The 57,671-nt window shown below is 73.5% G+C and carries 46 protein-coding genes and 1 tRNA gene (1 of these 47 running past the window's edge); 27 read left to right on the top strand and 20 right to left on the bottom strand.

Going from position 1 to position 57,671, the window contains the following annotated elements; all coding sequences use genetic code 11:
- On the top strand, positions 1-2,081 hold the 3' portion of the coding sequence (locus tag CUT83_RS20965) for a beta-N-acetylglucosaminidase domain-containing protein (protein WP_241524817.1). Its footprint begins 1,144 nt before the window's first position; 2,081 of the gene's 3,225 nt are visible here — the last part of the coding sequence; its start codon lies off the left edge, out of view; the stop codon is at positions 2,079-2,081.
- Between the two features lie 71 nt (positions 2,082-2,152).
- Here the strand turns inward: CUT83_RS20965 and CUT83_RS20960 are convergent, their stop codons facing one another.
- The gene (locus CUT83_RS20960; protein ID WP_093849161.1) at positions 2,153-2,698 is read right to left on the bottom strand and encodes an HNH endonuclease; all 546 of its coding nucleotides are present in this window, start codon (positions 2,696-2,698) and stop codon (positions 2,153-2,155) included.
- Between the two features lie 214 nt (positions 2,699-2,912).
- Between CUT83_RS20960 and CUT83_RS20955 the strand changes: the two genes are divergently transcribed.
- The 11 genes from CUT83_RS20955 (at position 2,913) to CUT83_RS20910 (ending at position 15,835) form a co-directional block, all read left to right on the top strand.
- A complete protein-coding gene (locus CUT83_RS20955; RefSeq protein ID WP_101257380.1) occupies positions 2,913-4,025 on the top strand; it encodes a mechanosensitive ion channel family protein in 1,113 nt (370 codons plus the stop codon).
- Positions 4,026-4,204: 179 nt separating this feature from the next.
- On the top strand, positions 4,205-5,491 hold the full coding sequence (locus CUT83_RS20950; RefSeq protein ID WP_101257379.1) for an ROK family transcriptional regulator: 1,287 nt from the start codon (positions 4,205-4,207) through the stop codon (positions 5,489-5,491).
- A 73-nt stretch (positions 5,492-5,564) separates the two neighbouring features.
- Positions 5,565-6,875, top strand: a complete 1,311-nt coding sequence (locus tag CUT83_RS20945; RefSeq protein WP_101257378.1) for a family 4 glycosyl hydrolase — start codon at positions 5,565-5,567, stop codon at positions 6,873-6,875.
- The gene (locus CUT83_RS20940) at positions 6,866-7,930 is read left to right on the top strand and encodes an N-acetylglucosamine kinase (protein ID WP_101257377.1); all 1,065 of its coding nucleotides are present in this window, start codon (positions 6,866-6,868) and stop codon (positions 7,928-7,930) included. Before CUT83_RS20945 ends, CUT83_RS20940 begins: the two co-directional genes overlap by 10 nt.
- Positions 7,931-8,359: 429 nt before the next feature.
- Positions 8,360-9,751, top strand: a complete 1,392-nt coding sequence (locus tag CUT83_RS20935) for a hypothetical protein (protein ID WP_101257376.1) — start codon at positions 8,360-8,362, stop codon at positions 9,749-9,751.
- A gap of 162 nt (positions 9,752-9,913) precedes the next feature.
- Positions 9,914-10,069, top strand: a complete 156-nt coding sequence (locus CUT83_RS30385; RefSeq protein WP_165869627.1) for an Arc family DNA-binding protein — start codon at positions 9,914-9,916, stop codon at positions 10,067-10,069.
- 114 nt (positions 10,070-10,183) lie between these two features.
- The gene (locus CUT83_RS20930; protein ID WP_165869628.1) at positions 10,184-11,515 is read left to right on the top strand and encodes a PP2C family protein-serine/threonine phosphatase; all 1,332 of its coding nucleotides are present in this window, start codon (positions 10,184-10,186) and stop codon (positions 11,513-11,515) included.
- Between the two features lie 589 nt (positions 11,516-12,104).
- Positions 12,105-13,343: an FHA domain-containing protein gene (locus tag CUT83_RS20925; RefSeq protein WP_101257375.1), complete on the top strand. Its 1,239-nt coding sequence runs from the start codon at positions 12,105-12,107 to the stop codon at positions 13,341-13,343.
- Positions 13,344-13,467: 124 nt separating this feature from the next.
- Positions 13,468-14,196 carry an ABC transporter ATP-binding protein gene (locus tag CUT83_RS20920; protein ID WP_101257374.1) on the top strand — a complete coding sequence of 243 codons (729 nt, stop codon included), beginning with the start codon at positions 13,468-13,470 and terminating at the stop codon, positions 14,194-14,196.
- A complete protein-coding gene (locus CUT83_RS20915) occupies positions 14,193-15,263 on the top strand; it encodes an ABC transporter permease (RefSeq protein WP_240958372.1) in 1,071 nt (356 codons plus the stop codon). Before CUT83_RS20920 ends, CUT83_RS20915 begins: the two co-directional genes overlap by 4 nt.
- A gap of 167 nt (positions 15,264-15,430) precedes the next feature.
- The gene (locus tag CUT83_RS20910; RefSeq protein WP_101257428.1) at positions 15,431-15,835 is read left to right on the top strand and encodes a globin; all 405 of its coding nucleotides are present in this window, start codon (positions 15,431-15,433) and stop codon (positions 15,833-15,835) included.
- 182 nt (positions 15,836-16,017) lie between these two features.
- Here CUT83_RS20910 and CUT83_RS20905 read toward each other — a convergent pair whose 3' ends face one another.
- The 7 genes from CUT83_RS20905 to CUT83_RS20875 form a co-directional block, all read right to left on the bottom strand.
- Entirely contained in the window at positions 16,018-16,755 is a 738-nt protein-coding gene (locus tag CUT83_RS20905; RefSeq protein WP_101257373.1) for a DUF8010 domain-containing protein, read from the bottom strand.
- Positions 16,752-17,192 carry an acyl-CoA thioesterase gene (locus CUT83_RS20900; RefSeq protein WP_338154115.1) on the bottom strand — a complete coding sequence of 147 codons (441 nt, stop codon included), beginning with the start codon at positions 17,190-17,192 and terminating at the stop codon, positions 16,752-16,754. Before CUT83_RS20900 ends, CUT83_RS20905 begins: the two co-directional genes overlap by 4 nt.
- 8 nt (positions 17,193-17,200) lie before the next feature.
- On the bottom strand, positions 17,201-18,865 hold the full coding sequence (ettA, locus tag CUT83_RS20895) for an energy-dependent translational throttle protein EttA (protein ID WP_101257372.1): 1,665 nt from the start codon (positions 18,863-18,865) through the stop codon (positions 17,201-17,203).
- A 234-nt stretch (positions 18,866-19,099) separates the two neighbouring features.
- Positions 19,100-20,479 (bottom strand): Cys-Gln thioester bond-forming surface protein, encoded by a 1,380-nt coding sequence (locus CUT83_RS20890; RefSeq protein WP_420882389.1) that lies wholly within the window; start codon positions 20,477-20,479, stop codon positions 19,100-19,102.
- Positions 20,480-20,719: 240 nt separating this feature from the next.
- Complete coding sequence (locus CUT83_RS20885; protein ID WP_101257370.1) at positions 20,720-21,115, bottom strand: single-stranded DNA-binding protein; 396 nt, start codon at positions 21,113-21,115, stop codon at positions 20,720-20,722.
- A 187-nt stretch (positions 21,116-21,302) separates the two neighbouring features.
- Positions 21,303-23,318, bottom strand: coding sequence for a GTPase (locus CUT83_RS20880; protein WP_158239042.1), 2,016 nt, complete (start codon positions 23,316-23,318; stop codon positions 21,303-21,305).
- A gap of 5 nt (positions 23,319-23,323) precedes the next feature.
- Entirely contained in the window at positions 23,324-24,952 is a 1,629-nt protein-coding gene (locus CUT83_RS20875; protein ID WP_101257368.1) for a dynamin family protein, read from the bottom strand.
- Between the two features lie 311 nt (positions 24,953-25,263).
- On the opposite strand from CUT83_RS20875, the gene CUT83_RS20870 reads away from it, so the two are divergent.
- A tRNA-Arg gene (locus CUT83_RS20870) sits at positions 25,264-25,336 on the top strand.
- Between the two features lie 59 nt (positions 25,337-25,395).
- Here the strand turns inward: CUT83_RS20870 and CUT83_RS20865 are convergent.
- Positions 25,396-26,535, bottom strand: coding sequence for an MFS transporter (locus CUT83_RS20865; protein ID WP_158239041.1), 1,140 nt, complete (start codon positions 26,533-26,535; stop codon positions 25,396-25,398).
- A gap of 152 nt (positions 26,536-26,687) precedes the next feature.
- Here CUT83_RS20865 and CUT83_RS20860 point away from each other — a divergent pair, with 152 nt between their 5' ends.
- The gene (locus CUT83_RS20860; protein WP_240957665.1) at positions 26,688-27,317 is read left to right on the top strand and encodes a TetR/AcrR family transcriptional regulator; all 630 of its coding nucleotides are present in this window, start codon (positions 26,688-26,690) and stop codon (positions 27,315-27,317) included.
- Positions 27,318-27,467: 150 nt separating this feature from the next.
- Complete coding sequence (locus tag CUT83_RS20855; RefSeq protein WP_101257366.1) at positions 27,468-29,726, top strand: MMPL family transporter; 2,259 nt, start codon at positions 27,468-27,470, stop codon at positions 29,724-29,726.
- Between the two features lie 77 nt (positions 29,727-29,803).
- Here the strand turns inward: CUT83_RS20855 and CUT83_RS20850 are convergent, their stop codons facing one another.
- Complete coding sequence (locus CUT83_RS20850) at positions 29,804-30,343, bottom strand: ATP-binding protein (RefSeq protein ID WP_101257365.1); 540 nt, start codon at positions 30,341-30,343, stop codon at positions 29,804-29,806.
- Positions 30,344-30,525: 182 nt separating this feature from the next.
- Between CUT83_RS20850 and CUT83_RS20845 the strand changes: the two genes are divergently transcribed.
- Both CUT83_RS20845 and CUT83_RS20840 read left to right on the top strand, forming a co-directional pair.
- Positions 30,526-31,428, top strand: a complete 903-nt coding sequence (locus CUT83_RS20845) for a helix-turn-helix domain-containing protein (protein ID WP_101257364.1) — start codon at positions 30,526-30,528, stop codon at positions 31,426-31,428.
- The gene (locus tag CUT83_RS20840) at positions 31,425-31,616 is read left to right on the top strand and encodes a DUF397 domain-containing protein (protein WP_101257363.1); all 192 of its coding nucleotides are present in this window, start codon (positions 31,425-31,427) and stop codon (positions 31,614-31,616) included. The genes CUT83_RS20845 and CUT83_RS20840 overlap by 4 nt, the downstream gene beginning before the upstream one ends.
- A gap of 87 nt (positions 31,617-31,703) precedes the next feature.
- On the opposite strand, the gene CUT83_RS20835 is transcribed toward CUT83_RS20840, so the two are convergent.
- Positions 31,704-32,045 (bottom strand): hypothetical protein, encoded by a 342-nt coding sequence (locus CUT83_RS20835; protein WP_101257362.1) that lies wholly within the window; start codon positions 32,043-32,045, stop codon positions 31,704-31,706.
- Between the two features lie 99 nt (positions 32,046-32,144).
- On the opposite strand from CUT83_RS20835, the gene CUT83_RS20830 reads away from it, so the two are divergent.
- The 6 genes from CUT83_RS20830 (at position 32,145) to CUT83_RS20805 (ending at position 39,101) form a co-directional block, all read left to right on the top strand.
- Positions 32,145-32,603, top strand: coding sequence for a hypothetical protein (locus tag CUT83_RS20830; RefSeq protein WP_101257361.1), 459 nt, complete (start codon positions 32,145-32,147; stop codon positions 32,601-32,603).
- On the top strand, positions 32,603-34,780 hold the full coding sequence (locus CUT83_RS20825) for a DUF6571 family protein (RefSeq protein ID WP_101257360.1): 2,178 nt from the start codon (positions 32,603-32,605) through the stop codon (positions 34,778-34,780). The genes CUT83_RS20830 and CUT83_RS20825 overlap by 1 nt, the downstream gene beginning before the upstream one ends.
- Before the next feature lie 20 nt (positions 34,781-34,800).
- Positions 34,801-35,424, top strand: a complete 624-nt coding sequence (locus tag CUT83_RS20820) for a hypothetical protein (protein ID WP_101257359.1) — start codon at positions 34,801-34,803, stop codon at positions 35,422-35,424.
- Complete coding sequence (locus tag CUT83_RS20815; RefSeq protein WP_101257358.1) at positions 35,421-35,714, top strand: hypothetical protein; 294 nt, start codon at positions 35,421-35,423, stop codon at positions 35,712-35,714. Before CUT83_RS20820 ends, CUT83_RS20815 begins: the two co-directional genes overlap by 4 nt.
- A 262-nt stretch (positions 35,715-35,976) precedes the next feature.
- The gene (locus tag CUT83_RS20810; protein WP_101257357.1) at positions 35,977-37,788 is read left to right on the top strand and encodes an SPFH domain-containing protein; all 1,812 of its coding nucleotides are present in this window, start codon (positions 35,977-35,979) and stop codon (positions 37,786-37,788) included.
- Entirely contained in the window at positions 37,785-39,101 is a 1,317-nt protein-coding gene (locus CUT83_RS20805; RefSeq protein ID WP_101257356.1) for an SPFH domain-containing protein, read from the top strand. The genes CUT83_RS20810 and CUT83_RS20805 overlap by 4 nt, the downstream gene beginning before the upstream one ends.
- A 159-nt stretch (positions 39,102-39,260) precedes the next feature.
- Here CUT83_RS20805 and CUT83_RS20800 read toward each other — a convergent pair whose 3' ends face one another.
- On the bottom strand, positions 39,261-39,710 hold the full coding sequence (locus CUT83_RS20800) for a hypothetical protein (protein ID WP_206282580.1): 450 nt from the start codon (positions 39,708-39,710) through the stop codon (positions 39,261-39,263).
- A 108-nt stretch (positions 39,711-39,818) separates the two neighbouring features.
- Positions 39,819-40,307, bottom strand: coding sequence for a helix-turn-helix domain-containing protein (locus CUT83_RS20795; protein WP_194074722.1), 489 nt, complete (start codon positions 40,305-40,307; stop codon positions 39,819-39,821).
- Positions 40,308-40,521: 214 nt separating this feature from the next.
- On the opposite strand from CUT83_RS20795, the gene CUT83_RS20790 reads away from it, so the two are divergent.
- Positions 40,522-41,697 carry a GGDEF domain-containing protein gene (locus CUT83_RS20790; protein WP_101257355.1) on the top strand — a complete coding sequence of 392 codons (1,176 nt, stop codon included), beginning with the start codon at positions 40,522-40,524 and terminating at the stop codon, positions 41,695-41,697.
- Positions 41,698-41,897: 200 nt separating this feature from the next.
- Here CUT83_RS20790 and CUT83_RS20785 read toward each other — a convergent pair whose 3' ends face one another.
- The 5 genes from CUT83_RS20785 to CUT83_RS20765 all read right to left on the bottom strand — a co-directional run bounded on the left by CUT83_RS20785 (position 41,898) and on the right by CUT83_RS20765 (position 51,655).
- Positions 41,898-42,314 (bottom strand): helix-turn-helix domain-containing protein, encoded by a 417-nt coding sequence (locus CUT83_RS20785; protein WP_101257354.1) that lies wholly within the window; start codon positions 42,312-42,314, stop codon positions 41,898-41,900.
- On the bottom strand, positions 42,311-47,317 hold the full coding sequence (locus CUT83_RS20780) for a DNA repair ATPase (RefSeq protein ID WP_101257425.1): 5,007 nt from the start codon (positions 47,315-47,317) through the stop codon (positions 42,311-42,313). Before CUT83_RS20780 ends, CUT83_RS20785 begins: the two co-directional genes overlap by 4 nt.
- 144 nt (positions 47,318-47,461) lie before the next feature.
- Positions 47,462-49,537 carry a flotillin family protein gene (locus CUT83_RS20775; RefSeq protein WP_101257353.1) on the bottom strand — a complete coding sequence of 692 codons (2,076 nt, stop codon included), beginning with the start codon at positions 49,535-49,537 and terminating at the stop codon, positions 47,462-47,464.
- Between the two features lie 68 nt (positions 49,538-49,605).
- Positions 49,606-50,286, bottom strand: a complete 681-nt coding sequence (locus tag CUT83_RS20770) for an OB-fold-containig protein (RefSeq protein WP_101257352.1) — start codon at positions 50,284-50,286, stop codon at positions 49,606-49,608.
- Positions 50,287-50,548: 262 nt separating this feature from the next.
- A complete protein-coding gene (locus tag CUT83_RS20765) occupies positions 50,549-51,655 on the bottom strand; it encodes a PucR family transcriptional regulator (RefSeq protein WP_101257351.1) in 1,107 nt (368 codons plus the stop codon).
- 397 nt (positions 51,656-52,052) lie between these two features.
- Here CUT83_RS20765 and nhaA point away from each other — a divergent pair, with 397 nt between their 5' ends.
- Entirely contained in the window at positions 52,053-53,420 is a 1,368-nt protein-coding gene (gene nhaA / locus CUT83_RS20760) for a Na+/H+ antiporter NhaA (protein WP_101257350.1), read from the top strand.
- Here the strand turns inward: nhaA and CUT83_RS20755 are convergent.
- Together CUT83_RS20755 and CUT83_RS20750 are read right to left on the bottom strand one after the other, a co-directional pair.
- Positions 53,404-54,717, bottom strand: coding sequence for a cation:proton antiporter (locus CUT83_RS20755; RefSeq protein WP_101257349.1), 1,314 nt, complete (start codon positions 54,715-54,717; stop codon positions 53,404-53,406). The genes nhaA and CUT83_RS20755 overlap by 17 nt on opposite strands.
- Positions 54,718-54,841: 124 nt before the next feature.
- Positions 54,842-55,582, bottom strand: coding sequence for a DUF4328 domain-containing protein (locus CUT83_RS20750; protein WP_158239040.1), 741 nt, complete (start codon positions 55,580-55,582; stop codon positions 54,842-54,844).
- A 350-nt stretch (positions 55,583-55,932) separates the two neighbouring features.
- Here CUT83_RS20750 and CUT83_RS20745 point away from each other — a divergent pair, with 350 nt between their 5' ends.
- Positions 55,933-56,226, top strand: coding sequence for a heavy-metal-associated domain-containing protein (locus CUT83_RS20745; RefSeq protein ID WP_412718320.1), 294 nt, complete (start codon positions 55,933-55,935; stop codon positions 56,224-56,226).
- An 85-nt stretch (positions 56,227-56,311) separates the two neighbouring features.
- The coding region (locus tag CUT83_RS20740; RefSeq protein ID WP_143688603.1) for a heavy metal translocating P-type ATPase at positions 56,312-57,671 on the top strand (1,360 nt) is incomplete at its 3' end.

Raw genomic sequence — 57,671 nt, 5'->3', positions numbered from 1 at the left:
TGCTGCCGACGGAGTTCTACCAGGACGGCCCGACCGAGTACCGCAGCGCGCTGGCGCAGAAGCTGGACGCGGACGTGGAGGTGGCCTGGACAGGAGTGGGGGTCGTGCCCTCCGCCATCACCGGCGGCGAGCTGGCCCAGGCCCGCACCGTCTTCCGCCACCCGCTGGTCACCATGGACAACTACCCGGTCAACGACTACGCCGGCGACCGCGTCTTCCTGGGCCCCTACACCGGCCGGGAACCGGCCGTCGCCAACCGCTCGGCGGCGCTGCTGGCCAACGCGATGGAGCAGGCGACGGCCTCCCGTCTGCCGCTGTTCACCGTCGCCGACTACGCCTGGAACCCGCGCGGCTACCGGCCGCAGGAGTCCTGGAAGGCGGCCGTCGAGGACCTGGCCGCCACGGGCGGCGGGGAGAAGAAGGCCGCCCGCTCCGGGGAGCGGGCCCGCGAGGCGCTGCACGCCCTGGCCGCCAACAACTCCTCCTCGGTGCTCGACGAGGAGGAGTCGGCCTACCTCGCCCCCCTGCTCGACGCCTTCTGGAAGGCCCGCGCGGGTGAGGACGACGAGGAGTTCACCGCCGCGTCCGACCGGCTGCGCGACGCCTTCGCCGTTCTGCGCGAGTCCCCGGAGAACCTGGCCGGCGTCGCCGGCGGCGCCCTGAGCGAGGAGATGCGCCCCTGGGTGCGGCAGCTGGCGCGCTACGGACGGGCCGGCCGGTACGCGCTGGACATGCTGGCCGCCCAGCGGCGCGGGGACGGCGCCGGGGCGTGGAAGGCTCGGCTGGAGCTCCAGCGGCTGCGCGCGGAGGCCCGCGAGAGCGGGGTGACGGTCGGCGAGGACGTACTGCCCGCCTTCGTGGACCGGGCGCTGAAGGCCGCCGACGACTGGTCCGGCGCGAGCGGCGGGGCGGAGAAGAAGGCCGGGCGCTCCGGGGAGCGGGTGCGCGGCGGCCCCGCGCCGCTGCCCGGCTCCCCACCGGAGCACGCCGCCGACGGCGACCCCGCGACCGCCTTCCGCGCCGCCGAGGAGCCCGCCCCCGGCGCAGCCGGTGACGAGGGTGACGACGGCAGCGGCGACGAGCTGGTGCTGCGGCTGCCCCGGGCACGCTCCCTGGCGGCCGTCACCGTCCAGTCCGAGCCGGGCGCGGGCACCCGCGCCGCAGTCGAGGCGCATGTGCCGGGCGAGGGCTGGAGGCGGCTGGGCGCGCTCTCCGAGAAGGGCTGGACGGAGGTGGACACCGGCGGTCTGCGGGCGGACGCCGTACGGCTGGCCTGGCAGGACGGCTCGAAGGCGCCGGTGATCCACGAGCTGACGCCCTGGTACTCGGACTCCCCCGGCGCCGGGCTGGAGCTCCTCCGCGAGGAGGTCAACGCCGTCATCGGCGGCGAGCCCACCGCCGTCGGGGCCCGGCTGACCGGCCACCGGCCCACCGATGTGCGCGGCAGGCTGACCGTGCGGGCGCCGGAGGGCTTCACGGTGCGGGCGCCGCGCCGGGTCACGCTCCGGCGCGGCGTGCCGGCGGCCCCGAAGATCGAGATCAGCGCCGGGAAGGACGTGCGGCCGGGCACGTACCGGGTCCCGGTCACCCTCACCGCCGAGGGCGAGAGCCTGCGGAGGACGCTGACGGTGCGCGCCTACCCGCCCACCGGCGGGCCGGACCTGGCCCGGGGCGCGAGGGTCGGCTCCTCGGCCGACGAGACCGGGGACTTCCCCGCCTCGGCGGCCACCGACGGCGATCCGGAGACTCGCTGGTCCTCTCCCGCCAAGGACGGCCAGTGGCTGCGGGTGGAGCTGGACCGCCCGGCCCGGATCGGCGAGGTGCGACTGCACTGGCAGGACGCGTACGCCTCCCGCTACCGCGTCCAGGTCTCCGCCGACGGCAGGGCCTGGAGCACGGCCGCGACCGTCCGCGACGGGCGGGGCGGCCGGGAGACGGTGCGGCTGGACGCGCCCGCCGGCACCCGCTACGTACGGATCGTGGCCGACGAGCGGGCGACCCGCTTCGGCGTCTCGCTGTGGTCCGTGGAGGCGTACGCCGTGCGGGAGCCGGAGCGGGAGCAGGGGCGGGAGCAGGAGTAGGGGCGCGCCGGATACGGGGCGCACGCCGGATACGGGGCCGTCACCGGCCCCGTACGGAAAAGACCCGGGTCTCAGGCGGGTGTCGTCGTTCTGCCTTCGATCCGGGCGAGGGCGTCGTCCGCGCCGTAGGGCCGCAGATACGGCAGCCAGCGCGGGTCCCGGTGCCCCGTTCCGATGATCCGCCAGGCCAGGCCGCTGGGCGGGGCGGGCTGGTGGCGCAGTCGCCAGCCCAGCTCCGCCACGTGGCGGTCGGCCTTGACGTGGTTGCAGCGGCGGCAGGCCGCCACGACGTTCTCCCAGGAGTGCTGCCCGCCGCGGCTGCGCGGTACGACGTGGTCGACGCTGGTCGCGACGCCACCGCAGTACGCGCACCTGCCGCCGTCACGGGCGAACAGGGCGCGGCGGGTGAGCGGCACCGTGCCCCGGAAGGGCACGCGCACGAAGCGTTTGAGACGGACGACGCTGGGGGCGGGTATGGCCTGGGTCGCGCTGTGCATGAGGGCGCCGGAGTCCTCCAGGCTGATCGCCTTGCCGTTGAGGACGAGTATGAGCGCGCGGCGGAGCGGTACGACGCCGAGCGGCTCGTACGACGCGTTGAGGACCAGGACGTGCGGCACGGTGCCTCCTTGTACGTCGGCGGCGCGTGGCTCGCGCCGGGACGATCTCCCCCAGTGTGTCCCGCGCCCCGGTGGCGGCGCCACCACGATCGCGTAACGCGCTGAGCGTGTTTTCGACCACACGCTGTTCCTCCCCGCCCGGTGCCGCCGCTACCCCGGGTGACGCGGCCTGTTCGGCGGGGTGTCCCCCGTTAGTGTGTTGTGGGTGGACTCCATGGACGAGGCGCACAGGACCGCCACCGACACCGCGGGCTGGATAGAGGAGAACTGGGGGACCTGGCTCGCCATCGGGCTGCGCATCGCGCTGATCCTGGTGATCGCCGTCGTGCTGCGCTCGGTGGTCAGACGGGCCATCACACGGCTGATCGCCCGGATGAACCGCAACGCCGAGGCCGAGGCCAGCGGCAACGCGCTGCGCGGTCTGCTGGTCAACGCCGAGCGGCGGCGCCAGCGCACGGAGGCCATCGGCTCGGTGCTGCGCAGCGTCACCACCTTCGTGATCATGGGGACGGCGCTGCTGATCGTGCTGTCCACCCTCGGCATCGACCTGGCCCCGCTGCTGGCCAGCGCCGGTGTGGCGGGCGTGGCGATCGGCTTCGGCGCGCGCAATCTGGTCACGGACGTGCTGACCGGGATGTTCGTGCTGCTGGAGGACCAGTACGGCGTCGGCGACCGCATCGACGCGGGCGAGGCCACCGGCACCGTCCTGGAGATCGGGCTGCGGGTGACCAAGCTGCGCGGCGACGACGGTGAGATCTGGTATGTGCGCAACGGCGAGATCAAGCGGGTCGGCAACCTCAGCCAGGGCTGGGCGACGGCCGCCCTGGACGTGGAGGTCCGCTCCGGCGAGGACCTGGAGGAGGTCCGCTCGGCGATCGCCGCGGCCGGTGAGGGGATGTCGACGTCCGCGCCGTGGGACGAGGTCCTGTGGGCGCCGGTGGAGGTGCTGGGCCTGAACTCGGTGACGCTGGACACCATGGTCATCCGCGTCTCGGCCAAGACGATGCCGGGCAAGGCGCTGCCGGTGGAGCGCGAGCTGCGCTGGCGCGTCAAGCGGGCGCTGGACGCGCGGGGCATCCGGATGGTGGACGAGGAGTCGATGGCGGCCCTGCGGAAGCTGGACGAGGAGCTGGGGGCGCCGGCCCGCGGGCGGGGCTCCGACCGGGTCCTGCTGGAGAAAGGGCCGGAGAAGGGGCCGGACGCCGCGAAGGAGGCGGTGGACCCGGTGAAGAACGCCCTGACCAGGGGTCCGGCCGGGAACCCGGCCGGACCCCTGGTGAAGGGGCCGGGAGATCTCGGGCGGGGCTCCGGCAAGCCGCGGCGGTAGGGCGCGCGGGGAGCGGCGCGGAGAACAGCGGAGAACAGCGGAGAACGGCGGAGGACACACGGGGAGCGGCGCGAAGGCCCGCCTTCGGCACGTCCGTTGACGCCGGCCGGAGGCGGGCCCTAGTGTCCCGGCCAGAAGACAGGAAACCTTCCTTACAGTTCTGGGCGGGAGACAGGCCCATGGCCGGGACCACTCCGGGAACGCCCCGGGTTCTGCGTGCGATGAACGACCGCGCCGCCCTGGAGCTGCTGCTCGCGCACGGCTCGCTCTCGCGCGGCCGCATCGGCAGGCTGACCGGGCTGTCCAAGCCGACCGCCTCCCAGCTCCTGGCCCGTCTGGAGGCCGCCGGCCTGGTCCGGGTCACCGGCACCAGCGAGGGCCGCCCGGGGCCGAACGCCCGGCTCTACTCGCTCGACCCGGCCGCGGCGCACGTGGCCGGGCTGGATGTCACCGCCACCCGGATCCGCGCCGCGGTCGCCGACATCACCGGCCGTACCGTCGGCTCCTTCGAGGTGCCCGCGCCGGGGCGCTCTGCGGCTTCCGAACCGTCCGGGGCCCCGGGGCGGCGGTCCGCCGATCCGGTCGTACGGCAGGTCGTGGCCGCCGTGGACGGGGCCGCCGGGGCCGCCGGACTCACCCGGTCCGCGCTGCACCGCGTCGTCATCGGTACCCCCGGCGCCTTCGACCCGCGCACCGGACGGCTGCGCTACGCCTCCCACCTGCCCGGCTGGCACTCCTTTGGTCTGCTGGAGGAACTGGCCGCCGCGCTGCCGGTGCCGGTGGAGTACGACAACGACGTCAATCTCGCCGCCGTCGCCGAGCACCGCCTGGGCGCCGCCCGGGGCCACGAGGACTTCGTCCTGCTCTGGAACGAGCAGGGCCTGGGCGCCGCGCTGGTGCTGGGCGGGCGGCTGCACCGCGGCTGGACCGGCGGCGCGGGCGAGGTCGGATTCCTGCCCGTCCCCGGCGCCCCGCTCCTGCGGCGGGTGGCCCGCGCCAACAGGGGCGGGTTCCAGGAACTGGCGGGCGCGCGGGCACTACTGCGGACGGCGCGCGAGCTGGGCATCGAGCCCCCTTCCGGCCGGGACGGCGAGGCGGCGGCGAAGCTGCTCGCCCGCGCGGTGGAACGGGCCGGGCAGGAGGCCTGGCAGAACGGTGGGCAGGACGGCGGGCAGGACGGCGGCGGCCCGTACGGCGAGCTGCTGCGCCGCGCCGCCACCGGGCTGGCGACCGGGCTGGCCGCGCTGGTCGCCGTCCTGGACCCGGAACTGATCGTGCTGTCGGGCGGCGTACTCGCCGCGGGCGGGGAGGTGCTGCGCACGCTGGTGCGGCGGGAGCTGGACGAACTGGCTGCGCCCCGGCCGCGGCTGGTCCTCGGGACCGTCACCGATCACCCCGTGCTCAGCGGCGCGCTGGAGAGCGCCCTGGCCACCACCCGCGACGAGGTGTTCGACACCTCCCGCTGACACCCCCGTACTCCCACACCCCGCAATCCGCACATCTCCAAGTCCCGCTCCCCGGAACCGAGGAGGAAGTCCCGTGAAACTCGCAGTGGTGGGCGGCGGGTCCACCTACACCCCCGAACTCGTCGACGGGTTCGCCCGGTTGCGGGAGATCCTCCCGGTCACCGAGCTGGCCCTGGCCGACCCGGCCGGGGACCGGCTGGAGCTGGTGGGCGGGCTCGCCCGCCGCATGCTCGCCCGCGCCGGCCATCCGGCCGCCGTCACCACCACCGGCGACCTGGACGCGGCCGTCGCGGACGCCGACGCCGTGCTGCTCCAGCTCCGCGTGGGCGGCCAGGCGGCCCGCGAGCGGGACGAGACCTGGCCGCTGGAGTGCGGCTGCGTCGGGCAGGAGACCACGGGCGCGGGCGGACTGGCCAAGGCGCTGCGCACCGTCCCCGTCGTCCTGGACATCGCCGAGCGGGTGCGCCGCGCCAACCCCGGTGCGTGGATCATCGACTTCACCAACCCGGTCGGCATCGTCACCCGCGCGCTGCTGAACGAGGGCCACCGGGCGGTGGGCCTGTGCAACGTGGCGATCGGTCTCCAGCGGAAGTTCGCCGCCCTGCTGGAGGTGGAGCCCGGCCGGCTGCACCTGGACCACGTCGGGCTCAACCACCTCACCTGGGAGCTCGGGGTGCGCCTGGGCGGGCCGGAAGGGCGGGACGTGCTGCCCGGACTGCTGGCCCGGCACGGCGCGGCGATCGCCGCCGGCCTGCGGCTGCCCGAGCCCCTCCTGCACCGGCTGGGCGCCGTGCCCTCGTACTACCTGCGCTACTTCTACGCCCATGACGAGGTCGTGGCCGAGATGCGCGACAGCCCCCCGCGGGCGGCGGAGGTCGCCGCGATGGAACGCGAGCTGCTGGAGATGTACGCCGACCCGGCGCTGGACACCAAACCGGAGCTGCTGGCCGGGCGCGGCGGCGCCTACTACTCCGAGGCCGCCGTCGCCCTGGCCGCGGCCCTGCTGGGCGGCGGCCGGGGCGGGGCGGACGGGACGGGCGGGGCCGGCGGGGGCGGCACCGGCGAGGGCACGCAGGTGGTGAACGTCCGCAACGACGGCACCCTGCCCTTCCTTCCCGACGACGCGGTGGTCGAGGTCCCGGCCGCCGTCTCCCCGGCGGGCGTGAAGCCGCTGCCCGTACCGCCGCTGAACCCGCTCCACACGGGCCTGATCTCGGCCGTGACGGCGTACGAGCACCTGGCGCTGGACGCCGCACTGCGCGGCGGCCGGGACCGGGTGTTCACCGCGCTGCTGGCCCACCCCCTGATCGGTCAGTACGCCCTCGCCGAGAAGCTGACGGACCGTCTGCTCGCGCACAACCGGGAGCACCTGGCATGGGCCTGACTCCCGCCGCCGGACCGCCCGCCGCCGGACCGCCCGCCGCCGCGCTGGCCGTCGACGCGCTGGCCGTCGACGCGGGCAACAGCAAGACCGACGTGGCGCTGGTCTCGGCGGACGGGACGGTGCTGGGCTCGGCGCGCGGCGGCGGCTTCCGCCCGCCGGCGGTCGGGACGGGGAGGGCCGTCGCGTCACTGGCCCGGACGGTGGCCCGGGCGGCGCGGGCGGCGGGCCTGGAGGCGCGGCCGGGCGCTCCCCTGGCCGGGCACGTGTCGGCCTGTCTGGCAGGCGCCGACCTGCCGCGCGAGGAGCGGGAGCTGACGGAGCGGATCGGCGCCCTCGGCTGGGGCCGCACCCTCCGCGTGGCCAACGACACCTTCGCGATCCTGCGCGCTGGCCTGCCCGACGACGGATCCCCCCGGCACGGGGTCGCCGTCGTGTGCGGTGCGGGGATCAACTGCGTCGGTGCCGCCGCCGACGGCCGTGTCCACCGCTTCCCCGCCGTCGGCCGCCTGTCCGGGGACTGGGGCGGCGGTGGAGGGCTGGCGGAGGAGGCCCTGTGGTGCGCCGCCCGCGCCGAGGACGGCCGGGGCGGGGACACCGAGCTGGCGAGGGCGCTGCCCGCGCACTTCGACCTGCCCAGCATGTACGCGCTGATCGAGGCCTTCCATCTGGGTGATCTGCCGGGCGGGCGCAGGCACGAGCTGGTGCCCGTCCTCTTCGCGGTGGCCGCCGGGGGCGACGCCGTGGCCCGCTCTCTGGTGCACCGCCAGGCCGAGGAGATCGCGGTGATGGCCTCGGTGGCGCTGGAGCGGCTGGACCTGCTGGGGGCCCCGGTGCCGGTGGTGCTGGGCGGCGGCGTCGCGGCCGCCCGCCATCCGCTGCTGCACGACCGCCTGCTCGCCCTGCTGGCCGAACGCGCACCGCTGGCCACCGTCCGCGTGGTCACCGCTCCCCCGGTCCTCGGCGCCGGTCTGCTGGCCCTGGACCGGCTGGAGGCCGGGCCCGCCTCCTGCACCCGGCTGCGCGCCCACTACGCCGGCCGCACCGCACTCGCCTGAGGCGCGCCCGGGCGCGCGCACCCTGCCGTCGCGCCCCGGGCATCGCGGTCCGGACATCGCGGTCCGGACATCACGGTCCGGACAGGATCCCGCCAAAACGGCGCCGTCACGGCTCCCCGCCGCCATACCGCCGACCGGGCTCCTCCGCCTTCCACCGCACGGGGCGCGGGCCCGGTCCGCCGGTGCCCGAAGGCCCCGGGGACCGGAACGGGAACGGGGACGGGGCCGCCCGCGTCAACAACGCGCCGGAGGAGTATCGCCGAAGTGGGCTGGGCAGTCCGCGGATGGCCGTACACGAGCGGTGTCCGGCGGACAAGATGGGAGCAGCGCATCCGGCGCTCCCCGCCCGGCCCACCGGGGCGGGCGGGTGCCGGGTGCGAGCACGGACGCGACCAGGACGTGAAGACGACACGAGCGGCGAGGTGACCGATGGGGGACGACGGGGCTGCCGAACCGGGCGGACCGGTGATGGACCGGGAGGAGGTGGACCGTGCCCTGGCGCGGTTCGGCGCGGAGCACGAGGCGGTGGAGACCTCTCTGTACGCGCTCCAGGACCATGCGGGGCGCAGGCTGCTGGAGGGGGCCGAGCTGACCGGTGTGACCAAGGAGCGGTGGGCGCGGACCGAGGAGGCCGTCTCGCTGCTGTGGACGTACTTCGACGCCTTCACCGCGGCGCTGGACTCCGCGCGCGGACTGCGCGGCGAAAGCCGCTGGCCGGCGCCGGAGGACCTCGCCGGGCTGACCGCGCGGCTGCGCGGCCCGGCGGTCGCCGTCCCCGCCGCCGACAGCCCCGCCGACAACCCCGGATCCGGGGCCGAGGCCGGATCCGGGGCCGAGGCCGGATCCGGGGCCGGGGCCGGGGCCGGGGCCGTCGAGCGGATCACCCTGGCCGAGCTGGTGGCCCGGATGAACGGCTGGTACGCCCGGGCCCTGGACACCGTCGCCGCCGCCGACTCCGTGTGGTCCGCGCTGCCCGCACGGATAGACATGCTCTCCGCCGAGCTCCAGCGCATCCGCTCCCTGGCGCACTCCGTGGGCGTGCGCCCCGGGGAGCACCCGGCGGGCGACGAGCTGGAGCAGGTCACCGCCGAGCTGACCGCGCTGCGGGCCGAGGTCGTCGCCGACCCGCTGGCCTTCTGGGTTTCGGCGGGCGGGAGTTCGGCCCCCGGCGGCGGGCGGCCCGACACCGTCCGGTACGACCGCGCGGCCCGTGCGCTGGAGGACGTCCGGCGCGAGATCGACGCCGTGCTCCAGGTGCGGCAGGACGCCGAGCAGCGGCTGATGCGGCTGCGCGACGTGCTGTCGCGTGCCGACCGCACCCTGGCCGAGGCCCGGACCGCGCGCGGCGAGGTGCTGGCGAAGATCGCGGCGGTCGAGGTGCCCGCGGTGAGCGGGCCGCCGACCGCCCTGTACGAACAGCTCGCGCTGGCCGCCGAGCACCGGCGGCACGCCCGCTGGCACCGGCTGTCGCCGTTGCTGGAGAGCCTGGAGGAGCGCGCGGACGAGGAGTTGGAGCGGGCCCGCGCCTCGCTGACCGCCGTGACCGCGCCGCTGGCGGTGCGGGCGGAGCTGCGCGGCCGGCTGGACGCGTACCGCGCGCGGCTGGCACGGCGCGGGGCGGCCGGCGACCCCCTGCTGACGGAGCGGTACGACGCCGCGCGGCGGCTGCTGTGGAGCGCGCCGTGCGATCTGCGGGCGGCCGAGCAGGCGGTGCTGCGCTACCGGGAGGCGGCGCTGGAGGTGCTGGCACCGCCCGGCGGGCCGGCGGACGGGAGGCCGGCGGGTGGCGAACCGGCGGGCAGACAGGAGGAGTTCCGGTGAGCCGGGGGCGGGTTTGGACGCGCTGCTCCGGGAACGCTTGATCACCAGGGCGTCCGGTGGGGACGGCGGAGGGGGCCTGCCCGGCGCCCTCCGGCCCCCATGGTGTCACTGCGACGTCTCCAATCCACCACCAAAACACCACATAGACCCTATTGTGAAGTCATGGACGAGACGACACGCATTACACTCCGCCTTCCCGTCGACCTCCACACATGGCTGGTCGACCAGGCCAGGTCCGCCCGCAGGTCCCTCAATTCCGAGATCGTCCACCGCCTGGAGGTCGAGCGCGCCGCCGAGGCCGACGGCGAATCACGCTGAGGGCGACTCACCCCTCCCCGTCCTGCACCGCAGGAGTCCGACTCCCTCCCGCGAACGGGAGGCATCCCCACCCCGGCCGGGAGGCCGGGACATCATCGAAGGAACCCGGTGACCATGCCGCAGCCCGACCGCCCTTCCGTCTGCCCCCGGTGCCATGAGCCGCTGGAGGCCGGTGATCTCCACCGCGGCGCGTGCGGCGCCGGTCCGGGGGCCGGGGCAGGCGGCTCGCGGCCCCTGATCCCGCCGCCCCCGGCGGCCCCGCCCGCGGTCCCGCCCGTCGTACCGGACACCGCGGGGGGCGGGCCGGACTACGTCCTGCCGCCCCCCGCCCCCGTGCCCCCCGTCCCGCAGGTGCCGCCGCCTCCGGCCGTGCCGCCCGCGGTCCCCGCCGCGCAGGCCGGAGACGCGGGGCAGGCCGGAGACGCGGGGCAGGCCGGAGACACGGGGCGGGCCGGAGACACGGGGCGGGCCGGTCCGCCGGCGCCAGGTGAGAACCCGCTCCCGGACGGCGCCCACGGCGGCGCTCCGGCCGGCGGCGGACAGGAGCGGTGCGTCGCCTGCGGCACCGGCGCCGTCGACGCCGAGAGCCGCTGCGAGCACTGCGGCCACGCCCAGCCGCGCGAACGCGACCACATGGAGGAGGAGTCGGAAGGCGTCGCGGCGGTCAGCGACCGCGGACTGCGCCACCACCGCAACGAGGACTCCTTCGCCGTCTCGGCCGTCTCCCTGCCGGACGGCTCCCCGGCCGTGATCGCCGTCGTCTGCGACGGGGTGTCGTCGGCAACCCGCCCGGACGAGGCCTCGGCCGCCGCCGCCGAGTCCGCGTGCACGTCGATGCGGGGGTCCCTGCCGGGCGGCACCGACCCCCGGCAGGCGATGCACGACGCCCTGGTGGCCGCCTCCGAGGCCGTCAACGCCCTGGCACCGGAGCCGCGCGACCCGGTGGAGAACGCCCCGGCCTGCACCATCGTCGGCGCGGTGGTCGCGGGGGACCTCCTCACCGTCGGCTGGATCGGCGACAGCCGCGCCTACTGGGTCCCCGAGGACCGCTCCACCGCGCCCGCCCGGCTCACCGAGGACGACTCCTGGGCCGCCCAGATGGTGGCGGCGGGCCTGATGGAGGAGGCCGAGGCGTACGCGGACGCCCGGGCGCACGCCATCACCGGGTGGCTGGGGGCGGACGCCTACGAACTCGACCCGCACACCGCCTCGTTCACCCCGGACCGGCCCGGCGTGGTGGTGGTGTGCACGGACGGCCTGTGGAACTACGCCGAGTCCGCCGAGGAGATGGCCGAGGCCGTCCCGGCCGACGCCCGTACCCACCCGATGCGGTCCGCCCGGCATCTGGTGGGGCACGCGCTGGACGGCGGCGGCCACGACAACGTGACGGTGGCGGTGCTCCCGTTCCCCGCGCCGCCCGGCTCCGGCCCGGCCGTGACCGGCTGACGCGCCGCCCGCCGTGGACCGGGCGGGCGCCCGCGCCGGAGCGCCTTCGCCGGATCGGGCGTACCGCGCCTCGCGGCGGGCGGCAACCTGAACGAGTGCCGGGCGGGCGGGCCGGCCGGAGGTGGCGCAGATCACGGCCCGGCCCTTCCGTCCCGGCCGGCGCACCGTTCCACGGCGCCCGGCGCCCGGCGGCAGCGGCGCGGGAAGCGTTCCGCCGGCCGCGCCCGCCCGGTTCCGCTCCCTCCGTCCGATGGCCCACCCGCAGGTCACGGGACTCCCGGCCGGGTGGAAACGGGCCCGGGAACGCCGAGGGGGACGCGGACGGAGCTCCCCGTCGCCGCCTTCCCGGCACCCGCCTCCCCGGGCGGTGACGGGCGGCGAAGGGGCGCACCGGCGGGCGGTCGCGCCCCGGAGGCGGTGGAGAAGGCAGTGGGCGTGACCGGCCCCGCGCCCGGTACTGTTCCGCTGACGGCGGTGGTCCTCCGAGACCGGCGGGACCACCGAACGCGCGGCCCGGAGGCCGGGGCGCGCGAAGAAGCGAACGACCGAGCGACGCGACACGGAGCCGCGCGGAGGGGGAAGGACCGACATGCCGACTTGCCCGAACGGCCATCAGTCGGCGGCCGACGACTGGTGCGAGGTGTGCGGCCACCGCATGGCCTCCGCTCCGGGTGTGCCCGCCGGTGCCGTCCCGCCGCCCCCGATGCCCGGCCGGGGCGGCTACGGCTACCCCGGCCCCGGGGGCGACTCCGCGGCGCAGGGCGAGCTGTGCCCGCAGTGCCGCACCCCCCGCGAGGGGCAGTCCCCGGTCTGCGAGGAGTGCCGGTACAGCTTTCTCACACACTCCCCCGCCGCCTACAGTCCGCCGCCTCCGCCCGCACCGCCGCAGCAGATGCCCGGCGGCAGCATGAGCGGGCTGAACCTGCCGCCCGGATTCCAGGCGCAGGGCCCGCCCTCCCCGCCGCCTCCGCCCGCACCGCCGCAGCCCCAGCACCAGCACCAGCACCAGCACCAGCAGGCTCAGCAGCCCGTGGCTCCTCCCCAGCACCACGGGCAGCCTCCGCACGGACAGCCCGACTACGGCGGGCAGCCCGGCTACGGCTACCCCCAGCAGCCTCCGGCCCCCCAGCCCCTGCAGCAGCCCCAGCACCAGCAGCCCCAGCACCACCAGCCGCCGGGAGGCGGCGGTGACGACTGGCCGCTTCCGCCGCCCTCGCACAGCGGGCAGCAGACCGGTCAGCACGGGCAGCCTCCGCACGCCCAGCCCCAGCACGCCCAGCCCGACTACGGCCGCTCCGACTACGGCGGGCAGCCCGGCTACGGCTACCCCCAGCAGCCTCCGGCCCCCCAGCCCCCGCAGCAGCACCAGCACCAGCACCAGCAGCCCCAGCACCACCAGGGGCCGCCGTCCCAGCAGCAGCCCGCGAGCTGGGCGGTGACGGTCGGGCCCGACCAGGAGTACTTCACCGCGATGATGCGGCGCAGCGGCCCCGAGGCGGCCGGGCTCAACATGCCCGCCTACACCGCCGAGCAGCGCGTCCAGCTCAGCGGCCCCCAGGTCACCATCGGCCGCCGCCGCCACTCCACCGGCGAGTCGCCCGACATCGACCTGGGCCGCTCGCCGGAGGACCCGGGGGTGTCGCACCAGCACGCGGTGCTGGTGCAGCAGCCCGACGGCGGCTGGTCCGTGGTCGACCAGGACTCCACCAACGGCACCACCGTCAACGGCGCCGAGGACCCGATCCAGCCGTTCGTCCCCGTCCCGCTCCAGGAGGGCGACCGGGTGCACGTGGGCGCGTGGACCACGATCACCCTGCACCGGGGCTGACGCCCGGTCCGGGCCCGGAGCAGATCCCGGACAGATCCCGGAACAGGCCCCGGCCCGCCGGGCGAGACCGCCCCGGATCCCGGCTACTGCCGGAAGGTGATATTCCGGCAGTAGCCTCCGTCCCATGACAGACGCCGCGATCACAGTCGAGGGACTGCGCAAGCGGTACGGGGACGTACAGGCCGTCGACGGGGTGTCCCTCACCGTCGAACGCGGCGAGTTCTACGGCATCCTCGGACCGAACGGCGCGGGCAAGACGACCACCCTGGAGATGACCGAGGGCCTGCGCAAGCCGGACGAGGGGACGGTCCGGCTGCTCGGCGAGTCCCCCTTCCCCCGCAACCCGGCGCTGCTGCGCCGCATGGGCGTCCAGCTCCAGGCGTCGGCGTTCTTCGAGAAACTGACCGCCCGCGAGCAGATCCACACCTTCGCCTCCCTCTACGGCGTCCCCGCCGAGCGCGCCGACGCGATGCTGGAGACCGTCGGCCTGACCGAGAAGGCCGGCACCCGCGAGAACAGGCTCTCCGGGGGCCAGGCCCAGCGGCTGTCCATAGCCTGCGCGCTGGTCCACGACCCGGAGCTGGTGTTCCTGGACGAGCCGACCACCGGCCTCGACCCGCAGGCCCGCCGCAACCTGTGGGACCTGCTGCGCGCCATCAACCAGGAGGGCCGCACCGTGGTGCTCACCACGCACTACATGGACGAGGCCGAGACGCTGTGCGACCGGGTGGCGGTGATGGACCACGGCCGCGTGCTGCGCGTGGGCGCCCCGGCCGAACTGGTGGCGGAGCTGGGCGTGGACTCCCTGGAGGACGTCTTCCTCCAGCTGACCGGACGGGAGTACCGCCAGTGAGCCCCAAGACGTTCGCCAGCCTCTCCAGGGCGATGGCCCTGGGCCTGCTGCGGGACCGTACCGCCGCCTTCTTCATGCTGGTCTTCCCGCTGATGTTCCTGGTGCTGTTCGGCGCGCTGTTCAAGAACGACTCGACGGCCCGGGCGGAGATCGTCCAGGTCGGCCGGGTCGAGATCTTCGACTCCCTGCCGCGCGAGGAGCGCGAGGGGCTGGAGGAGGTCCTGGAGATCAGGCGGTCCGACGACCGGGAGGAAGCCCTGGAGGAGGTCCGCGCGGGCGACGTGGACGCCGCCGTCTGGCAGGAGGGCGACGAGGTACGGCTGCGCTACTCGGCAGCCGATCAGGTCCGGGCGGGCAACGCGCGGGCGCTGGTCGGCTCGGTCGTCCAGCAGGCCAACATCGCCGCGACCGGGCAGCCCCCCGCCTACGGGCTGACCGCCCGTCAGGTGGAGGACGAGTCGCTGAAGGCGATCCAGTTCCTCACCCCGGGTCTGCTCGGCTGGGCGGTGGCGATGGGCGCGGTCTTCGGTTCGGCGTTCACCCTGGTCAACTGGCGCAAGAAGCGCATCCTGCGGCGGCTGTGGCTGGCCCCGGTGAGCGCGGGCACGGTCATCGCGGCCCGTGTCGGGGTGAGCGTGGCGCTGGCCCTCGTCCAGACCGCGGTCTTCCTCGGCGTGGCCTCCATTCCCTACTACGGCCTGGAGCTGAGCGGCCACTGGTGGCTGGCCCTGCCGCTGGTGGTGTGCGGCACGCTGGCCTTCATGTCCATCGGGCTGGTCATCGGTGCCTGGGCGAAGACCGAGGAGGCGGCGAACGGAGTGGCCCAGGTGGTCATCCTGCCGATGGCCTTCCTCTCCGGCGCCTTCTTCCCGCTGGATACGGCGCCGTCCTGGGTACGGGCGATCTCCGACCTCTTCCCGCTGACGTATCTGAACGAGGCGATGCAGGACGTCCTCTCCCGCGGCCAGTCCTGGGGCGCGGTGTTGCCCGTCATGGGCGGGCTGCTGCTGTTCGCCGCGGTCCTGACGGCCGTGGCCGCCCGGCTCTTCCGCTGGGACGACGCCTGAGGCCCCCGGCCGCCCGCCGGGCAGGACGCCGGGCCCCGGAGCCGGGACCGGGCCCGGGGGCGGGGCCGGGGGCGGGGCCGGGGGCCTCAAGGCCGTGGGCCCCGAGCCCTGAGCACTGAGCCCTGAGCCCTGAGGGCATGGGCCGGGCATCTGCGACCATGGGGGGCGTGATGGAGATTCCGCGTGGCGACGTGCAGACGCAGACCTTCTTCGAGCAGGTCGGGGGCGAGGAGACCTTCCGGCGGCTGGTGCGCCGGTTCTACGAGGGTGTGGCCGGGGACCCGCTGCTGCGGCCGATGTACCCGGAGGAGGACCTCGGTCCGGCCGAGGAGCGGCTGGCGCTGTTCCTGATGCAGTACTGGGGCGGGCCCCGGACGTACAGCGAGCAGCGCGGGCATCCCCGGCTGCGCATGCGGCACGTGCCCTTCAGGGTCGACCGCGCCGCCCACGACGCCTGGCTGCGGCACATGCGCGACGCCGTGGACGAGCTCGGCCTGTCCCCCGAGCACGAGCGGCAGCTGTGGGACTACCTGGTCTACGCGGCCGCCTCGATGGTCAACACCCCGGACTGACCCCGCACCGCGCACGAACACCGCGCACGAACACGGCGCACCCGGCGAAGCCCCGGCCCTTCCCACTCCTGCGGGCCGGGGCTCTCCCGACGCCGTTCACGACGCCGTTCGCGGAGAGGTCGGCGGAGAGGTCGGCGGAGACGTCGGCGGAGACGTCGGCGGAGACGTCGGCAAGGGCGCTCTCACAGCGGGGTGACGCTCAGCCCCGGCACACCCCGCCCGGCGCCGCGCACGGCGACCGAGCCGTACGGGGTGCGCAGCCGCAGCCAGGTGCCGGCGGCCAGCACCGCCACCGCGGCGTCCCGCCCGCCGGTGGCGGGCGGCGGCCCCTGCGGGCCGGCCGCCGGGGCCGGGCCGCGCGAGCGCAGCATGCCCAGCGCCTGCGCGGCGTGCACGGCGCGCAGCGGCAGCCCCGTACCGCCGCCCAGGGGACGGGACCAGATCTCCTCCGCCAGCGCGTCCAGCGCCTCGCGGGTGCGCTCGCCGGGTGCCAGCGCCTCGCTGCGCCGCCGGAACTCGGCGACCACCGAGGCGGCGGCCGCGCGCACCGACTCGTACGGCAGCTCGCCCACCGGACGCCAGCCGCCGCGCGGCGGCAGCAGGCCGGCCCAGGGCGGGCCGGTCACGGCGGCGGGCACGGAGACCGACTCGGACGCCTCGTCGAGGCCCTCCAGCAGTTCCCCGGCGGAGACCGTCGCGTCCAGCTGTGCCGGCTCGGTCAGCCGGACGGTGCGCACGGCCAGCACCTCGAAACGGGCCGGCCGCGCGAAGACGCCCAGGACGCCGTCGCCGGTCGCCCGCAGCCGTGCCGCCGCGGCCTTCTCCCAGCGCAGCAGCCGCCCCAGGAGGGCGGCCAGCTCGGCCGCCTCCCCGGGGTCGGCGAACACCAGGCGTGGGGGCTGTCCGCTCGTGCGGCTCATGCGGTGGCGGCCCCCGTCGCGCTGTCGTCCAGGTACTCCTTGAGGAACGCCTTCTCCTCGTCACTGAGCCGGCGCGGACGCTCGCGCTCCAGGTCGTAGGGGACCACGACCGTCGAGGCGCGGACGTAGACGGTGTCCCCTTCACCGGGGCCGTCCTTGACCTCGTAGGCGACCGTCAGCGAGGCCGCCCCGATCCTGGTCACCCACATCTCGACCACGACCGGCTCGTGCCGGTGCACCAGCGGGCGCAGATAGGAGATCTCGTGCCCGGCCACCACCGAGCCGCCGGTGAAGGCCCCCGACGCCGCCTGGCGGGCGAGCCGGAACATGAAGTCGATCCGCGCCTCCTCCAGGTACCTCAGGAACACGACGTTGTTGACGTGCCCGAAGGAGTCCATGTCGGACCAGCGCAGAGGGCAGGGGAATGTGTGGCGCACGCCTCTCCTCAGCCCCGCGTCAGCTTCTTGTAGGTGGTGCGGTGCGGACGGGCGGCGTCCGGGCCGAGCCGCTCGATCTTGTTCTTCTCGTACGACTCGAAGTTGCCCTCGAACCAGAACCACTTGCTCTCGCCCTCGTAGGCGAGGATGTGGGTGGCCACGCGGTCCAGGAACCAGCGGTCGTGGGAGACCACCACGGCGCAGCCGGGGAACTCCAGCAGCGCGTTCTCCAGCGAGGACAGGGTCTCGACGTCGAGGTCGTTGGTCGGCTCGTCGAGCAGGAGCAGGTTGCCGCCCTGCTTGAGGGTGAGCGCCAGGTTCAGGCGGTTGCGCTCACCGCCGGAGAGGACCCCGGCCGGCTTCTGCTGGTCCGGGCCCTTGAAGCCGAACGCGGAGACGTAGGCGCGCGAGGGCATCTCGACCTGGCCGACGTTGATGTAGTCCAGCTCGTCGGAGACGACGGCCCACAGCGTCTTCTTGGGGTCGATGTTGGCGCGGGCCTGGTCGACGTAGGAGATCTTGACCGTGTCGCCGACCTTGATGCTGCCGGAGTCCGGCTCCTCCAGGCCCTGGATCATCTTGAACAGCGTGGTCTTGCCCGCGCCGTTGGGGCCGATGACGCCGACGATGCCGTTGCGCGGCAGGGTGAAGGACAGGTCGTCGATGAGGACCTTGTCACCGAACGCCTTGTGCAGACCCTCGACCTCGACCACGACGTTGCCCAGACGCGGGCCCGGCGGGATCTGGATCTCCTCGAAGTCCAGCTTGCGGGTCTTCTCGGCCTCGGCGGCCATCTCCTCGTAGCGGGTCAGACGCGCCTTGGACTTCGCCTGGCGGCCCTTGGCGTTGGAGCGGACCCACTCCAGCTCCTCCTTGAGCCGCTTCTGCCGCTTGGCGTCCTTCTGCCCCTCGACCTTGAGGCGGGCGGCCTTCTTCTCCAGGTAGGTGGAGTAGTTGCCCTCGTAGGGGTGGGCGCGGCCGCGGTCGAGCTCGAGGATCCACTCGGCGACGTTGTCCAGGAAGTACCGGTCGTGGGTGATGGCCACGACGGTGCCCTCGTACTTGGCCAGGTGCTGCTCCAGCCACAGCACGGACTCGGCGTCCAGGTGGTTGGTGGGCTCGTCCAGCAGCAGCAGGTCGGGGGCCTCCAGCAGCAGCTTGCACAGCGCGACGCGGCGCTTCTCGCCGCCGGAGAGGTTGGTGACGGGCCAGTCGCCGGGCGGGCAGCCCAGGGCGTCCATGGCCTGCTCCAGCTGGGCGTCCAGGTCCCAGGCGTTCGCGTGGTCGAGCTGCTCCTGGAGCTTGCCCATCTCCTCCATCAGCTCGTCGGTGTACTCGGTCGCCATCTGCTCGGCGATCTCGTTGAACCGGTCGAGCTTGCCCTTGATCTCCGCGACGCCGTCCTGGACGTTCTCCAGCACCGTCTTGGACTCGTCCAGCGGGGGCTCCTGCAGGAGGATGCCGACGCTGTAGCCGGGGGCGAGGAAGGCGTCGCCGTTGGACGGCTGCTCCAGCCCGGCCATGATCTTCAGCACCGTGGACTTTCCGGCGCCGTTGGGGCCCACGACACCGATCTTCGCTCCGGGCAGGAAGCTCAGCGTGACGTCGTCGAGAATCACCTTGTCGCCGTGCGCCTTACGCGCCTTGCGCATGGTGTAGATGTACTCAGCCAAGAGAAACCGTCCGGCAATCAGGGAGTGGGCAGATACACCCCATCTTGCCGCACCCCCGCGCTGGGACGAAAACGAGCACCGGGGCGACCTGTGTCACGCCCCCGGGCCGTGAAAAGACCGCGTGCCGCCGCAAGTGGTGCGGCGGCACGCGGCCGGGTGGTTCGGGTGGTCCGGGCGGATCGGGCGATCACGCCCGGACCGGTGGAGCGATGTGGAGCCAGGTGCGGCGACGGCTCAGTCGTCGGAGCCGGCGGTGGCGGGCTTCTTCTTCCGGAGGAAGAAGACGGCGGCGCCACCGAGGACCACCAGGGCGAGGGCGACGCCCGCGATGATCGGGGTGTTGCTGCTGCTGCCGGTCTCGGCGAGGTTGCCGTCGGTGTCACCGGTGTCGCCGCCGACGGTGGCCGGGCTGGGCTCGGTGGAGGGCTCGGGGCTCTCCTCCTCGCCGCCGCCGGTGGTGGCCTCGGTCTCGCAGTCGAGGGTGCCGGTGAAGGTCTCCTCGAAACCGTTCGGACCGGTGATCGTGATGTCGTACGCCTGGTCCTCCTGGACCGGGACGGTCACGGTCTCGGAGCCGCCGGCCGGGATCTCGTACTCCTTGCCCGCGAGGGAGAAGGAGAACGGCTCGTCACCCTTGTTGGTGGCGGTGACGTCGACGCCGCCCTTGACGCAGTTCTTCTCCGCGGTCACGGCCGGGATCGGGCCCTCGTTGGCCCAGTTCGCGGTCGCGGTGGCGGTGACGCTGGAGCTGCTGGAACCGGCCAGGATCTGGGTCTGGCTCGGGTTCTCCGGGTTGACGCTGGTGAAGGCGCGGCCCACGGCGACCTCGGTGTTGGCCTGCGCGGTCAGCGAGGCGGTGCCGGGCTCGGTGCCCTTGGGCACGTCGAAGAAGAGCTGGTCGCCCTGCTTGGCGGTGGTGACCGCGTTGCCGTCCTTGTCGACGACCGTCACACCCGCGTTCGCGGCCTCCGCTCCCGGCGCGACGTTCACGGTCTGCGCGTTGGTGTTCACGGTGACCGGGCCGAGCTTCTCGCCGGCCTTGCCGGAGACGGCGGGCGGCTCGAGCGTGAGCGAGGCCTTCGGCTCGGCGAGGTTCTCGGCCGACTCGATCAGGTACTCGGCGAGCTTGTCGGCGTTGTCGTCGTCCGCGTCGACCTTCGCGTCGTCGGAGAAGTGCCAGATCGCGATCTGGGTGCCGGCGGCGGCGGTCTTCTCGGTGAGCCGGGTCTTCTCACCGGTCTTCTCCTCGACCGACTTGGCGAGTGCGTTGAGGTCGTTCACCTGCGGGTAGGAGTTCTTCAGGATCCAGAGGATCTTGCCCGCGTTCTCGTTTTTGTGCAGCGTGGACTCGTCCCAGGAGGCCTCGCGGTACTCAGCGCCCGCGCGCGTCCCGCGGCCGATGTCGATGCAGTAGGTCTTCAGGGTGCCGCCACCCTTGACCTGCAGCTCGAACAGACCGGCAGCGGTGTTACCCGGATTGGGACCGTTGAGGATCTTGACACCGGAACCGATCGTCACACCGGCCTTGGGCAGGGTGGCGAGCACGCCGCCCTGCTGGTTGTTCTCGTCTGCGACGGCGGTCCCCGCGCCGGCGATCGCTCCTGCCGCCAGCATGCCAGTGGCTATCGCTGCGGCGGCGAAACGGGCGGGACCCCGTCCGCGTACAGAAATCATGGTCTGGTCGTCCCCTCGTCAACCCCCGTGTCTCAGGGGGTGATCGTAGGGAGCAATCGGAACGCGATCCCCAGGAATATCAGACGTTACACACTCCGAGTCCCAATCGTTACAGGGGAATGCCGCAGAGCCGTACTCACCATGACATAGAGGCCGTTACCGGCTGGTTGTGTGTAAGTCTCATGGACCTGCGGCCGGTTCCCCGACGGGAACGGCCCGCACCACGCGGCGGAACGAGGAGGTGCCCCGGGCCAGGTCGTGCCCCACCGCCGTCGCCTCGATCTCCGCCGACGTCCAGCGCTTTCCGTCGCGTTCGCCCTGCTGCACTCGCAACCGCCCCTGGACGACCAGGGGTTCGCCGACGGTCACGGAGGCCGCCAGGTTCTCCGCGAGCCCCCGGAACGCCCACACCGTGTAGAAGCTGGTGTAGGCGTCCGTCCAGCCGCCCCGCTGCTCGTCGTAGCGCCGCACCGTGGTGGCCAGCCGCAGCCGGGCCACCGGATGGCCGGACGCCGTCGTCCTGGCCTCCACCGCCGACGCCGCGTTGCCGACCACCGTCACCGTCGTCTCGTTCATCCGGGCCGCCCCGTTCCCTTCCCGTTCGCTCCCGTACGGGTCGTACGAGCCGTACGGATCCGATGCTGCCCGCACGGGGCGAAGTCCGCCGCGGCCTGTGGAGTACCGCCGGGTTGTGGACAACCCGGCCACCCGGACGGGTGGCCGGGCGGACGGGCGGACGGGCGGACGGTCTCCTGATCCGGCCTCAGGCCCGGTCCGTGCCGCCCGCCGCGATGACGTACTGCTCGCGCACCTCCCGGTACCGCAGCAGTTCGGCGGCCACCGGTTCCAGCACCCAGGCCTGGCCCCAGCCGGTCGCCAGCCGCCGCAGTCCGCGCTCCTCCTCCAGCCCGTACGCCCGCGCCGGCCCCCGTGCCGCGATCCGGCAGCACCCGGCCAGCAGCGGACCGCCCAGCGCGCCGCCCGTCAGCAGCGCCACCGGCAGCCAGACGCCGCCCCATCCGGGTCCTCCGGCGATCAGGTCCACCAGCAGGTGGAGGCCGATCAGCTGGACGGCCAGCATCAGCCACTGCGCGCAGGACACCACCGTCCACCAGCGCGGCCTCGGCGGCCGGGCCTCTTCGCCGTCGTCCTCGGCCGAGGCGATCGCGTCCTCCAGTGCCTCCGGCAGCCCCAGCGCGCCGCGCCAGGCCGCGTCCCGCACCGAGCGTGCCCACGGCTGCGGCAGCCCGGCCGACGCCTCCTCGGCCAGTGCCCGGACCGCCTGCGCCAGTACGGGCCGGGCCACCGCGACCGTCTCCGGAGCCACGGCCCCGTCCCTGCCACTCTCCCCCGCCCCGTTCCCGTCCCCGGCTCCGTCCCCGGCACCGTCCCCGGCACCGTCCCCGGAGGCCGGTCCGGCACCGGGTACGGCCGGGGCGGCGGCCGTCTCCCCGCGCCCGCGCCGCGTCTCGTACCAGCGCAGCAGCCGTGCCCAGGGAGTCCCGCAGGCCTGCTCGGCGTGGCGCAGCCAGAGGCGCTCGGCCGTCTGCCCCGCCGCCCACGCGCCCACCGCGCAGGCCAGCCGGTCCTCGAACTCCTCGCGCGCCCGCTCGGTCAGCCCGGCCGGGCCCTGCGGGGTGTCGGCCATGTAGACCGGGCGGAGCCGGGCGACCGCGCCGTCCACGTCGGCCGACAGCCGCAGCGCGGCCGCCCGCCGCCCCGAGGCCAACTCGCGCAGCGAGTCCCTCAGTTCGCCGACGCCCTGGCCCGTGAGCGCGGACAGGGCCAGTACGGTCGCACCGGGCTCGCCGTGCTCGCCGAGGGCCATGCCGTCCTCGTCCAGCAGCCGCCGAAGGTCGTCCATGACGGTGTCGACGGCGTCACCCGGCAGCCGGTCGACCTGGTTGAGCACCACGAACGTCACCTCGGCGTGGCCGGCCAGGGGTCGCAGATAGCGCTCGTGCAGCACCGCGTCCGCGTACTTCTCCGGGTCGGTCACCCAGACCACCGCGTCCACCAGCCGCAGCATCCGGTCGACCTGCTCACGGTGGCCGGGGGCGGCGGAGTCGTGGTCGGGCAGGTCGATGAGGACCAGACCGCGCAGTGCCGGGTCGCGCGGCTGCACCCGGCGCCGGGCCCGGGGCGGCACCCCCATCCGCTCCAGCAGGCCGTCGGCGCCGCTGTCCCACTCGGTCTCCCAGACGCAGGCGACGGGCAGCGAGGTGGTGGGGCGGCGCAGTCCGGTCTCGGAGAGCTGGACCCCGGCGAGCGTGTTGAACAGCATCGACTTGCCGCTGCCGGTGGCCCCTGCGACGGCGACGGTGGTGTACGCCCGCGACAGCCTGCCGCGCGCGGTGACCTCGTCCAGGATCCGGCCCGCCTCGGCGAGCGCCTCGCCGTCCAGCCGGGTGCGGGAGAGGCCGACCAGTTCCCGCAGCGCGCGCAGCCGTTCGCGCAGCGCCTCCTCCTCGGTCGCGGCGCCCGGCGCGGCACCCGGCGCGGCACCCGGCGCGGTGTACGCCCGTGTGCCGCCGGTGCGGCCGCCGCGGGCGCCGTCGAACAGCCCGGCGTCGAAGGGAGCGCCCTCGAACGGCCCGGTGTCGAAGGGGCCGGTGTCGAAGGGACCGGCGGGGAAGGGACCGGCGGGGAAGGGACCGGCGGGGAACGTCGCTCCCTCGGCCTCCTCCCGCACGCCCCCGCCCCCGTCCGTACGGGCCCTGCGGGCGATCAGCCCGTCGTCCCAGGCCCGGCCGCCGTCGGTGCGGACATCGGTGCCCACCGCGATCACCTCTCCCTCTGCAGTACGGACAGTGCGGCGATCAGGGCCACCTGCTGGTCGGGGGTGGCGTCGAGGTCCCGCAGGGGCGCGAGCCGGTAGCCGCGCTCCCCCCGCAGCACGCGGTCCAGGCAGTCCTCCAGCAGCCGCTCGCCGCGCTCGCGCAGCCGCGCCGCGCCGGCCGCGCCCAGGGCGCAGGCGAGCGCCTCGTCCGCGCCCCGCGCGCGCCACCCGCCCAGCAGGACGGTGGCGAGCAGGGCCGCGGTCTCCTCGGCCGACAGCGGGCAGCCGCTCTCGGCCGCGCGCAGTTCCTCGTCGGCCACCTCCTCCAGGCAGCGCCGCCAGCGCCGCGCCAGGAGGTCGATCCGCTCGGCGACCAGTTCGTCGGCGCGGCCGCACTCGGGGGCGCCGGGTTCCAGGCGCCAGGCGTCGGCGGCCTGCTCGTCGGCGTCGCCGACGGCGCCGCGCAGCAGGGCGGACAGTCCGTCGGCGAAGGCGTCCAGGAGTTCGTCGCCGCCGCTGTCCCGGGGGAAGCCGCGCCAGCGGGCGAGGGCCTCGCCCGCCAGCAGTTCGCCGTCGGCGATCTGCCGCCGCACCCGCGCCCCGGCCCGCTCGTACGCGCCGTCGATGTGGCGCATCAGCCGCAGTACGGCCGCGTGCTGGGCCGCCGCCGCGCCCGCCAGCCCGGAGACGCGCGAGCGCAGCGAGGCCAGGGCGCCGGTGGCCGTCCGGTCGGCGGCGACCACGCGGGCGGCGGGGTCCCCGGCGTGGTGGAGCAGCCACTCGCGCAGCCCGGCCACGGCCGTGGCGGGCAGCAGCCCGGAGCCGCCGTGCGCGGACTCGGGCAGCTCGGGAACGGTGAAGCAGGGCACGTCGCCGAGGCCGGCCCGCGTCAGCAGGGCGGTGTACCGGCGGGAGAGCTCGTCGGCGACCTGGTGGGGCACCCGGTCCAGCACGGTGGCCAGCGTCACGTCGTACTCGCGGGCGCTGCGCAGCAGATGCCAGGGGATCGCGTCGGCGTAGCGGGAGGCGGTGGTGACCAGGATCCACACGTCGGCGGCGCAGAACAGCTCGGCGGCCAGTTCGCGGTTGGCGGTCACCAGGGAGTCGATGTCTGGCGAGTCCAGCAGGGCGAGCCCGACGGGCACGGCCTCGGCGGTCTCGACGGCGAGCGCGGGCGGGGCGTCCGCGTCGCCGCCGTCCGCCGGGTGGTCGTCGTCGGGGAGGGCGGGCGGGGTGTCCTGCGTGGCCCGGCAGTCGTCCCGGCGCGGTGTCCAGACCCGTCTCAGCCGGGGCAGTACGCGGGGTCCGGCGAACCAGTGCTGGTCGGCGGGGTGGCAGACCAGCACGGGTGTGCGCGTGGTGGGCCGCAGCACCCCCGCGTCGCTGACCCGGCGCCCGACGAGCGAGTTGACCAGGGTGGACTTCCCGGCCCCGGTGGAGCCGCCGACCACGGCGAGCAGCGGCGCCTCGGGGGCACGCAGCCTGGGCACCAGGTAGTCGTCGAGCTGGGCGAGCAGCTCGCTGCGGGAGCGGCGGGCGCGCTCGGCCCCGGGCAGCGGCAGCGGAAAGCGGGCTGCGGCGACGCGGTCACGCAGCGTGGTGAGCGCGTCGAGCAGTTCGGTCCTAGCTTCCAAGATCGCCACATGGGCAGAATGCCCAATTTCGAATGGTTTTTGAAGTGCATTAGGGCTAGAACAGGGTGTTTTGACCCCTGTGGCCCGCGCCGCGCCGGGGAGCGGAGGGCATAACGACTGCACAACACCCGCCCCGCCGGGCGTTCAAACCGATGCATGATTCGTACTCGCCTGCGATTATCGGGACCGCTTCACTGAACCTCCACAGGGTGTCGCGGACGTGAAGCAACCGGGAGGAAGCGCCCGGGCCCCTATCCTTGTCGCGGCAAGGTCACCCGGGGGCGCTCCGTCGTCCGTCCGCGACCGCTTGAGCCCCCGTAGCTCAGTGGATAGAGCAGGCGCCTTCTAAGCGCTTGGCCGCAGGTTCGAGTCCTGCCGGGGGCGCTCACAACCTTCCACCGTCGCCGTCCGGCCCGCCGGGCGGCGCGCGTGTTCCCGCCCCCTCAAGAACGCCCCGCTCCGCGCATCCGCACCCCGCACAGGACGGAGACGAGGAAGGCGGCGCCGATCATGGCCCAGCCCGCGCCGTAGCCGCCCGTACCGTCCACCAGCGCCCCGAAGGCGAGCGGGCCGAAGGCGAAGCCGCCGAAGAAGCCCGCCGAGACCAAGGCCGAGGCGTGCCCGGTGGGACCGAAGCGCGGACTGCGCACCACGGCCACCATCGAGACGGCGTTGGCCGCCACCGCCGACCCTCCCAGGCCGACGGCCCCGGCCCACACCAGCGGCGTCAGCACGCCGGCCGCCGGCATCAGGGCAACGAAGCACGCGGCGGCTCCCGCCAGGACCGACAGCGGGACGGAGATGTCGGCGAACCGCCCGCCGAGACGCGCCCACAGCACGCGTGCCGCGATGCCCGCCACGCCGAGCACCGCGATGAGCGCGCCCGACGCCCGCTCTCCCATGCCGAGTTCCTGGTGCGCGTAGAGCGGGAGGTAGGTGTTGAGGGAGGCCAGGCCGGTACCGACGCCGAACGAGTAGACGATGAGGCGGCGGGCGGCGGCGTTGGGCTTCCCCGGCAGGAAGCCGCCCGTCCGCCGTTCGGCCGGGGGGCGGTCGGCCGGGAGCCGCAGGGCCAGGAGCGCGGCGGACAGCGCCACCGGGACCACCAGGGCCAGTGCCGCGCGCCAGGAGAGCGCCGCCGCCAGCGTGGGAAGCAGCAGCCCCGCGGCGAACGCCCCGATCTGGACGCCCGACTGCTTGACGCCCACGGCCGCGGCCTGCCGCTCGGGCGGCAGATGGTCGGCGATCAGCCGGTTCGTCGCCGGGTTGACGAACGCCTGCGCGATCCCCGCGAGCAGCAGTGCCAGGAGCAGCCGGACGAGGTCGCCCCCGAGCGCGAGGAGAGCGAAGGCCGCCGCCACGGTCGCCAGGAGTCCCACCAGGGTCCGCCGGCCTCCCATGAGGTCGGTGATGTGCCCCGTGCAGAGCGACAGCACGGAGGCGGCACCGAAGGCCAGCGCCGTCAGGGCGCCCAACAGGGAACGCGGGATGCCGAGTTCCCCGAGAAGCGACGGCCCCAGCGCGCCGAGTGCGAAGAGCACGAACATCGCCAGCCCCATGCCCGTGGCGAGCAGAGGCACCATCCCCCCGGACCCGCCCGGCGTCCGGTCGCCCGCTCGCCGTTCCGACCGCGTACCCATACGCGCCCTCTCTGTGGCCGTACCGAGAAATTCGCTGTAGTCTCACTCTAGAGAAGCACTACAGTCAATGAAACGGGAGAACGGACGGTGCCAAGGTGAAGGCCAAGCCCGGTATCAGGCGGCAGCGGGCCCAGGAGACCAGGAGGCGCATGCTGGACGCGGCGTTCCGGCTCTTCACCGCCCACGGCTACGACGGCACGACGATCGACTCCATCGCCCGGGAGGCCAAGGTCGCGGTCCAGACCGTCTACTTCAACTTCGGGAACAAGCAGACGATCCTCAAGGAACTCCTCGACGTCCGCGTCGCCGGGGACGACGAGCCGGTCCCGACGCTGGAACGCCCGTGGGTGCTGGAAGCCGTGGCCGCCGAGGATCCCGACGACCAGTTGCGCCACCAGGTGGCGGGCGCCCGTGAGATCTACGAGCGGGTCGGCGGGCTGCTGGAGGTGCTGCGCAGCGCGGCGGTCTCCAACGAGGACGTCGCACCGCTTTGGGAACGCAACAAGCGGCAGCGCATGGAGGTCCAGGAGCACCTGGTGAAGGCCCTGGCCGAGAAGCACCCGCTGCCCGGGCCCCTCACCCTCGACCGCGCAGTGGACATCGGCTACGGCCTGCTGGGCCCCGAGATGTACCACCTGCTGGTCACCGAGCGGGGCTGGACGCCGCGGCAGTGGGCCGACTGGGTCCACTCCTCCCTGCGCCACCACCTCCTCGGGCAGGGCTGAGGACCACGGGCGGACACGGGCGGACACCGACCGGGGTCGGGCCCCCGTACGAACATCCACGGCGCCCGGTGACCCGACACCGGCGCGTCCGACCACGGCGGAAGCGGCGACCCGCCCGCGCCCGCCCCGAAGACATCAGGGGGGATCTCCATGACTCCGTACGCACAGCGGCAGCCCGGCCACGGCACCACCGGGCCGTCACCGTCACCACCGCGCAGCCGGCTCGCGGCCCTCGCCCGGTCGCTGGCCAGGCGCAGGGTGCCGGTCTTCGTACTGGTCGCGGCCTTCTCCATGGCCGCCGCTCTCTTCGGGGGCGGGGTCGCGGAGCACCTGTCCGGCGGCGGCTACACGCCCGGCGACTCCGAGTCCGCCCGGGCCGGGAGGATGCTCGCCGAACGATTCGGGGCCGGATCCCCCGACATGGTCCTGCTCCTGGAGGCCGGCGCCCCCGTCGACCGGCCGGAACTGGCCAGGGCCGGGCGGGAGTTCACCGACCGCGTGGGCGACTCGCCCTCCGTGGTCTCCGCGCGGTCGTTCTGGAGCACCCACGACCCCTCGATGCGCTCGGAGGACGGGAAGTCCGCCCTGGTGCTGGTCAAGCTCGCCGGTGACGAGGGCGAGGCCACCGGGGCGGCACGGGAACTGGTGCCGCGGGTCACCGGCGAGCAGGGGCCGTTCACCGTGACCGCCACCGGCCGGGCCCCGGTCAACGACCTGCTGGAGAAGCAGAGCCAGGAGGACCTGACCCGCGCCGAACTGCTCGCGGCGCCGCTGACCCTGCTCATCCTGCTGGCCGCCTTCGGTTCCCTCGTCGCCGCTTCGCTGCCGATGCTGGTGGGTGTCGTGTCGGTCGTGGGCACCCTCGCCGTGCTGCGTCTGATGACCGAGTTCACCGATGTGTCTCTCTTCGCGATGAACATCACCACCGCCCTCGGCTTCGGACTCGCCGTCGACTACAGCCTGTTCATCGTCACGCGGTACCGCGAGGAACTCGGCCGGGGCCTGGACGTGCACGGGGCGATCGCCGAGAGCATGCGCACCGCCGGACGCACGGTGCTGTTCTCCGCGCTCACCGTGGCGCTCTCGCTCGCCGCGATGCTGGTCTTCCCCGTGTACTTCCTGCGGTCCCTGGCGTACGCCGGGATCGCGGTGGTGATCCTCGCGGCGGCGGCGTCCCTGGTGATCCTGCCCGCGGTGCTCTCGCTGATCGGCCGCCGCATCGACCGCCTGGACGTCTTCGCGGGTCTGCGCCGCCGGCTGCCGGGCGCCCGGCAGGGCGAAACCGGCTTCTGGCACCGGCTGGTGAGTGCGGTGATGCGCCGTCCGGTGCTGGCCGGCGGAGCCGTGACCGTGCTGCTGGTCCTCCTCGCACTGCCCTTCGGCCACGCCCGTTTCGGCCTCACCGACGACCGGATCCTTCCGGAGGGAAGCAGCGCCCAGGTTGCCTCCGACCGCATCCGCGAGGACTTCGACGGCGCCTCCACCTCCCCGGTGACGGTCGTCCTGCCGGACCTGAACCCCGGGGACCGGCGCGGGGACCTGGAGCGGTACGCCCGCGACCTCTCCCGCGTCGAGGGCACCGCCCGGGTGGACGGCGCGGCCGGAAGCTGGGCCGGGGGCCGGCGCGTCGCGCCTCCCGGACCGGCCTCCGCCGCCTACGCGGACGGCGGCGGGACCTGGCTGTCGGTGGTCTCCACCGCCGGCCCCAACTCGGCGGAGGGCGAGGAGCACGTCCGGGCCGTACGCGCGGTCGGCGCCCCGTCGCAGGCACTGGTCGGCGGGGAGGCCGCGTCCCTGGTGGACACCAAGTCCTCGCTCGGCGACCGCATCCCCTGGGCCGGCGCGGTGATCGCGCTGAGCATGTTCGCCCTGCTCTTCCTGTTCTCGGGGAGCCTGGTGGTCCCCCTGAAGGCCCTGCTGCTCAACGTGCTCAGCCTCACCGCCTCCTTCGGCGCGATGGTGTACGTCTTCCAGGACGGCCATCTCAAGTGGCTCGTGGGCGACTTCGTGCACACCGGGCAGCTGGAGGTGACCGTGCCGCTGCTGATGTTCTGCGTGGCGTTCGGCCTGTCCATGGACTACAGCGTGTTCCTGCTCTCCCGCATCCGCGAGGAGTACCTGGCCACCGGGGACAACACCCGTGCGGTGGTCTTCGGAATCGACCGCACCGGCCGGCTGATCACCGCCGCCGCCCTGGTGGTCGCCACGGTCCTGGCCGCGCTCGCGACCTCCCAGCTGAGCCTGCTCAAACTCCTGGGCGCGGGGCTGGCCCTGGCGGTGATCGTGGACGCCACCCTGGTGCGCGGCATCCTCGTACCCGCCGCCATGAAACTGCTCGGCCGCGCCAACTGGTGGGCTCCGCGGCCGCTGCGGCGGCTGCACAGGAAGGTCGGCCTGCGCGACGCCTGACCGCGCCCTTCCCGGCGCCCGGCCGCCGGGAAGGGCCGGGCGGCGCCCGACTGGGACGTCATCCGGTTCCGACCATGTCAGGTGCCGTCCACCGGAGCTGAGGTGTCAGCGGAACCGGCGGGCTCGACGGGGTCGAACGGGCCGGGGAAGCCGCCGGGCACCGCCTTGAGTGCGAACTCCGCCCACACCGTCTTGCCCGGTCCGCAGCGCTCGCGCACCCCCCAGCGGTCCGCGACCGCCTCGACCAGCAGCAGCCCCCTGCCCCGCTCCTCCTCCCCGCACTCCGGCTCCGCCCCTGCGACGGCGGCCGGCGAGGGCACGGGGGGCGCCGGGTGGGTGTCGGCCACCTCGACGCGCAGCACGCCTCCCCCGCCGTCGTACACGAGCACCAGCTCGAAGTCCCGCCCGGGGACGCGGCCGTGCAGCACGGCGTTGGCCGCCAGCTCGGCGACGGCCAGCGTGGCGGAGTCGAAGACGGCCGTGCCGCGCGGGACGCCCCAGACGGTGAACTGGTGCGCGGCGAGCAGCCGGGCCAGCCGCGCACCGCGCCGGGTCGCGGAGAAACGCTGGGCGAACGTACGTACGGTGATGGGCGGTTGGGGGTGCTGGACTGTCATGGCGGCCAGCGTTCCGCCGCGAACCGCCTGGTCGGCAGGGCCGGAACCCGTACAGATTTCGCTGTACCAGCGGAACCGGTGGACTGGGTCGGTCACGGGGTGTAACGATGACTGATCTGTGACGTTGGGCAACGGGACGGGCACATCGTGTTGCCGACGCGGGTACGGGGAGGCGGTTTTCCATGACGGCGGACAACGACGGCGGGAACGCGAACGGCGGCGGAAGCGGCGGGAGCGGTGGCGGGAACGGAGGGAACGGCGGCGGGAACGGCGAACCGGAACTGTCCGACAGCCTCAAGACCTTCGGGGCCGTCCTGAAGGTCCTGCGGGAGGAGGCCCGGCTGACGCAGGAGGAGTTCGCCCCGCGCGTCCGCTACTCCCCGCACTACGTCGCCAAGATCGAGCAGGGCAAGCGGTTCCCGCCCAGGAACCTCGTGGACCGCTCCGAGGAAGTCCTCGGCCCCGTCGCCGCCCGCGTCCTCGCGGCGGCGGCCCGCAGCCTGACCCGGCGGGCGGGCCTGGCTTCGTGGTTCCACCAGTGGGCCGGCATCGAGGAGGAGGCGCTGTCGCTGTACACGTACGAGTCGAGCGTCATTCCGGGGCTGTTGCAGCCGGAGCCCTACATCCGAACAATCTTCGAGCGCCGCCTTCCGCTCCTGACGGAGGATGTCTTCGAACGTCAGGTGGCGGCTCGTCTGGCCAGGCAGCAGCTCATCGTGGAGCGCCCGGACACGATGTTCTCCTTCGTGATCGAGCAGGCGCTCCTGGAACGCCACTTCGGAGGTCCCGACACCACACGGGCCCTTCTCGACCACCTCCTGGAACAGGGACGCCGCCGCAACGTGGAGATCCAGGTCATGCCGCTGCGGCAGGAGGACCACTCGGGATTCGAGGGGCCGATGCGCCTGGCCGAGACATCGGACAACCGATGGGTCGGGTACGTCGAAGCGCACGACAGCAGTGCGCTGATCACCGACCCGAAAGCCGTCAGTGCCATGCTCCAGCGCTATGGCAAGATGCGCTCACAGGCTCTGAGCCACCGGGCTACCGCGAGCCTGCTGGAGCAGATGCGAGGAGCGCTATGAGCACCACTGAACTGCACTGGTTCAAGAGCAGCTACAGCGGCGGCGGGGGCGGCGACTGCGTCGAGGTGGCGGTGCGACCCGCCACCGTCCTCGTCCGGGACTCCAAGGACACTCAGCGGCAGCCGTTGTCCGTGTCCCCTGCCGCCTGGTCGGCCTTCACCACCCACGCGGCGGGCTCACGTCCCTGAACCCGTGAACGGTTGGTGGGGCGGCGCCTACGCACCGCTCCACCGCACCGCCCCGGTGGCGGGCAGGCAGGCAGGCAGGCAGCACGGCTACTTCTCGCAGCCCGTCTCCTCCATGCCCACCGGCAGATACGCCTCCGCGAAGCGTTCGAGCTCCGCCCGCCAGCCGTCGGGTTCGGACACGTCGAAGCGATAGATCCGGATATCCAGGATGTAGTCGCCCATCCTCCCCTGGTACGTGCAGGGGTTGACCGAGAGCACCGCACCGTCCGACACGGCGGTCTCCGCACCGAACGTGGCCTTCCTGGTGGTCCTGAAGAGTTCGGGATGCTCCGTCGCGAACTCCATGACGTCGACCTCCCCACCGTCCCGGTACTCGCGGATGCCCAGTTCCGTCCGCCCGTCGACCGACCAGGAACATCCTGCCCGCACGGCGACTCACCGACGACCCCGTTGGCACCCGCTGTCACCGCGTGCGTACCTTGGGTTTCCGGCTTGACCGCAGGCAGCCGTAGGGGGAGGACAACACGGATGTCGTTCGACGACGAGTGGAACCGGCTGGTGACGGCCGCGGAGGAGCGCAAGGCCGCGCAGATGCGGCTGAACCGGCTCGACGGCGGGGGCGGCTGGGGCAAGAGCGCCGACTCCTCGCACGGTGAACTGACCGTGAAGCAGAAAGACCTGGCGGCCATCGGAGACGCGGCGTTCAGACTGCGCGAGCGGCTGATCAAGGACGGTGACCGCGCCCGGGTCAGCGGCTACGCGGCGGCCGCCGCCCTGAGCCGGGACTTCGAGATCGGCAGTGCTCTGGACTACGTCACGACCCGGTGGCGAGACCAGCTTCGGACCCTCACCGACGCCTGCGGCCACATCTCCAACCACCTGGAATACAGCGGCAAGGCCCATGCCGACAACGAGCAGCACATCAGCGGCCTCTTCAACAGCCTCACCCACCTGAACGAAGGGTTTGACGAGAGGACCCAGCGCTGATGGACTTCGACGCCCTGCTCTACGCCGACTTCTCCAAGCTGAACACGGCCGTCGGTGACTGGTCGGACATGGTCGGCCGCCTCAAGGACCTGGAGGAGGAGGCCAAGTCCGATCTCAAGGCGAAGGCGCTGAAGGCCGACTGGAGCGGCAGCAACGCCGATGTGACCCGCGAGTTCATCGAGAAGACCACCGGTGAGTTCGCTGACGCCCACACCCAGGCCACCTCCATCCGCAACATCCTCAGGGACACCCGTGACGAGCTGGTGGAGTACCGCAGGCAGCTCAAGGAAGCCATCGAGCGCGGCACGGCGAAGAACCTGACGGTGCGAGGCACCGGTGACGGCGGCTTCACCGTCACCGTGAACGTCCACCCCGACCGTGCGGCCGAGGACACCGGAGTCCCCGAGCGCAGCTCTCAGGACGCTACCGATCTGCGCGACGAGATCCGGGGCATCCTCAAGAAAGCCCGCAACAGCGACACCACCGCGGCCAAGGTCCTGCGGGCCCTCGTGGATCAGTCGGACTACGGATTCTCCGACGGATACTACAAAGACCGCGACTCCGCCGCCGAGGCCATCAGAACAGCCGAGAAGATGGCGAAGATCGTCCGGAAGGGTGATCCCTCACTGGAGGAACTGGCGAGCCTCGACCACAGCCTTGAGAAGTACGCCGACGACCCCCTCTTCGCCGACAGGTTCGCATCCCGGTCCGGTGGCAAGGAGACACTCCAATTCTGGAGCAACGTCACGTCCACCCATGCCGGCGCCCGGGGCGATGACCTCGAGATGCTCAAAAGTCTTCAGGAGAACATGAGCATCACGCTGGCCACCGCCACACAATCCGACAGCCTCGGGATGCAGCGCTGGGAGAAAGAGGTGATGAGGGAGGGCAACACGGCGTTCCGCGGTGATCCGATGAAGGGTCTGACCGGTCCTCTGGGGCTCCAGGTCATGAGCAGCCTCATGGGCCACGGAAGCTTCGACAGCAAATTCCTCGACGAGTACGGGAAACTGGTCTGGGAGAAGGACCGGAGTACCGCACTGGGGCCGGGACACACCAAAGAGGTCTGGGAGAACCACGGCTACTTCGACCTTGTCTTCGGAAAGGGTGACGGACAGGACCCGGTCAACGGGTTCATGAACGCCTTGTCCCACAACCCTGACGCCGCGGAATCCTTCTTCAAGGACAAAGAGCGTACCGAGCACATGCTCGAGAGCACGAAGAACACCGACCGCGGGACACCTGTGTCACGGGCTCTGGAGGCGGCCGTGACAGGAGTTCCGCACGGCGGTGAGGTCCCTGCCGAACCCATCCCTCACAGCAGGGATCAGGTGGAGATCGTCAAGGACGTGATGCACGTGATCGCGAAGCCGGGCGGAGAGAAACTGGTCGACGAGGCCACGGGGGAGAGCCTGGGGCACATCGCTGCCGCATACATGCCGGAGATCAACCGTGCGATTGCGGGAGGTGGTGCGGAGACAGTCTTCATGACGAACAGTGAGGCCCCCAATGAGCTAAGTCAGTCCGACGCGTACAGGTTCCTCTACAACTTGGCGAAAGATGACGACGCGTACGCCTCCGTGATCTACGGGCAGAATATCTACACCAGCAGCTCGATCGAGGCGCATATCGCCAATCCGGACTTCTATGACGGCACCACCAAGGACGCCATAGGAACTATCGCTAAAAATTCCGGGATCATTGAAGGGGTGATGGCCAACTCTCGCCAGGACATAGAGATAGGGAACTCCGTCGAGCGCGACGAGAAGACGAACAAGGCGTTCGAGCAGCAGGGGGAATTTTTCAAGACCGTGGTGTCCACCGCCACAGCCGTTGGCGCGGCAGCACTCGTTCCGCAAACCCTCGCAGGCCAGGTCGCGGCCGCAGCGGCAAGTTCGTTCTTCGCGGGAACTGCCGCAATTAGGATCGATCACATCTACGAAGGCCGTCAGATGGACGGAACCGACGAGGCGATCTATCGGAGCAGCCAAGGATTTTTCAACGCGGAGGAATCCGGCACGAAATCCATACAGGACGCCGCCGGCCATGCCCTGGAAAAACATGATTCAGACCTCCCTCCGAACGACATGAAGAACTTCATCCGGAAAGAATTCAAGGATGGCTGGGTCAACAGCGACAGCCTCCTGGAAAGTTCAACCAAGCGTCCCAGCCCGTGAAACTTGCAGAGGAATTGCAAATGAAGAAGGAAAGCAAGGACGCACTTCTGACCACTGCCTTGATCGCGGGGATTTCCGTTTCCGGCTTCCTGGGATATCGAGAGATATTTTTGGACGGCGTGGAAGATCTGCCGGACAGTGTATGCGAAGCCGCAGTCGACACTTCGATCGCCGACAGCGTGCTGCCGGACACAAGGGAAGTGACCGTGCACACCAGTCGAGGAAGGCCAGGGGATGACATCATATTCAGCTGCTCCCTGATAACGGAAGAGGAAAGCATCCTGTCCGCCAGGGCGGAGATGATGAAAACCAGCCAGGAATCCTGGCGCAACTACCATGCGGAAAACAAAGATGGAAAGCCCATCGACCTGACTGGTGGGATAGAGGCCACTTCCTGGCCCAGAGACGCGAGCATCTACATCCCCTGCACGCCTTCGGACCCCGAGGAGGGTGTGGGTCCGCGGCCGTATGCGCTGATCGTGACGGCGGGGATGTTCAGCGAGAGCCGGGCCTCGGGAGACGAACTCCGGCAGGCGATCGTGGACATCGGCTTCCAGGTTGCCGAACGCGCCTATGAGGTGGCCGAGTGCAAGGAGAAGACCGACTTCCCTCCCAGTCCCCCACGGGTGGTCGCATCGCGGTGAGAACGCACGGCCCGGCTCGCACGCGGGGCGCCGTCCTCCTGGTCCTGGCGCACGCGGTGGCGGGCTACCTCATCTTCCTGGCGTACATGTCCGGGACCGCCAATCCGTGGGAGCCGGACGCCGCCGCCCACTCCGGTTTCACAGCGGGGCCGGCGCTGCTGGCCACCGGTGTCTGCGCGCTGCTGACCTGGAGGTTCGTGAGAGCCGGGCGCCTGCGCCGGTGGTGGTACGCGCTCCCCGTGCTCCCGAACCTGGCCGCACTGCTGCGGCTGACCGTCCTCGCACCTTGAGGCCAGTGCCGAAGGTGCCTTACGGGCCACCGTGCCGCAAGGTGATCGCCTGACGGCGCTGATCCGTCCTCTGCTCTGCCGCCGCCCTGTTCCCGACGGTGGGTCGGTGCCGCCACAGACGGCCCGGAAGGTCCCGTACGGGTCACGATCCACGCCCGGCTTGGCCCCGGGCGGGCCGCGTGATGTGAGATGGAGTGGAACACCCGTACGGGACGAATACGACCGGAGACGGCGAAGGGCAGACGTGGCACGAACCCAGGACATGCGCAGAATCGCACAGTCGGTGGCCCAGGGGGCCGATCCGCGGGCCGTGGCCGAGGAGGAGCTGCGCCGGCGACGGCGCGGCGGTGACGGAGGCGGCGGAGGCGGCCAGGGCGGCGGGAACGCCGAGGGCGGCGCCTCCCGCCGGGAACCCTCCCAGCAGGACGGCATCGATCCGGCCGACTTCCCCGCCGCGCGGGAGCAGGGCGGCTCCATCGCCACCGTCATGACGCAGCAGACCGTTCCGCTGGCGGAGGCCGGGGAGGCCCTCAACCGCAGCGAGCAGCGGCGCGAGGGGGGCGGGCCGGTGCACGCCATCTGCCCGATGGTGCTCCCGCGCGGACGCTCCCTGCTGAGCATGCTCCCGGTGCTCATGCTGCTTCTGGTGGGCTTCGTGGGCTCCTTGACGGTGTCCGCCGCCGGCGGCAGCGCGCTGACCAACCCCCTGTTCGGCCTGCACTACTGGGTGCTTTCGGTGCTGGCCGTGGCCTTCGTGTGGTGGCGGCAGGGCATGGTGATGGTGCCGGACGGCTGCCAGGCGCTGATCACCCGCTTCGGGAAGCTGGAGCAGGTGGTCGGCCCCGGCCGGGTGATCCTGCTGAACCCGTGGAAGCGGGTGTCGTACATCCTCAACACCACCCGCGAGTACCCGTTCAACGCGCCGGTGCGCGAGGCTCCGACCCGCAGCGGGGTGAAGGCCTCGATCGACCTGTTCATCCAGTTCCGGATCAACGACCCGGTGGAGTTCGTCTACACCCTCGGCGCGGTCCGCGGCTTCGAGGAGAAGCTGAGCAACGCGGTCAGCGAGACCATCCGCAGCCTGATCTACGAGCAGGAGGCCGCGGGCATCTACGACATGGTCGGCGAGGACACCGGCCGGCTCCTGGAGCAGCTCAACCAGCAGTTCCAGCCGGCGGTGGAGCTGACCAACGCCAACATCACGCACGCCGAGCCCTCCGACCGCAACTACCGCATGGACCTGGCCGCCCCGGAGATGGTGCGGGTGGCCAAGGAGGCCTACACCCACGAGTACGCGCTCCAGCTCCGCAAGGAGCAGGACGAGGGCGACCTCACCAAGGAGCTGGCCGGTCTCCAGGAGACGTTCTCCGCGATCCAGGCGGAGATCGCCCAGTACCAGGCCCAGATGGACACCGCCGTCGAGCGGGAGACCAACCGGGCCCAGGCGCTGGCCCGGCAGCGCTATGTGCAGGCCGAGTCGGAGGCGAAGGCCAACGCCGCGCTGCTGGAGGCGCAGGCCCTGGACATCCGCGCGGTGACCGCCGCCGAGGCCCCGGAGATCCTGGAGTACCGCTACCGGCAGCAGATGCTCGACACCCTGGAGCAGGTGGCCGACCACCTGCCGCAACTGGTGCGGGTCGGCGGCTCGGAGGACGCCGACGGCACGGCCGGGGTCGACTTCCTGCGGCTGGCCCGGGAGATGATCGGCGAGCACGGCACGGAGCTGTTCACGGACGCCGACATGGCCGCCGTCCGCACCCGGCTGCGGGAAGTCTCCGAGCGCATCGAACGGCGCCAGGAGGAGATCCGCGCCCTGCTGGAGGAGGAGCGGCCGACCGTGCCGGCCGGGAGCGCGGCGGTCTCCGCCGGCTCGGAGGCCGCGGCCCCGGAAACGCCCGGCGGGGAGTCCGGTTCGCCCGGCGGGGAACCCGGTTCGCCCGGCGGGGAGTCCGGTTCGCCCGGCGGGGAGTCCGGGCCGTCCGCAGCATCCGAAGCACCCGGGGCGCCAACGGCACCCGAAGCGTCCGCGGCGCCCGCGGCGTCCGGCGACGACACCGAGGAGGCCGCGCAGTGAGCGCCGTATCCACCGCCCGCAGGTCGGTCATCTCCGAGGCCGTCGCCCCCTGGAGCGAGATCGCCCAGCTGCTGCGCGGCGGCGAGGCGGGCACCCTGGTCCCGGTCATCATCCCCCGCCAGCGCCGCCGGCTGTGGTGGCTGCTGCCGCTGTGGTTCGGGGTGTTCGCACTGCTGACCGGCGTACTGCTGAGCGCGGGCGACTCCGACGGGCTGACCGGCGCCGCCCGTGACTCCCTGGCCGTGCTCTCCTACGTCCTGGGCGTGCTCGCGCTGCTGGTCGGAGGGCTGTGGTGGTGGCGCTCCTCGATCGTGGAGATCGAGCAGGGCACCAACGGGGTGCTGACCCGCTACGGCGCGGTCACCCGCACCCTGGACCCGGGCCGCCACTATCTGTGGCACCCGTGGTCGCGGGTGGAGTTCGTGGTGGACACCGCCACCGAGATCCCCTACTCGGCCCCGGTGATGGCCTGCCCGACCCAGGAGAACGTGCCGCTGCGGTCGATCGAGTTCTTCCTGAAGTTCCGCATCACCGACGCGGTGCTGTTCGTGCGGACCATCGGCGCGGGCAACTTCGACCTGGTGCTCTCCAGCGCGGTGCAGGACGCCATCCGGCAGCGGGCGCGCCAGATGCGCACCGAGCGGGCCTACGACCTGCGGGGCTCGGACGTGGCCGACATGCAGGAGCTGCTCAACCGCCAGCTCTCCCGCTACGGGGTGCGCATCACCGGCTGCAACATCCCCGACGTACAGCTCCCGGCCCAGTACCAGCAGCACCTGGCCACCCGTGAGCGGGTCGCCAAGGAGCGCGCCGCGTACGACCAGGAGTGGGGCCTGACCCGCAAGCGCCGCATCGACAGCCTCCAGATGGACATCGAGCGGGCGAAGAAGGTGCGCGACGCGCGCATCGTCGAGGTGAAGGCCGCCCTGAACCGGGCGCGCGAGGAGGTGGCCCAGCTCCTGGAGGAGCAGGAGACCAACGCGCAGCGGGTGCGGTTCGAGATCGAGACCCGCGGGCGCAGCGGTCTGATCGCCGCCGAGAACGAGGCCCGCGCCCAACGCCGGCTGGCCCAGGCGTACCGGGACAACCGGGCGGTGCTCCAGTACGAGCTGGCCCGCCGCCGGCTGGAGGTCGGCGCGGCCCTGGCCGGCAGCGCGCCGCGGCCGGTCGTGGTGCGCACCGACGGCGCGGGCGGCGGCGACACCTCGGCGCTGTCCACGCTGCTGACGGCCCAGCTGCTGCCCCGGCTGGCGGCCCTGCCGCCGGCGGACCCGGCGCCGCGGTCCGCCGGAACGGCGGACGGCGAGGGCTGAGCCCCGTTTCGTCCCGTCCGCCCGGCTCCGGCCGGGCGGGGCAGGACCTCCCTCGCCCCGCGGGGCGAGGGAGGTCCTGCCCCGCCACCCCGCGCCACAACAAAGTAAGACCGGATCTAACCAAGATCCGGTCTTACTTTGTTGAGCCGACTTTCCCGGTCACATGAAGTCGCGGGTGTGGAGCGCGGAGAGTCCGGCCGCCTCGTCGGCGGGGAAGCCGAGGTGGACCAGGCGGCGCCGCCTGCCCTCGTCCATCTCGGCCTGGAGGGCCAGGACCGCGTCGTGGCCCCGGCCGATCGCCTCGGGGGTCCACTCGCCCGCGGCGAGCACCACCAGGGAGTCGAAGACGTCCGCGTTGAGGCCCGTGGTGTCGGTGAGGGCGTCGTGGCGGCGCTCCACGGCCGCGCGGAGCCTGCCGCGCAGGGCGGGGTCGACGGTGCCGCGGTGGTGGAGGTGGGCGACGCCGAAGGCGACGTGCCGGGCCTCGTCGCGGCGGGCCAGGGCCGTGACGCGGCGGGTGAAGACCTCCATGTGGCGGGCTTCGTCGGCCGCCTGCACGGCCAGCAGCTGGACGACCTCGCGGAAGTGCGGGTGGATGCGCGCCGGCATCACATGGCGGCGATCTACGTGAAACCCAGGGGTACGGGACGATCCGGACAACCACGCCCCTTAGGCGTACGTGTGAGGATCCGTCGGGTGCGGGAGCGTCGGGCGCGGTCAGGGCCGTGAGGGGCGGTTCTCCGGGTCCGGCGCGCCGGCGGGCGGGCCGTCCTCCTGCCGGGTGCGGGCGCCGGGCTCGCTCTCCAGGACGTGCTCGACGATCCTCGTCACGGCGGCGAGCCCCTCGGGGGACAGCTCCAGGGCGCGCAGGGCGAGCTTTCTGACGCCCATGTTGTGGGCCACCTTGGCGAGTTCGATCTCCGCGTCGGTGCGGGCCGCGGCGCGCTCGTCCAGGAAGTAGGAGGCGGGAACTCCGAAGAAGCGGGCCAGGGCCGCCAGGAGTTCGGTGGAGGGGTTCTTCTTGGTGCCCTTGCGCAGCGCCGACAGATAGGCGCCGCCCACCCGGACACCGGGCTCCGCGCGTTTGACGGCGGTGGCGACCTCCTCGTTGGTGTACCGGCGGCCCTTGGGGCCCTCCGGGCGGACGGTGTCGAAGAGCCGGTCGAGTCTCTCCGACAGCGTCCGATCCCCGCGGGTGTCGGACACCGCATCCACCTCCACCGCACCGGAACCGACCAGGAGTCGTCACCGCATCATAACTCCTGCCGACCGGACGGGAGTTGACAGGCCGGTCATTCGGAAGCCTAAACTCACTCATCGCATTCGCTCAACTACCAGTTGAGTAGAAAACCAAACGGTTCAACCGCAGGTTCACCACCGCCCATGCGCCGGACCGCACGACCGGGGGAGAAGGGGATCGATGAGTACTGCGCCGAGGACGACCGAGGAGCACGCGCCGTCCCCCTCGTGCTGTCCGGGAGGCGGCCATCACCCCCTGACCGATGACCTCACCGGGTTGCTGGTGAGGAGGGCCTGGGAGATCAGGGCCTCCCAGGCCCTCGCCTCCGCCCGCAGGCAGCACAGGCCGCTGGCGCTGCTGCTGGGCGACCTCGACCGCTTCAAGGCCGTCAACGACACCTACGGCCACCTCGCGGGGGACGCCGTGCTGCGCGCCGCGGCGGACGTGCTGCGCCGCGTCGGGAGCGCTGTCCGGAGTTCGGCCGGGGAGGCGGTCTGCGGGCGCTACGGGGGCCACGCGGGCGACGAGTTCCTGGCCCTGCTGCCCGGCGCCGGCGCCGAGGAGGCGATGGCCGCGGCCCGGCTCGTCCAGCAGGGCGTGCGGGAGATGTCCGTGCCGGCCCCGGTCAGCCGCGGCACCACCGTGACCATCACCGGGCAGACCGTCTCGCTCGGCGTAGCCGTCTGGGATCCGGCCGACCCCGCCCCGGGCGGGCTGTCGGACCTGCTGCTGGACTCCGACGTGGCGCTGCGGGAGGTCAAGCGCACGGGAGGCGGCCGCATCCGGCTGGCCGGCGCCCCCGACGCGCCCGATCCGCGCCCGGCGCCCCTCCTGCCCGGCCCCTTCCATGCGATACCGCCCGCCGCCCGGCCGAGCTGGCTGCCGTACGGCGGGACGCACCGCGCCGTACCCGCCGGCACCTGGTGGGACGCGGTACGGATGCCGGGGCGGACGGGTCTGCTGGTGCTCGACGCGCTGCTGCGCCACGGCGACCGGCCGCCCGGCCCGGTCATCGCCGACCTGCCCGGGGAGACCGGACCGGGCGGAGCGGCGGAAGGGGGCTGGGAGCGGTCGCGGATGTACTTCCTCATCCCGCCCAGGGTCGCCGAGCGCTGGGAGCTGCCCGGTACCCGTGTGCTGGGCCGCGGCTCCTACGTCGTCGTGCCCGACGCCGCCAGCGTCCGCCCGCCGGGCCTGCACTGGATCGTGCCTCCGGCCGCCGACCGCCGGCTGACCAGCATCCGTGCGCTGCGCGCCGCGCTGGAGACGGCGAAGGCGGTCGAAGCGGCCGAGGTGGCGGAGGCGGCGGAGGCGGCCGAAGCGACCGGGGGCACCGCGCCGGCCTCCTGTGCGTAAGGCCCGGATCCCCCGGGGAAGCGGCTCGCACCCCCTGTACGGGGGGTGCGAGCCGTACGGGGGGTGCGCGGCGTACCGGGCCCGCCGCTCCCGCTCCCGGACGGGCGTGGCCTTCGGCGCCTCCCGGCTGTCGGTCATACCGGCACTCTAGAAGCGCCTGCCCGCGCCTGTCCTGGCCTTCGTGCCACTCTCCGCGATCGTCATATGCCGCTGCGTGCCGGATCCCGTGGCGGGCGGGCGGGGATCCGTGAGGCGGGTCCGGCGAGGACGGGCCCGGCGAGTGGCTCGAACACCGGACGCGGCTCACCGCCCTCGAAGGTGAGCACGAAGGAGGCGTCCAGGGCCCTGGCCAGCCGGGAGAGCACCGCCAGGGTCGGCATGCCCCCGCCCAGTTCCAGCCTGGAGACCTGCGGCTGGCTCATGCCCGCCCGGCAGGCCAGTTCCGACTGGGAGATGCCCAGCGCCCTGCGGCGTCCGTACACGGCCCGGCCCAGGCCTTCGGAGACCCTCGCCCTCTCCCGGGCCCGGTCCGCCTCGTCGTGGACGTACTCCTCGCCGGACCACCGGTCGCGGGCGGCCCCGCGCCGGAGCCGGCCCCTGACCGCGCCGCGCCTCACAGTCCCGCACCTCCCGGCGTCTCCGGGACCGCCCCCGCGCCGGAAGCACCGGAAGCACCGGAAGCACCTGCGGCACCGGAGGCACTGCGGGCCCGGAACGCCTCCTTGACCTGGTGCCACCGCCGCTCCTGCTCCTCCGTCATACGGCCGCGCAGTTCGGCGAGTCTGAGCAGATTCGCCTCGGCGTCCGCCGACAGTGTGCGGGCCTCGGCCGTGTAGTGGTCGTCGATCAGCGCCTCGACCTCCTCGTCCGTCATCACCGGCGCCAGGCGACCGGCCAGCTTCCCCGTGTCGCGGTAGGAGCCCTGGAGGCGGAACGGCGGTTCGGTGCGGGCCGCCTCGTCGCCGGAGGCGGAGGCGATGTAGGCGGCGTTGACCGCCAGCACCGTGGCCCGCACCCGCAGCAGCCCGCGCAGCACGCCCAGCACCTGCTCCAGCTCGGCGGGCGAGTACGGGTGGGACAGGCGGTCGGGGCGCGCCGAAGGGTCGCCGTCGGCCAGCCGCACCAGCAGCTCGGTGTCGGCGCGCTCGCGCGAGGCCAGCGGCGCCAGCACCGGGTTGGCGGTGAGGGAGTTCTCGATGTGGCTGAACGCGAACAGCTCCTCCCGGCCGGACAGGACGTCGCCCAGGTTCCACACGTCCGCGCGGTTGGCGAGCATGTCCGGGACGCGGAAGCGGGCGCCGGACTCGGTGAAGGGGTTGCCCGTCATGCACACCGCGAACCGCTTGCCGCGCAGGTCGTACGTGGCCGGCCGGCCGTCGGAGAACCGCACTCCGTCCAGGCGGCGCTGGGCGTCGCACAGCGGGATGAAGCGCTGGAGCAGCTCCGGCGAGGTGTGCTGGACGTCGTCGAGGTGGAGCAGGACGTCGCTGCCCGCCTCCAGTGCGAAGTTGATCTTCTCGACCTCGCGCCGCGCGGTGGCGTCCGGTGCGGCGGCCGGGTCCAGGGAGGTGGTGCGGTGGCCCAGCGCCGGGCCGTCGACGCGGACGAAGGCCAGGCCCAGGCGGGCGGCGACGTACTCCATCAGCGTCGTCTTGCCGTAGCCGGGCGGGGAGAGCAGCAGGAGCAGCCCCTGGCTGTCGGTGCGGCGGTCCTCCCCCGCCGTGCCGAGCTGTTTGGCGAGGTTGTCGCCGATCAGCGGCAGGTAGACCTCGTCGATGAGGCGGTTGCGGACGAACGCGGGCAGCACGCGCGGCACGTACGCCTCCAGCCGCAGCCGCTCGCGCTCGGCTTCCAGCAGTGCGGCGCGGCGGCGGGTGTAGGCGCGGTGGGCCGGGACGCGGACGGTGCGGAACTCCTCGGTGCGGTCGAGGAACTCGTCCAGGCGCAGCGGCAGGGCGCCGCCGGTGATCCGCGGGTGGGTGCCCAGCAGCCCGGTGACGACGGCGGTCAGCGGGGCGTCCACGTCCCGGTGCTCCAGCGCCTCGCCGCACAGGGCGACGGCGACGGCCTCGGGCAGGTCGGGGGACGGCGCGGCGCCGCTCCCGGCGTCCGGCCCGTCCCCGCTCCCCTCCCGGGCGGCGGACTCGGCGTACGCGCCCAGCCAGGCCGCCGCGAGCTGGTGGCGGGCCGCCGGCGCCCCCGGATCGTCCGGCGACGAGCCGCCGAGCGCCCGCAGGTCCTCGGCGAACTCCTTGGCCGGGGCCGACTGGGCGCCGCCCAGCGAGGCGTGGAAGCCGTCCAGCAGGGCGCGGGCGGCGGGACCGACGGCGAACCGGCCGCCGCTGAAGGCCAGTTCCTCGGCCAGATACGTTCCCACCGCGGCCGGGCGCGGCGGTATTGGCAGCCCGGCGCTCTCCAGGAACTCCTGTGCCGAGCGGCCCAGTTCGGCGGCGAGCGGCGCCGGCGCGCCGCGCGCGCCGAAGACGGCGCGGGCCCGGGCCAGCGACTGGGCGCGCACCGTCCAGGCGGCGCGCGCCGCGTCGTTCGCGCCGTACGCCCAGAACAGCTGCGCCGCGGCCCGCACTTCAGGAGTGAAGCGCAGCAGCCCGGCCCCGGCCCGCAGCCGCAGCGCCGCGGCGAGGATCGCGGCGGCGTCGTGGTCGTGGACGCCCCGGTCGTACCCCTCGTCGTAGGCGGTCTCGGCCGCCCGGCGCACCAGCGGCAGCAGGCTCCCGGCGTCGGCTTCCCCCTCCCCCTCGCCCTCGCCCACGCCCGCCCCGGCCGCGTCGTACGGCAGGTCCGCCAGCACGCCGGCCGCCAGGTGCTCGGCGCGGTAGACGTGCGGAGACTCCGAGACCAGCGGCTGGTCCCAGAACTCGCGGGTGGCCGCGAAGTCCGGGTCGCGTACGGCGGCGCGGTAGCCGGTGCCGGAGACCGCGAAGGCCGGCCCGTCGCCGTGCGGGACCAGCGTCACCTCCAGCGGCCTGGTGCTCACCGCGAAGCGGTGGCGGCCCAGCCGCACGGTGCCGGCGCCCCCGCCGGCGTCGGCACCCAGCTCGACGCGGTCGCGCAGGGCGCGGTCCGCCTCCTGCCGGGCCGCCGCCAGGGAGGCGGTCAGCTCCTCGGCGCGCGCTGTGTCGCCCAGGGAGCGCAGCTCCTCGACAGCGGCGCGGATCCGGGCGACCAGCGGGTCGGCGGCGAAGTGGGCGGCCACCTCCTCGGCGGAGGCGAGGGAGGCGCAGCGGCGCGCGACGGTCTCCAGCACGCGCGCGGCGGACACCGCCAGGCGCTCGGCGCGCCGGGCGCGCTCGTCGAGCTGGGCCTGGCGGCGGGCGGCGAAGGCCTCGCGGATCTCCTCGCGCCGCTCGGCCAGGCGGGCCAGGAAGTCCTCGTGGGCGCCGAAGCGGGATTCCAGGTCCTCCAGGCGCACCAGCAGCCGCCCGAGCTGCTCGTCGCACTCGTCGGGGGTGGTGGCGGCGGCCAGCGCGCCGGTGACCGCCTGGCCCAGCAGGGCCGTCTCGGCGGCGAACTCCGCGCGTCCCTCGGCCTCCAGCAGTTCCCGGCGCCGGCCCTCCAGTACGGCGCGGGCGCGGTTGACGGCGGCCGTGGTCTCGCCGATCCGCTCCAGCACGGCCGTGCGCACGGTGGCGTCGCCGACCTCCAGGGAGCCGATCACCTCGGTGACGGCGCCGAGACCGTCGGCGTGGCCGGCGATCCGCTCGCCCAGTTCGTCGGCCTCGGCGGCCGTGGCGGCGAAGGCGGCGCGGTCGGCCAGTTCGGTCACGGCCGCGCCCACGCCGTCGAAGGCGTCCGCGCGGGAGAGGTCGGCCGCCGCCCGGCGGCCGGTGGCGGCCAGCGCCTCGTCGAGTTCCGCGCCGAGCGCGTCGATCCGGCCGGGGTCGGCGTGGCGCAGTTCGCGCAGGGTCTCCACCGAGCCCCGGGCGCGGCGCAGTCCGGCCAGGAGGTCCACCCAGCCGACCGCCTCCCGGGGAGCCTCGCCCCGGGCTCGGCGCACCAGCGCGGTGGTGCGCGCGGCCGTCTCCTCCACGGCCGCGGCGGCCCGCTCGCGCAGTTCGGCCACCCGCGCGTACTCGGCGACGGCCTGCCCGGCGGCCTCGCGCAGCGTCCGCAGCGGCGCGCCGAGCCCTTCCAGCTCCTCGGCCAGGCCGGGCGCGTCCAGCCAGTGGTGGCGGTCGGCGGCGCGGGCGCAGGCGGCGGTGACCGCCTCCAGGGCGGCCGCCGTGGGCAGCCCGCCGCCCGTACCCCGCGCCGTCCAGCCGGTCACCCCCTCGGCCAGCCGTACGACGGACAGGCAGTCGGAGATGCCGCGCACCAGCTCGGCGTTGCCGACGCGGGCCAGCGGCCCGTCCCCTGCGGGGCCGGCGGCGCGGGGGTGAAGGGCGTACGGGGTGTTCCACAGCCGTACCGGGTGCGCCGCCGTCTCCTCCCCGCCGGGCGCCCGGCCGAGCACGGCCAGGGTGCCGTCGTCGAAGAGGGCGTGGCCCAGGGCGGGGATCGGGGCGGCGGCCTCCTTGCGGATGAGGTTGTAGGACAGCAGCAGGGAGCGGCCCCGGGCGGGTGCGTGGAAGACGTACAGCACGTCCTCGCCGCCCGGCGAGCGCACCTCCGCCTCGAACTCCATCCCCTCGGTGTCCGTCTCGAAGGTGCGGGCGGCCGAGCCGGCGGGGGCGTCGGCGAGGTAGCAGCCGCCGGGGAAGACGACGCCCTGGTCGTCGGGGAGGCGGCGGCACGCCTGCCCGATGCCGTCCAGCCGCAGCACCTCGCCGGTGCGGGTGTTGAAGACCAGGTGGCGGTGGGCGGTCTCGTTGTACGGCAGCACGCGCAGCAGGACGAGATCGCCGACGCGGGCGTGGGCGATCTCGGCGTCGGCCAGGGCCTGCAGGGGGTCCTCGACGGGCTCGCTGTGGACGCCCTCGGCGGTCTCGGTGTCGTTGTCGGTCTTGACGGTGAGGAAGCCGCCGACGGTCGAGACGTACAGCGTCCCGCCGTCGACCGCCACATGGGGGTGGCGTCCGGTGACGTGGTCCTCGCGGGCGGCCGGCGTCCAGACGACGTCCTGGCCGGAACCGGTGGAACCCGCCGCGCGGTCGAGGTGGTCGCGCTCCCCCTCGGCGTCGAGGTAGGCGACCGTGCCGCCCACCTCGGCGCGCCAGCGCAGGACGCGGATGTCGGTGGCCCGCCCGCCGATGGAGAAGACGGCCAGCAGCAGCGGTCCGGTGCGGCGCAGCCGCAGCAGCCGGGCGTGCCGGTAGTAGCGGAACAGCTCCTCGACGTCGCGGTGGAGGCGCGGGTCGTCCAGCAGGCCGGGCACGGCGTCCGGGCCGGCGGGCTCGAAGGCGGGCGGGCCGCCGTCCTCCGTGCGCAGGCGGTGGAGGGTGAGCACGTCGGCGACCGACTCCGGCCGCCCGTGCCCGGCGGGCGGGTTGGCGCCCAGCAGCAGCGCCCCGCCGACGGCTACCGCGTCGCACGGCACCCGGGGCCGCCCGGTGTCCAGGCGGGCGGCGCCCGCCAGTTCCAGTCCGGCGTCTCCGAAGGCCTCGGTGCGGCGGTCGTCGAGGGCCCGTGCCCGGGCCGCGAGATCCGCCGCCGCGGCCGCCATCCGGTCCCGCAGAACCTCGTGGGCGCCCGCGTCCGGCCCCGCGTCCGGCCCCGCGTCCGGCCGCACCTCCGGCGTCCGGCGTGCCTCGGTTGCCACCTGCCCTCAACTCCTCGCTCGATCGGCGTCCTTCACAGGGTGTGCGGGTCAGCGGCCCGCGGATGTGCCGTTCCCGGCGGCGTGCGTACGGTCCGCCGCGCCGCCCGTCGTACCGGCCGAGCCCCCGGCCAGGGCCGACAGCGGCAGGTCGGCGACACCCGAGCCGCGCACCGCCTCCAGCAGGGAGGCCAGCTTCGGTGCGTCGGGGCCGCCGCCCGCGGCCAGCCTCGCCAGCAGGCCGGCCAGGGTCACGTCGCGCAGCCCCGCGGCGCCGAGCCCGGCGGTCACGGCGGTCAGGTCGTGCGTGAACGTCGAGTTCTCCTTGTCGAGCCAGGGGCCCGCCATGGCCTGGACGGTCTCGCTGCGGTTCACGAAGCCGTCGACGCTGCGGCCGGCGGCGATGGAGCCCACCAGCTTGTCGAAGAAGACCGAGTCCCCGCCGACGATGTCGATGTTGGCGTTCTCCAGGCCGGTGGCGATCAGGGTCGCCTGGGACTCGGCGATCTGCCGCTGGACGTCGATGCCCGCGATGCGGACCTCCTTCTCCGCCTCCAGCCGCAGGCGGTACTCCTCGTGCTCCCGGCCCGCCTCGTCCATCCGTGCCATGGCGCCGGCCTTCTCGGTGAGCCCCTCGGCCTCGGCCTTCAGCTTCTCGCGCAGCCCGTCGGCCTGGGCCAGGGCGAGTTCGCGCTCGGCCTCGGCCTCGGCACGGCGGGTCTTGGCGATGGCGTCGGCCATCCGCTCCTGGACGTCGGCCTCGGCCAGGCCCGCCGCGGCGGCCTCGGCCTTGCGGCCCTCGGCCAGGCGTACGGCGGCGGCCGCGTCCATCTCGGCGGCCTTGCGGCGCGCCTCGGCCATCGTCAGCTCCTCGGCCGCCCGGTGCCCGGCGGCCTGCTCGGCGGCCTCGGCCGCCTTGATGTCCTTGACCAGCCGCTCCTGGGCCTGGGCCTCGGCGGCGATGATCAGGGCCTGGCGCTCGCGCTCGGCCTCCTGAACCGTGCGCAGCTTCTTGATCTCCTCCTCCTGCTGCGCGACGGTCTTCTCCACCGCGATCCGCTCGCGGACCACGTCGGCGATGTCCCGCTTCTCGGCCTCGACCTCCTTGTCGGCGGCGATCCGGCGCAGCTGGGTCTCGCGTTCGCGGGCGATGACCTCCAGCAGGCGGTCCTTCTCGATGCGCTCGTTCTCGATGGCCACGACCCGGTCGCGGTTGAGCTTGGCGACGGCGATCTCGCGCTCGCGGTTCTCGTTCTGGATGCCGAGGGCCTCCTCGGTCTTCAGATGCGCGGCGTGGGAGCGCAGCCGCTCCTCGGCCTGGACGCGGGCGGTCTCGGCCTCCTCGCGGGCGCGCACGGTCTCTATCTCGCGCTGCTGGCGGATCTCGGCGTCGGCCTGGCGGCGCTCGAGTTCGAGGACGGCCTCGCGGGCCTCGACGTTCTGCCGGGTGATCTCCTTCTCCTCGCTGCGCTGGAACTCGTTGGTGCGCACGTGCTCCACGGCGGTCAGCTCGGTGATCTTGCGGATGCCCTGGGCGTCGAGGATGTTGTTGCCGTCGAGCTGCCTGAGCGGGGTCTGCTCCAGGTAGTCGATGGCCGCGTCCTCCAGGCTGTAGCCGTTGAGGTCGGTGCCGATGACGGCGATGATCCGGTCGCGGAACTCGTCGCGCTTGGTGTAGAGGTCGGCGAAGTCGAGCTGCTTGCCGACGGTCTTGAGCGCCTCGGAGAACTTGGCGTTGAACAACTCCTGGAGGGTGGTCCGGTCGCTGGCCCGCTCGGTGCCGATGGCCTGGGCGACCTTGATGACGTCCTCGACGGTCTTGTTGACGCGGACGAAGAACGAGATGCGGATGTCGGCGCGGATGTTGTCCCGGCAGATCAGCCCCTCGCCGCCGGTGCGGGCGATCTCGATGGTCTTCACCGAGATGTCCATCACCTCGGCCCGGTGCAGCACGGGCAGCACCACGGTGCCGGTGAAGGTCACGTCGACCTTGCGCATCTTGGAGACGATCAGCGCCTTGCCCTGTTCGACCTTGCGGAACAGGCGGCTGACCACGATCAGCAGGGCGATGCCCATGAGCATGAGCACGGCGATGAGCACGCCGAGGCCCGTGGAGATGACGTCCATGGCGGTGGGTTCCTTGTGAGGTTGTGTGCTTGAGGTCCGGTGGACGGGCCCGCGGCGGCGCGCGGGGGTCAGCGCGGCGGCCGGCCGGCGTCCGGACCGGGATCCAGTACGGGGTCGCAGGGCATGACGTGGAAGAAACCGCCGTCGGGGTCGTAGTCGAAGACCAGCGCGGTGCTTCCGGCGGCCAGGCCCGCGGCGTCCTCGCCCCGGGCCCGGACCTGGACCAGATGGACCGAGCCGTCGTCGGCGGCGATCTCCGCCTGCCCGAAGCGGTGGCTGACGTGCCCGGTGCGGATGGTGCACAACCGGCCGACGAGGTCGCGGTGGCCGGTGCCCGTCTCGCGCGGCGCCAGCCGGGCCAGCGGGCGGACCAGCAGCCGGGTCAGCACCCAGGCGGCGAGCAGCGCGGCGGGCAGGACCAGCAGGCGCGCCGGGGCGCCCCCGCCGGCCCGCTCGACCAGCACCGCACCACTCAGTGATGCGAACCAGGCAATCGAGATGAGGAGAGACAGGGAGACGGAAACCGGCGCCCCGCCGAGTCCGGCCGCCGCGAGAACCGCCGCGGGGCCGGTGGCCGGACCGGTACCGAAGTGGTCGCAGTGGCCGGCGTCGATGCTCTCACCCCCGTCGAGGGCATCGACGCCGACCGCTCCGACCAGCACCGTCAACCAGTACACGAGCACCACCACAAGTCCGAACCCGAACAGATTGGCGGGGAAGCTCATGGCCGTACGCATGAACTCGCTCATCGTTGCACCCCCGTACCGGTCGCGGCGTGACCTCATGCTGACAGTCCGGAACCGGGTCGCACATTGCCAGGATCCGGCAATCTTTACGCCGTGCTTACGTCCGGCAACCGGAGGGAACCGTCGGCGCGGCAGCCGTCGCCCGCCCCTTCGGGCCGGGTGGTGCGGGCTGTCCGGCCAGGCGGTTCGGCGGCCCCGGGGCGCGGGGAGCCGCGAGGAGCCGCGAGGAGCCGCGAGGAGCCGCGAGGAGCCGCGGGGCGGTCGGCTAGAGCGGCTTCTCCGGCCAGCCCAACAGCCGGGCGCCCATCGCGGCGGTCTCCAGGGTGTAGCGCTGGAGACCGTCGCCGGGGTCGTAACCGGTCAGCTCCCGGATGCGCGCCAGCCGGTACGACAGGGTCCGCACGCTCACGCCCAGCCGGCGGGCGGCCTCCGCGTTCACATAGCCCGCCGCCGAGCACACCGACAGGGTCTCCAGCAGCGGCGCGGCCCCGCCGCGGGCCTGGGTGAGCGGCCCCAGCACCGTGCGCACCAGATCGGCCATCGCCGCGCGGTCGCGCAGCAGCACCGGGAAGACCAGCATCTCCGCCGCGTTGAACCGGACCCCCTCCAGGCCGAGCCGGTCGGCGAGGTCCAGGGCCCCCAGCGCCTCCTCGTAGGAGCGCACCACGCCGCTGGGGCCGCTGTGGGACCGGCCGAGCGCCACCCGCCCGGCGGCGGGATAGCCCGGGCCGGGGTCCTCGGCGAGCCGGGCGAAGGCCCGCAGCACGGACTTGTCGGCGCTGGCGGCGATGCACACCAGCCGCCCGTCCTTGGTGGCGAGCAGCACGTCGCGCTCGCCGAAGCGGCCCACCAGCTCGCGCTCGATGCGGCGCACGGTGGGGTGCACGTCGTCGTACTTCTCGGTGCCCGAGGCCACCGCGACCGCGTGCGCGCGGGCCAGCCGCAGACCGAAGCGCTCGGCGCGCTCGGCCAGCCGGCCCAGGTCGCTGCGGCCGTAGAGCAGGTCGTCCACGAACTCGCGGCGCTCGGCCTCCTCCTGCCGTACCGCCAGCCGCTGGGCCCGCTCGTGCCCCTCTCCCAGCGCGGCCACCGCGGCCTCCACCGCGGCCAGCAGGGCGTCGCCGGTGCGGGCCCGCTCCGCGGCTGTGGCCGACCGGGCGATGCCCGGCAGGGTGCCCCACAGCCGGCGGGTCTCGGCGAGGTAGAGGCCGACCAGGTCGCGCAGGCCGTGGCCCTGCTCGGCGACCCGCTCGCCGGTCTCGCGGAAGGCGTCCAGCTCGGCGCGGCGCGGCAGCCGCCCGGTCCGGGATATCTCGGCGAGCAGTTCCGCGTAACCGCCGAGGAAGGCGTCGGGGAGCCTGCTGCGTCTCACCGGTGCCCCACCCCCTCTGCCGTTTCGCGCTTCCGCTCGTCCCCGGCCGTACGGCCGGCCGGGCCACCGGCACAGGGTAAGGGAGGGACGGGACCGCCGCGGCAGGGGTGACGGCGTGCGCGGCGGGGAAGGATCACGTCCGGTCGCCGCGGCGGAGGGCGGTGTGATCACCGTCACCGGCGAAACCGGGGCGGCCGGGGGCATTCGCCGACATGGACCGGGAGTTGCCGGGCACTACCCGACGGTACCCGCGCAGTCGTGCACGGATCCGCTCTTGCGCGGAAACAGCAGGTTGTGGGTACGGTGGTATGACAATCAAGATCATAAATGGTGTGCCGGGAAGTCTGGTCGGCGACGTTGTCCACGTACCCCGAAACCGACCCCGGGAGGTCACTCCATGTCCAACGCCCCCAAAGAGCGCACCTCCCTCTTCGGGCTGCCGTCGTTCCAGGAGCGCCGGTTCCTGCTGGAGGCGCTGCGCACCGAGACCGTCGGCGGGATGCTGCTGCTGGCCGCCGCGGTGGTGGCGCTGGTCTGGGCGAACTCTCCCTGGGGGAGCCTGTACGAGTCGGTCCGCGACTTCCACTTCGGCATCTCCTCCCTCCACCTCGACCTGTCGGTGGGGCACTGGGCCTCGGACGGCCTGCTGACGATCTTCTTCTTCGTCGCCGGCATCGAGCTGAAGCGCGAACTGCTCCTGGGTGAGCTGCGGCGCCCGGCCGCGGCCGCGCTCCCGGTGGTCGCCGCCGTGTGCGGCATGGTGGTGCCCGCCCTCTTCTACGTCGCGGTCAACGCGGCGGGCGGCGGCCAGATGGACGGCTGGGCCATCCCCATGGCCACCGACATCGCCTTCGCCCTCGGCGTGCTCGCCGTGATCGGCACCAACCTGCCGTCGGGCATCCGGGCCTTCCTCCTCACCCTCGCCATCGTCGACGACCTCGGCGCGATCCTCGTCATCGCCGTCTTCTACACCTCCGCGCTGAACCTGCCCGCCCTGGGCGGGGCGCTGGCCGGACTGGCGGTGTTCTGGTTCCTCCACCAGAAGCTGCGGGTGCGCGGCTGGTACGTGTACGTGCCGCTGGGCCTGGTCATCTGGGCGCTGATGCACGCCAGCGGGGTGCACGCCACCATCGCCGGTGTGGCGATGGGCATGCTGCTGCGGGTGGTCCCGACCAAGGGCAGCGAGGGCTGGCCCACCGAGAAGGAGTCCCCGGCCGAGCGGATCGAACACCTGGTGCGGCCGCTGTCGGCGGGCTTCGCGGTGCCGGTGTTCGCCCTCTTCGCGGCAGGCGTCGGCGTCTCCGGCGACGCGCTGGGCGAGACGTTCCGCCGGCCCGAGTCGCTGGGTGTGATCCTCGGCCTGTTCGCGGGCAAGCTCATCGGCGTCTTCGGCGGCACCTATCTGGCCGCCCGCTTCACCCGCGCCCGGCTCAGCGAGGACCTGGAGTGGGCGGACGTGGCGGGCGTCGCGCTGCTGGCCGGCATCGGCTTCACCGTCTCGCTGCTGGTGGGCGATCTGGCCTTCGCGGACAACGCGGAGACCGGCGAGTACGTCAAGGCGGCCGTCCTGCTCGGCTCGCTGCTCTCCGCGGTGGCCGCCGCCGTCTTCCTCAAGTTCCGCGACGCCCGCTACAAGCGGCTGTGGGAGGAGGAGAACCGGGACGACGACCACGACGGCATCCCCGACATCTACGAGCGGTCGCGGGGCACGGTCACCGAGGGAGCCGCCGGCCGGGCCGACCGGGAGGTCAACCGCGAGGGCTGACGGCGCCCTCCCCGGCCCCTCCGGAGTCCGAAGTGCCGCTTCCGGCGTCGTCACCGCCGCCCGCACCACCCCGGCCGCGCCCGCCCACCGGCAGGCGCGGCCCCTTCCCGTCGCCCGGGATGCCCGCCAGCTTCTCGAGGTCGAAGACCCGCGCGATCGGCACGTCCGTGCTGCTGTGGGCGACGATCGAGAAGGCGATGGTGACGGCGATCAGCGTGAAGGCGTCCTCGGCGCGCGGGACGCCCGACTGGAGCACCAGCAGTCCGTAGACCACCGAGGCGAAGCCCTTGGGCCCGAACCAGGCCGCCGTGAGCCTCTCCTTGCGGTCGAAACCGGTGCCCACCAGGGACAGCAGCATCGAGGCCGGGCGGATCAGCACGATGGCCAGGACCGCGACCACATAACCACCGAAGGTCAGGTCCCCGAAGAGCTGCGGGGTCAGCAGCGCGCCGAAGACCAGCAGCGCCGCGAACTTCGCCAGCTCCGCCAGGGACTCCCCCAGCGGCTCGAACGCCTCCTTGGCCTCCGGGGAGACCGCGGCGATCACCGCGCCCGCCGAGAAAGCGGCGAGGTAGGGGTTGGCGTGGGTGAGGTGGCAGGCGGCGTACAGGGTCACACCGACGGCCAGCGGCAGCAGCGGCTGGAGCCTGGGCTCGGCTCCCAGCAGACGGAAGCGGACCAGCCAGTTCGCCAGCAGCGGCAGCAGGACGCCGAAGAGCAGGCCGAGGACCAGCTCGGTGGCGATCGCGGCGAAGTCGGCGTCCTCGGCGTGCCCGGCCGGCGCGGCGGCGGCGATGAGGATCAGGACGAAGGGCAGTGCGAGACCGTCGTTGACGCCGCTTTCGATGTTGAGGAGCTGCCGCAGCTTCGCGGGCACCTCCTCGCGGCCCACGATCGCCGAGGCGAACACCGGGTCGGTGGGCGCCAGTACCGCGCCCACCAGGAAGGACGTCGTCCAGTCCAGGCCGACCAGGAAGTGGGTCAGCAGCGCGACGCCGAGGAAGGCCAGCGGCATGCCCAGGCCGAGCGCGCGGACCGGATTGCGCCAGGCCCGGCGCAGCGCGGGGAAGGAGACGTGCATGCCGTCGGTGAACAGCACCGCGAACAGGGCCAGGTCGGCGGTGGCCGCCACGATGTCGCTGTCCGGGGTGATGTGGATCAGCCCCAGGAAGCCGTCGCTGACCAGCGCGCCGCCCACCAGGAACAGCAGCGAGGTGGAGAGCACCGACCGGGCGGCCAGCCCGGACAGCAGCACCGCTGTGAGCAGCGCCACTCCGAACACCATGACGAGTACCACGAGAACACTCTCCCCAGGACGCGGACTCCGGCCGCCGGACCTGCCGTGCGCGGGCCCCGACAGGCGGGCACCCTACCGCTGCCCCGGAGCGGCCCGGGACAGGGGTGCCGGGCGGGCGGGCGGATCAGACCGGAGCCGCGGCGAGGGCCGCGCGGTGCTCCTGGAGGGTGTGCTGCATGGCGGTGATCCTGCGGACGACGAGGATCGCCAGCACGGCGGCGAGGATGTCGACCCCGTCGGCGAAGAGGTAGGAGGAGACGGCGCTCCCGAGTTCCTCGAGGGTCTGCGCGTCCTGGTACCTGCGGGACGCGAACCGGCTGGACGCCCAGGTGAGCAGCCACAGCAGCCACCAGCAGTTGAGCAGTCCGCCGGGAAGGCGTTCGCGGACCGTGCCGTCCGGCCCCGGCGGGGTGCTGGCGTCCCAGATGTCGTTGGCGATCTTCTTGGGGAACCAGAGGTTGACGACGGGCACGAACCATCCGCCGATCGCCCAGCCCGGCCTCATCCGCTGGCTCGCGGCGTCGAACGTCTCCGCGTTGAGCCGGGAGCGGTGGAACCACATCAGGAACGGGATCCCCGCCGCCACCAGCGCGGCGAACTGGACCACACCGGCGGCGAAGTACAGCGACTCCGCGCTCTCCAGGGCCCCGGTGGAGCCGTACCACGACGACTGCGCCTCCTCCTCCAGGAGCCCGGCGAACCGGGAGCCGGCGAGGATCGCGAACAGATCCGAGGCCACGACCGCCCCCAGCAGCGCGACGGTGACGGTCGCCAGGGTCCGGGTGGACTGCCAGCGCAGATACGGCGACTCCCCCTGCTTCCGGCGGGTCCGTTCCACCACCCGCAGTTCCTCGTCGGTCAGCACCCACCAGGACTGCCCCGCGGGCGTGCCCTTCCCGGCGGATGCCGCGGGTGCGGTGGATGCCGCGGGTGCCGCGGATGCTGTGGGCGCCGCGGGTGCTGTGGGCGCGGCGGACGACGGCGCCGTGTCGCCGCACGCCGGGCACCGGTTCCCGGCCGCCTCGCCCCGTCCCTCCCCGCCGGCCTTCCTGTCTTCTCCGCCCTCGCACTCCGTGCACGCCATGGCTTCGCCCCCCTGCCCCTCGATGATCGTCCGCCGCACCCTACCGGCCCCCTGGACGGCCGCCCCACGGTTTTCCCGGGGATCCCGGAGGGGTCGCGCCGGAGCCCATTTGGCTAATACCCCCTAGGGGTATAAAGTCGAGAGTGTCGGAACATCCGCCCGGTCGTCCGGGCGTTTCCGCGCACCGATCCGAGGGAGCAGAGTCCATGAGCACCGTCACCACCACCTACAAGGTCACCGGCATGACCTGCGGCCACTGCGAGGGCGCCGTCAACAGCGAGGTCTCCGGGATCGACGGCGTCACCGAGGTGAAGGCCGTCGCCTCGACCGGTCTGGTGACCGTCACCTCCACCCGCGAACTGGACGACGAGGCCGTACGCGCCGCCGTCGACGAGGCGGGCTACGAGCTCGCCGGCCGGGCCTGACCGCCCGCGACCACCGCCTCCGCCGGACCGTGCCGGCCGCGCGCCCGCGCCGCCGGCACGGTCCGGCCCCCGCCCGGGAGAGAGCATGACCACCACCACGACATCCGGTACGCAGGCGCCCGCCGACGAGGTCGAACTCGCCATCGGCGGGATGACCTGCGCCTCCTGCGCCGCCCGTGTCGAGAAGAAGCTCAACCGGATGGACGGCGTGAGCGCCACGGTCAACTTCGCCACCGAGAAGGCGCGCGTCAGCTACGCCCCCGGTGTGAGCGTCGACGATCTGATCGCCACCGTCGAGAAGACCGGCTACACCGCCCAGCCGCCCCCGCCGCCCGCCCCCGCGCGGCCGGCGCGCCCGGAGGCCGGGACGCGGGCCGGGGCCGGGCAGAGCGGGGGAGAGGGCGAGGGCGAGCGCGAACTGGCCTCGCTGCGGCAGCGTTTCCTGGTCTCCCTGGTCCTGTCGGTGCCGGTGGTGCTGCTGTCGATGATCCCGGCCCTCCAGTTCGACAACTGGCAGTGGCTGTCGCTGACCCTGGCCGCGCCGGTCGTGGTGTGGGGCGCGCTGCCCTTCCACCGCGCGGCGTGGACGAACGCCCGGCACGGCGCGGCCACCATGGACACCCTGGTCTCACTGGGTACGGCCGCGGCCCTGGGCTGGTCGCTGTGGGCGCTGTTCCTCGGTGACGCCGGCATGCCGGGAATGCGGCACGGCTTCGAGCTGACCGTCTCCCGCTCCGACGCCTCCTCCGCCCTGTATCTGGAGGTCGCCGCCGGGGTGACGACGTTCATCCTGCTCGGCCGCTATCTGGAGGCGCGCTCCAAGCGGAGCGCGGGCGCCGCCCTGCGTGCCCTGCTGGAGCTGGGCGCCAAGGAGGTCACCGTGCTGCGGGAAGGGCGCGAGGAGCTCGTCCCCGTGGCCGAGCTGGCCGTCGGGGACCGCTTCCTGGTCCGCCCCGGCGAGAAGATCGCCACCGACGGCACCGTGGTCGAGGGCTCCTCGGCCGTGGACGCCTCGATGCTGACCGGCGAGTCGGTGCCGGTGGACGTCTCGGCCGGTGACGCGGTCACCGGCGCGACCGTCAACACCTCCGGCCGGCTGGTCGTGCGGGCCACCCGTGTCGGCTCCGACACCCAGCTCGCCCGGATGGCCAAGCTGGTCGAGGACGCCCAGAGCGGCAAGGCCGAGGTGCAGCGGCTGGCCGACCAGGTCTCGGCCGTCTTCGTGCCGGTGGTGCTGCTGATCTCGCTGGGCACCCTGGGCTTCTGGCTCGGCACCGGCGGAGGGCCGGCCGCGGCCTTCACCGCGGCCGTCGCCGTCCTGATCATCGCCTGCCCCTGCGCCCTGGGCCTGGCCACCCCCACCGCCCTGATGGTCGGCACCGGACGCGGCGCCCAGCTCGGCATCCTCATCAAGGGCCCCGAGGTGCTGGAGACCACCCGGCGTG

Source organism: Streptomyces barkulensis (genome assembly GCF_002843305.1).
Taxonomy (GTDB): Bacteria; Actinomycetota; Actinomycetes; order Streptomycetales; family Streptomycetaceae; genus Streptomyces; species Streptomyces barkulensis.
The sequence above is the reverse complement of the archived record's forward strand: the minus strand, read 5'-3'. Positions and strand labels throughout refer to the sequence as shown.

Bases quoted from the DNA above. Each gene is read 5' to 3' on its own strand.
- CUT83_RS20855 (WP_101257366.1), top strand. From the start codon at position 27,468: ATGACTCCGTACGCACAGCGGCAGCCCGGCCACGGCACCACCGGGCCG.
- CUT83_RS20925 (WP_101257375.1), top strand. From the start codon at position 12,105: ATGCCGACTTGCCCGAACGGCCATCAGTCGGCGGCCGACGACTGGTGC.
- nhaA (WP_101257350.1), top strand. From the start codon at position 52,053: ATGTCCAACGCCCCCAAAGAGCGCACCTCCCTCTTCGGGCTGCCGTCG.
- CUT83_RS20850 (WP_101257365.1), bottom strand. From the start codon at position 30,343: ATGACAGTCCAGCACCCCCAACCGCCCATCACCGTACGTACGTTCGCC.
- CUT83_RS20800 (WP_206282580.1), bottom strand. From the start codon at position 39,710: ATGCCGGCGCGCATCCACCCGCACTTCCGCGAGGTCGTCCAGCTGCTG.
- CUT83_RS20830 (WP_101257361.1), top strand. From the start codon at position 32,145: ATGTCGTTCGACGACGAGTGGAACCGGCTGGTGACGGCCGCGGAGGAG.
- CUT83_RS20840 (WP_101257363.1), top strand. From the start codon at position 31,425: ATGAGCACCACTGAACTGCACTGGTTCAAGAGCAGCTACAGCGGCGGC.
- CUT83_RS20790 (WP_101257355.1), top strand. From the start codon at position 40,522: ATGAGTACTGCGCCGAGGACGACCGAGGAGCACGCGCCGTCCCCCTCG.
- CUT83_RS20935 (WP_101257376.1), top strand. From the start codon at position 8,360: ATGGGGGACGACGGGGCTGCCGAACCGGGCGGACCGGTGATGGACCGG.
- CUT83_RS20890 (WP_420882389.1), bottom strand. From the start codon at position 20,479: ATGCTGGCGGCAGGAGCGATCGCCGGCGCGGGGACCGCCGTCGCAGAC.
- CUT83_RS20955 (WP_101257380.1), top strand. From the start codon at position 2,913: ATGGACGAGGCGCACAGGACCGCCACCGACACCGCGGGCTGGATAGAG.
- CUT83_RS20950 (WP_101257379.1), top strand. From the start codon at position 4,205: ATGGCCGGGACCACTCCGGGAACGCCCCGGGTTCTGCGTGCGATGAAC.
- CUT83_RS20825 (WP_101257360.1), top strand. From the start codon at position 32,603: ATGGACTTCGACGCCCTGCTCTACGCCGACTTCTCCAAGCTGAACACG.
- CUT83_RS20810 (WP_101257357.1), top strand. From the start codon at position 35,977: ATGCGCAGAATCGCACAGTCGGTGGCCCAGGGGGCCGATCCGCGGGCC.
- CUT83_RS20775 (WP_101257353.1), bottom strand. From the start codon at position 49,537: ATGGACGTCATCTCCACGGGCCTCGGCGTGCTCATCGCCGTGCTCATG.
- CUT83_RS20905 (WP_101257373.1), bottom strand. From the start codon at position 16,755: ATGAGCCGCACGAGCGGACAGCCCCCACGCCTGGTGTTCGCCGACCCC.
- CUT83_RS20930 (WP_165869628.1), top strand. From the start codon at position 10,184: ATGCCGCAGCCCGACCGCCCTTCCGTCTGCCCCCGGTGCCATGAGCCG.
- CUT83_RS20770 (WP_101257352.1), bottom strand. From the start codon at position 50,286: ATGAGCGAGTTCATGCGTACGGCCATGAGCTTCCCCGCCAATCTGTTC.
- CUT83_RS20885 (WP_101257370.1), bottom strand. From the start codon at position 21,115: ATGAACGAGACGACGGTGACGGTGGTCGGCAACGCGGCGTCGGCGGTG.
- CUT83_RS20865 (WP_158239041.1), bottom strand. From the start codon at position 26,535: ATGGTGCCTCTGCTCGCCACGGGCATGGGGCTGGCGATGTTCGTGCTC.
- CUT83_RS20845 (WP_101257364.1), top strand. From the start codon at position 30,526: ATGACGGCGGACAACGACGGCGGGAACGCGAACGGCGGCGGAAGCGGC.
- CUT83_RS20820 (WP_101257359.1), top strand. From the start codon at position 34,801: ATGAAGAAGGAAAGCAAGGACGCACTTCTGACCACTGCCTTGATCGCG.
- CUT83_RS20920 (WP_101257374.1), top strand. From the start codon at position 13,468: ATGACAGACGCCGCGATCACAGTCGAGGGACTGCGCAAGCGGTACGGG.
- CUT83_RS30385 (WP_165869627.1), top strand. From the start codon at position 9,914: ATGGACGAGACGACACGCATTACACTCCGCCTTCCCGTCGACCTCCAC.
- CUT83_RS20780 (WP_101257425.1), bottom strand. From the start codon at position 47,317: ATGGCGGCCGCGGCGGCGGATCTCGCGGCCCGGGCACGGGCCCTCGAC.
- CUT83_RS20940 (WP_101257377.1), top strand. From the start codon at position 6,866: ATGGGCCTGACTCCCGCCGCCGGACCGCCCGCCGCCGGACCGCCCGCC.